This is a genomic window from Nocardia higoensis, from assembly GCF_015477835.1.
GTDB classification, from domain to species: domain Bacteria; phylum Actinomycetota; class Actinomycetes; order Mycobacteriales; family Mycobacteriaceae; genus Nocardia; species Nocardia higoensis_A.
The window spans coordinates 1952441-2009693 of sequence record NZ_JADLQN010000001.1; the positions used below are offsets into that span (position 1 = coordinate 1952441).

Annotated in this window: 55 protein-coding genes; 20 read left to right on the forward strand and 35 right to left on the reverse strand. The window is 69.8% G+C overall.

What is annotated here, in order from left to right; translation table 11 throughout:
* Positions 1 to 4 precede the first annotated feature (4 nt).
* The 3 genes from IU449_RS08805 to rimP all read right to left on the reverse strand — a co-directional run bounded on the left by IU449_RS08805 (position 5) and on the right by rimP (position 2144).
* Entirely contained in the window at positions 5 to 337 is a 333-nt protein-coding gene (locus IU449_RS08805) for a YlxR family protein (RefSeq protein ID WP_228803829.1), read from the reverse strand.
* Positions 338 to 471: 134 nt separating this feature from the next.
* Positions 472 to 1500 carry a transcription termination factor NusA gene (nusA, locus tag IU449_RS08810; RefSeq protein ID WP_195001372.1) on the reverse strand — a complete coding sequence of 343 codons (1029 nt, stop codon included), beginning with the start codon at positions 1498 to 1500 and terminating at the stop codon, positions 472 to 474.
* Positions 1497 to 2144, reverse strand: coding sequence for a ribosome maturation factor RimP (gene rimP, locus IU449_RS08815; protein WP_195001373.1), 648 nt, complete (start codon positions 2142 to 2144; stop codon positions 1497 to 1499). The genes nusA and rimP overlap by 4 nt, the downstream gene beginning before the upstream one ends.
* Before the next feature lie 230 nt (positions 2145 to 2374).
* Between rimP and IU449_RS08820 the strand changes: the two genes are divergently transcribed.
* From IU449_RS08820 to IU449_RS29450, 3 genes are all read left to right on the forward strand, one after another.
* Entirely contained in the window at positions 2375 to 3091 is a 717-nt protein-coding gene (locus IU449_RS08820) for a hypothetical protein (RefSeq protein WP_324188138.1), read from the forward strand.
* On the forward strand, positions 3088 to 3513 hold the full coding sequence (locus IU449_RS08825) for a ferritin-like domain-containing protein (protein ID WP_195001374.1): 426 nt from the start codon (positions 3088 to 3090) through the stop codon (positions 3511 to 3513). The genes IU449_RS08820 and IU449_RS08825 overlap by 4 nt, the downstream gene beginning before the upstream one ends.
* A gap of 86 nt (positions 3514 to 3599) precedes the next feature.
* Positions 3600 to 3734, forward strand: a complete 135-nt coding sequence (locus tag IU449_RS29450) for a hypothetical protein (protein WP_267468262.1) — start codon at positions 3600 to 3602, stop codon at positions 3732 to 3734.
* 79 nt (positions 3735 to 3813) lie between these two features.
* Here IU449_RS29450 and IU449_RS08830 read toward each other — a convergent pair whose 3' ends face one another.
* Entirely contained in the window at positions 3814 to 5571 is a 1758-nt protein-coding gene (locus IU449_RS08830; protein WP_195001375.1) for a proline--tRNA ligase, read from the reverse strand.
* 57 nt (positions 5572 to 5628) lie between these two features.
* Between IU449_RS08830 and yaaA the strand changes: the two genes are divergently transcribed.
* Together yaaA and IU449_RS08840 are read left to right on the forward strand one after the other, a co-directional pair.
* Positions 5629 to 6372, forward strand: a complete 744-nt coding sequence (gene yaaA, locus IU449_RS08835) for a peroxide stress protein YaaA (RefSeq protein WP_195001376.1) — start codon at positions 5629 to 5631, stop codon at positions 6370 to 6372.
* Positions 6373 to 6431: 59 nt separating this feature from the next.
* On the forward strand, positions 6432 to 6641 hold the full coding sequence (locus tag IU449_RS08840; RefSeq protein WP_195001377.1) for a hypothetical protein: 210 nt from the start codon (positions 6432 to 6434) through the stop codon (positions 6639 to 6641).
* An 80-nt stretch (positions 6642 to 6721) separates the two neighbouring features.
* Here the strand turns inward: IU449_RS08840 and IU449_RS08845 are convergent, their stop codons facing one another.
* Entirely contained in the window at positions 6722 to 8206 is a 1485-nt protein-coding gene (locus IU449_RS08845; RefSeq protein WP_195001378.1) for an MFS transporter, read from the reverse strand.
* A gap of 52 nt (positions 8207 to 8258) precedes the next feature.
* Positions 8259 to 9542 carry a uroporphyrinogen-III C-methyltransferase gene (gene cobA / locus IU449_RS08850; RefSeq protein WP_195001379.1) on the reverse strand — a complete coding sequence of 428 codons (1284 nt, stop codon included), beginning with the start codon at positions 9540 to 9542 and terminating at the stop codon, positions 8259 to 8261.
* Between the two features lie 191 nt (positions 9543 to 9733).
* Here cobA and IU449_RS08855 point away from each other — a divergent pair, with 191 nt between their 5' ends.
* Both IU449_RS08855 and IU449_RS08860 read left to right on the forward strand, forming a co-directional pair.
* The gene (locus IU449_RS08855) at positions 9734 to 10864 is read left to right on the forward strand and encodes a phosphotransferase family protein (protein ID WP_195001380.1); all 1131 of its coding nucleotides are present in this window, start codon (positions 9734 to 9736) and stop codon (positions 10862 to 10864) included.
* A gap of 82 nt (positions 10865 to 10946) precedes the next feature.
* A complete protein-coding gene (locus IU449_RS08860) occupies positions 10947 to 11996 on the forward strand; it encodes a hypothetical protein (protein ID WP_195002422.1) in 1050 nt (349 codons plus the stop codon).
* 125 nt (positions 11997 to 12121) lie between these two features.
* On the opposite strand, the gene IU449_RS08865 is transcribed toward IU449_RS08860, so the two are convergent.
* From IU449_RS08865 to mqo, 6 genes are all read right to left on the reverse strand, one after another.
* Positions 12122 to 12535: a cobalamin biosynthesis protein gene (locus tag IU449_RS08865; RefSeq protein WP_195001381.1), complete on the reverse strand. Its 414-nt coding sequence runs from the start codon at positions 12533 to 12535 to the stop codon at positions 12122 to 12124.
* Between the two features lie 104 nt (positions 12536 to 12639).
* The gene (locus IU449_RS08870) at positions 12640 to 14091 is read right to left on the reverse strand and encodes a cobyrinate a,c-diamide synthase (protein ID WP_324188139.1); all 1452 of its coding nucleotides are present in this window, start codon (positions 14089 to 14091) and stop codon (positions 12640 to 12642) included.
* A complete protein-coding gene (gene cobO / locus IU449_RS08875) occupies positions 14088 to 14702 on the reverse strand; it encodes a cob(I)yrinic acid a,c-diamide adenosyltransferase (protein WP_195001382.1) in 615 nt (204 codons plus the stop codon). The genes IU449_RS08870 and cobO overlap by 4 nt, the downstream gene beginning before the upstream one ends.
* 57 nt (positions 14703 to 14759) lie before the next feature.
* The gene (locus IU449_RS08880) at positions 14760 to 16841 is read right to left on the reverse strand and encodes a VWA domain-containing protein (RefSeq protein WP_195001383.1); all 2082 of its coding nucleotides are present in this window, start codon (positions 16839 to 16841) and stop codon (positions 14760 to 14762) included.
* A gap of 258 nt (positions 16842 to 17099) precedes the next feature.
* Entirely contained in the window at positions 17100 to 17549 is a 450-nt protein-coding gene (locus tag IU449_RS08885) for a GNAT family N-acetyltransferase (RefSeq protein WP_195001384.1), read from the reverse strand.
* Positions 17550 to 17567: 18 nt separating this feature from the next.
* A complete protein-coding gene (mqo, locus tag IU449_RS08890; protein ID WP_195001385.1) occupies positions 17568 to 19100 on the reverse strand; it encodes a malate dehydrogenase (quinone) in 1533 nt (510 codons plus the stop codon).
* Between the two features lie 273 nt (positions 19101 to 19373).
* Here mqo and IU449_RS08895 point away from each other — a divergent pair, with 273 nt between their 5' ends.
* On the forward strand, positions 19374 to 20426 hold the full coding sequence (locus tag IU449_RS08895; protein ID WP_195002424.1) for an alpha/beta hydrolase: 1053 nt from the start codon (positions 19374 to 19376) through the stop codon (positions 20424 to 20426).
* A gap of 42 nt (positions 20427 to 20468) precedes the next feature.
* Here IU449_RS08895 and IU449_RS08900 read toward each other — a convergent pair whose 3' ends face one another.
* From IU449_RS08900 to map, 3 genes are all read right to left on the reverse strand, one after another.
* The gene (locus tag IU449_RS08900; RefSeq protein WP_195001386.1) at positions 20469 to 21032 is read right to left on the reverse strand and encodes an alpha/beta hydrolase; all 564 of its coding nucleotides are present in this window, start codon (positions 21030 to 21032) and stop codon (positions 20469 to 20471) included.
* Between the two features lie 63 nt (positions 21033 to 21095).
* On the reverse strand, positions 21096 to 22619 hold the full coding sequence (locus IU449_RS08905; protein WP_195001387.1) for a cobyric acid synthase: 1524 nt from the start codon (positions 22617 to 22619) through the stop codon (positions 21096 to 21098).
* Positions 22620 to 22647: 28 nt separating this feature from the next.
* Positions 22648 to 23514: a type I methionyl aminopeptidase gene (gene map, locus IU449_RS08910; RefSeq protein WP_195001388.1), complete on the reverse strand. Its 867-nt coding sequence runs from the start codon at positions 23512 to 23514 to the stop codon at positions 22648 to 22650.
* A gap of 179 nt (positions 23515 to 23693) precedes the next feature.
* Here map and IU449_RS08915 point away from each other — a divergent pair, with 179 nt between their 5' ends.
* The 5 genes from IU449_RS08915 (at position 23694) to IU449_RS08935 (ending at position 29277) form a co-directional block, all read left to right on the forward strand.
* On the forward strand, positions 23694 to 24737 hold the full coding sequence (locus IU449_RS08915) for an LLM class flavin-dependent oxidoreductase (RefSeq protein WP_195001389.1): 1044 nt from the start codon (positions 23694 to 23696) through the stop codon (positions 24735 to 24737).
* A 119-nt stretch (positions 24738 to 24856) separates the two neighbouring features.
* Entirely contained in the window at positions 24857 to 25924 is a 1068-nt protein-coding gene (locus IU449_RS08920; protein ID WP_195001390.1) for an extracellular solute-binding protein, read from the forward strand.
* Positions 25925 to 25962: 38 nt separating this feature from the next.
* Positions 25963 to 27474 carry an iron ABC transporter permease gene (locus IU449_RS08925; protein WP_324188140.1) on the forward strand — a complete coding sequence of 504 codons (1512 nt, stop codon included), beginning with the start codon at positions 25963 to 25965 and terminating at the stop codon, positions 27472 to 27474.
* Positions 27471 to 28526 carry an ABC transporter ATP-binding protein gene (locus IU449_RS08930; protein WP_195001392.1) on the forward strand — a complete coding sequence of 352 codons (1056 nt, stop codon included), beginning with the start codon at positions 27471 to 27473 and terminating at the stop codon, positions 28524 to 28526. The genes IU449_RS08925 and IU449_RS08930 overlap by 4 nt, the downstream gene beginning before the upstream one ends.
* A gap of 157 nt (positions 28527 to 28683) precedes the next feature.
* Positions 28684 to 29277, forward strand: coding sequence for a DUF4126 domain-containing protein (locus tag IU449_RS08935; protein ID WP_195001393.1), 594 nt, complete (start codon positions 28684 to 28686; stop codon positions 29275 to 29277).
* A 163-nt stretch (positions 29278 to 29440) separates the two neighbouring features.
* Here the strand turns inward: IU449_RS08935 and IU449_RS08940 are convergent, their stop codons facing one another.
* Together IU449_RS08940 and IU449_RS08945 are read right to left on the reverse strand one after the other, a co-directional pair.
* Positions 29441 to 29884, reverse strand: coding sequence for a DUF4254 domain-containing protein (locus IU449_RS08940; RefSeq protein ID WP_195001394.1), 444 nt, complete (start codon positions 29882 to 29884; stop codon positions 29441 to 29443).
* A 289-nt stretch (positions 29885 to 30173) separates the two neighbouring features.
* The gene (locus tag IU449_RS08945) at positions 30174 to 31409 is read right to left on the reverse strand and encodes a transcriptional regulator (RefSeq protein WP_416382116.1); all 1236 of its coding nucleotides are present in this window, start codon (positions 31407 to 31409) and stop codon (positions 30174 to 30176) included.
* Between the two features lie 300 nt (positions 31410 to 31709).
* Here IU449_RS08945 and IU449_RS08950 point away from each other — a divergent pair, with 300 nt between their 5' ends.
* Together IU449_RS08950 and IU449_RS08955 are read left to right on the forward strand one after the other, a co-directional pair.
* Positions 31710 to 32579, forward strand: coding sequence for a helix-turn-helix domain-containing protein (locus tag IU449_RS08950; protein WP_195001395.1), 870 nt, complete (start codon positions 31710 to 31712; stop codon positions 32577 to 32579).
* A 149-nt stretch (positions 32580 to 32728) separates the two neighbouring features.
* Complete coding sequence (locus IU449_RS08955; protein WP_195001396.1) at positions 32729 to 33235, forward strand: hypothetical protein; 507 nt, start codon at positions 32729 to 32731, stop codon at positions 33233 to 33235.
* A gap of 39 nt (positions 33236 to 33274) precedes the next feature.
* Here IU449_RS08955 and IU449_RS08960 read toward each other — a convergent pair whose 3' ends face one another.
* Positions 33275 to 33772 carry a hypothetical protein gene (locus tag IU449_RS08960; protein WP_228803836.1) on the reverse strand — a complete coding sequence of 166 codons (498 nt, stop codon included), beginning with the start codon at positions 33770 to 33772 and terminating at the stop codon, positions 33275 to 33277.
* Positions 33773 to 33821: 49 nt separating this feature from the next.
* Between IU449_RS08960 and IU449_RS08965 the strand changes: the two genes are divergently transcribed.
* Positions 33822 to 34337: a peroxynitrite isomerase gene (locus tag IU449_RS08965; protein WP_195001397.1), complete on the forward strand. Its 516-nt coding sequence runs from the start codon at positions 33822 to 33824 to the stop codon at positions 34335 to 34337.
* Between the two features lie 16 nt (positions 34338 to 34353).
* Here the strand turns inward: IU449_RS08965 and IU449_RS08970 are convergent, their stop codons facing one another.
* The 5 genes from IU449_RS08970 to dxr form a co-directional block, all read right to left on the reverse strand.
* Complete coding sequence (locus IU449_RS08970; RefSeq protein ID WP_195001398.1) at positions 34354 to 36141, reverse strand: penicillin-binding transpeptidase domain-containing protein; 1788 nt, start codon at positions 36139 to 36141, stop codon at positions 34354 to 34356.
* A 108-nt stretch (positions 36142 to 36249) separates the two neighbouring features.
* The gene (locus IU449_RS08975) at positions 36250 to 37113 is read right to left on the reverse strand and encodes a GNAT family N-acetyltransferase (protein WP_195001399.1); all 864 of its coding nucleotides are present in this window, start codon (positions 37111 to 37113) and stop codon (positions 36250 to 36252) included.
* A gap of 58 nt (positions 37114 to 37171) precedes the next feature.
* Complete coding sequence (ispG, locus tag IU449_RS08980) at positions 37172 to 38314, reverse strand: flavodoxin-dependent (E)-4-hydroxy-3-methylbut-2-enyl-diphosphate synthase (RefSeq protein WP_195002427.1); 1143 nt, start codon at positions 38312 to 38314, stop codon at positions 37172 to 37174.
* 213 nt (positions 38315 to 38527) lie between these two features.
* Entirely contained in the window at positions 38528 to 39727 is a 1200-nt protein-coding gene (locus IU449_RS08985; protein WP_195001400.1) for a M50 family metallopeptidase, read from the reverse strand.
* A 161-nt stretch (positions 39728 to 39888) separates the two neighbouring features.
* A complete protein-coding gene (dxr, locus tag IU449_RS08990) occupies positions 39889 to 41046 on the reverse strand; it encodes a 1-deoxy-D-xylulose-5-phosphate reductoisomerase (RefSeq protein ID WP_195001401.1) in 1158 nt (385 codons plus the stop codon).
* Positions 41047 to 41145: 99 nt separating this feature from the next.
* Between dxr and IU449_RS08995 the strand changes: the two genes are divergently transcribed.
* Positions 41146 to 41415 (forward strand): DUF2631 domain-containing protein, encoded by a 270-nt coding sequence (locus IU449_RS08995; protein WP_195001402.1) that lies wholly within the window; start codon positions 41146 to 41148, stop codon positions 41413 to 41415.
* A 50-nt stretch (positions 41416 to 41465) separates the two neighbouring features.
* Here the strand turns inward: IU449_RS08995 and IU449_RS09000 are convergent, their stop codons facing one another.
* A complete protein-coding gene (locus IU449_RS09000) occupies positions 41466 to 42470 on the reverse strand; it encodes a LysR family transcriptional regulator (protein WP_195001403.1) in 1005 nt (334 codons plus the stop codon).
* A 61-nt stretch (positions 42471 to 42531) separates the two neighbouring features.
* On the opposite strand from IU449_RS09000, the gene IU449_RS09005 reads away from it, so the two are divergent.
* Positions 42532 to 42963: a DUF5997 family protein gene (locus IU449_RS09005; protein ID WP_195001404.1), complete on the forward strand. Its 432-nt coding sequence runs from the start codon at positions 42532 to 42534 to the stop codon at positions 42961 to 42963.
* A gap of 83 nt (positions 42964 to 43046) precedes the next feature.
* Here the strand turns inward: IU449_RS09005 and IU449_RS09010 are convergent, their stop codons facing one another.
* From IU449_RS09010 to rpsB, 8 genes are all read right to left on the reverse strand, one after another.
* The gene (locus tag IU449_RS09010; protein WP_195001405.1) at positions 43047 to 44717 is read right to left on the reverse strand and encodes a serine/threonine-protein kinase; all 1671 of its coding nucleotides are present in this window, start codon (positions 44715 to 44717) and stop codon (positions 43047 to 43049) included.
* Between the two features lie 31 nt (positions 44718 to 44748).
* Positions 44749 to 45858 carry a 23S rRNA (adenine(2503)-C(2))-methyltransferase RlmN gene (gene rlmN, locus IU449_RS09015; RefSeq protein ID WP_195001406.1) on the reverse strand — a complete coding sequence of 370 codons (1110 nt, stop codon included), beginning with the start codon at positions 45856 to 45858 and terminating at the stop codon, positions 44749 to 44751.
* 56 nt (positions 45859 to 45914) lie between these two features.
* Entirely contained in the window at positions 45915 to 46217 is a 303-nt protein-coding gene (locus IU449_RS09020) for a LapA family protein (RefSeq protein ID WP_195001407.1), read from the reverse strand.
* Positions 46218 to 46283: 66 nt separating this feature from the next.
* Positions 46284 to 47171 (reverse strand): phosphatidate cytidylyltransferase, encoded by an 888-nt coding sequence (locus tag IU449_RS09025; RefSeq protein WP_195002428.1) that lies wholly within the window; start codon positions 47169 to 47171, stop codon positions 46284 to 46286.
* Between the two features lie 108 nt (positions 47172 to 47279).
* The gene (gene frr, locus IU449_RS09030; RefSeq protein ID WP_067854586.1) at positions 47280 to 47837 is read right to left on the reverse strand and encodes a ribosome recycling factor; all 558 of its coding nucleotides are present in this window, start codon (positions 47835 to 47837) and stop codon (positions 47280 to 47282) included.
* A gap of 50 nt (positions 47838 to 47887) precedes the next feature.
* Positions 47888 to 48616, reverse strand: coding sequence for a UMP kinase (gene pyrH, locus IU449_RS09035; protein WP_195001408.1), 729 nt, complete (start codon positions 48614 to 48616; stop codon positions 47888 to 47890).
* 225 nt (positions 48617 to 48841) lie between these two features.
* Complete coding sequence (gene tsf / locus IU449_RS09040; protein WP_195001409.1) at positions 48842 to 49669, reverse strand: translation elongation factor Ts; 828 nt, start codon at positions 49667 to 49669, stop codon at positions 48842 to 48844.
* Between the two features lie 105 nt (positions 49670 to 49774).
* Positions 49775 to 50641, reverse strand: a complete 867-nt coding sequence (rpsB, locus tag IU449_RS09045) for a 30S ribosomal protein S2 (RefSeq protein ID WP_195001410.1) — start codon at positions 50639 to 50641, stop codon at positions 49775 to 49777.
* Between the two features lie 758 nt (positions 50642 to 51399).
* Between rpsB and IU449_RS09050 the strand changes: the two genes are divergently transcribed.
* Together IU449_RS09050 and IU449_RS09055 are read left to right on the forward strand one after the other, a co-directional pair.
* Positions 51400 to 51936 (forward strand): M23 family metallopeptidase, encoded by a 537-nt coding sequence (locus IU449_RS09050; RefSeq protein WP_324188143.1) that lies wholly within the window; start codon positions 51400 to 51402, stop codon positions 51934 to 51936.
* A gap of 130 nt (positions 51937 to 52066) precedes the next feature.
* Positions 52067 to 52789, forward strand: a complete 723-nt coding sequence (locus IU449_RS09055; RefSeq protein ID WP_195001411.1) for a GAF and ANTAR domain-containing protein — start codon at positions 52067 to 52069, stop codon at positions 52787 to 52789.
* 43 nt (positions 52790 to 52832) lie between these two features.
* Here IU449_RS09055 and IU449_RS09060 read toward each other — a convergent pair whose 3' ends face one another.
* The 3 genes from IU449_RS09060 to IU449_RS09070 all read right to left on the reverse strand — a co-directional run bounded on the left by IU449_RS09060 (position 52833) and on the right by IU449_RS09070 (position 56854).
* The gene (locus IU449_RS09060; protein WP_195002430.1) at positions 52833 to 54773 is read right to left on the reverse strand and encodes an alkyl sulfatase dimerization domain-containing protein; all 1941 of its coding nucleotides are present in this window, start codon (positions 54771 to 54773) and stop codon (positions 52833 to 52835) included.
* Positions 54774 to 55118: 345 nt separating this feature from the next.
* Positions 55119 to 55883: an acetoacetate decarboxylase family protein gene (locus tag IU449_RS09065; RefSeq protein ID WP_228803840.1), complete on the reverse strand. Its 765-nt coding sequence runs from the start codon at positions 55881 to 55883 to the stop codon at positions 55119 to 55121.
* 47 nt (positions 55884 to 55930) lie between these two features.
* A complete protein-coding gene (locus tag IU449_RS09070; RefSeq protein WP_195001412.1) occupies positions 55931 to 56854 on the reverse strand; it encodes a tyrosine recombinase XerC in 924 nt (307 codons plus the stop codon).
* Between the last annotated feature and the right edge of the window lie 399 nt (positions 56855 to 57253).

Below are 57253 nucleotides of genomic sequence, written 5' to 3' on the forward strand. Positions count from 1 at the left end.
GTGCTCATGAGTGCTCGTGCCTGTTCTCGAGGTACTGCTCCAGGGCTGAGATATCCAGATGTCCGGACACTCGTAGTGCTCTGCCGAATGCTCGGCGTCGAACCGCTGCGATCGAACAAGCGGAAAGGGGGTGCACCCAGGCACCCCTTCCGGGAAGTCTACGCCGAGGATCGGGAACGACCACGACGATACGGGATCCGTCGCCGGCGTCCCGATCTCGAGCCACGATCCTCAGCAGTTCGACGGCCGACTCTCGCTTCCGGCATCCGATACACGTACGCACCGGAGCCGACCGGCGCGGAGACGTCCGGTGCTGCTCGGTGGTGCGCTCGGGCAAAGTAGCCGGGAACTCGAGTCGAACCTTCGACCACTCTACAGCCGAGACGCCTCGTTCACCGAACCCGTCCCGTTTCTCGGTGACGAATCGATCCCGTGCACCCGCCGATTCCCGGCTCGCACCATGTCCTCCGCTCAACTGCGATGCGCCTCCGTGCGGGCGCTGTCGTCCACGTCCCCGGCGGCGTCACTGCGGATATCGATGCGCCACCCGGTCAACCGGGCGGCCAGGCGGGCGTTCTGCCCCTCCTTGCCGATGGCCAGCGACAGCTGGAAGTCGGGCACGATGACCCGCGCGGCGCGGGCGTCAGGATCGACGACAGTGACGGAAACCACTTTCGACGGCGAGAGCGCATTACCGACGAACGTCGCCGGATCCTCGGCGTAGTCGATGATGTCGATCTTCTCCCCCGCCAGCTCGCTCATCACATTGCGCACCCGCTGGCCCATCGGACCGATGCAAGCTCCCTTGGCATTGACCCCGGGCACGGTGGCGCGGACGGCGATCTTGGACCGGTGCCCGGCCTCCCGCGCCACCGCGACGATCTCCACCGAGCCGTCGGCGATCTCGGGCACCTCGAGGGCGAACAGCCGGCGAACCAGATTCGGATGGGTCCGCGAGAGAGTGATCTGCGGGCCACGCGGGCCGCGGGAGACGCCCACGACGTAGCACTTGACGCGGTCGCCGTGCTCGTAGGTCTCGCCGGGCACCTGCTCGGCGGCCGGGATCAAACCCTCCGTGCCGTGCAGTTCGCTGCCGATGCGCACCACGACGGTGCCGCGAGCGTTGGCCCGGGCGTCGCGCTGCACGACACCGCCGACGATGTCGCCCTCGTGGGTGGAGAATTCACCGAAGGACTTCTCGTTCTCCGCGTCGCGCAAGCGCTGCAGCACCACCTGGCGCGCGGTGGTGGCGGCGATGCGGCCGAATCCCTCCGGGGTGTCGTCCCATTCGGAGACGACATTGCCCTCGGCGTCGAGTTCGACCGCCATCACGCGCACGGCGCCGGTCTTCTGGTTGATGTCGACGCGCGCGTTGGGCTGGTGCCCCTCGGTGTGTCGGTATGCGGTCAACAGTGCCGACTCGATCGCGGAGATCACTGTCTCGATCGAGATCCCCTTGTCGGCGACAATCGCCCGCAGGGCTTCGATTTCGATGTTCATTCCACGATCCCTTCGCTCGGCTCGGACGCTGGTGTTGCAGGTGAAGCGGGTGGTGCGGATGCTGCGAGATCATCGTCCTCAGCCGGTTGCGGCCGGCCGGGTGCCACCCCGCCCGCGAGTTCCAGTTCCCTGGCCCCCGGCGGGGAGAACTCCACCTGCACGACCGCGCGCTCGATGTCGGCGAGCGGAACGTGCACCCGGTGCGGCTTGTGTCTACTACCGAGCACCAGCGCGACCGTCTGCTCGCCCAGCGCGCCGACCCGGGCCTCGAAGCGCGCCGATCCGCCGGGGTCGGGCGGTTCGGCGCCCGGCCGTAGCGTGATCCGCACTTTGCGACCCTGCGCACGACGCCAGTGCCGCGGCTCGGTCAACGGGCGGTCGACCCCCGGGGTGGTCACTTCGAGCAGATACGGCGACTCGCCGAAAACGGCCGCGTCGTCCAAGACTACCGAGATCTCCGAGCTGAGTTCGGCGACCGCGTCCAGGTCGGCCGCTCCGTCGCTGTCCACGGTCACCGTGAGCCTGGTCTGCGCGTTCGCGCCACCGCCCGCCCCGACGATCTCCACACCCTCGAGATCGAAACCCCGACGTTCGACGAGCCCAGCAACCAGCTGGCTCACCCTTTCCTCGGTCGGCATGGGCATGTGCGGCGGCTCCTGGTTCAGTTGTGACGCGGTCCAGTTGTGGCACGGTCCTGGTGTGACACGGCGAGAAATCCGGTACCGAATCTCTAGCGTAACGCGCTCGGGGAGTGTATAGGACCACCGGTCCACAGCTATAAGGCCGCTGGCGTGGCGGCTGTTCCTGGCGTGGCGGCCGTGACCGATGGGGCTCGGCGGAGAGTCCGGAGCGGCGAATCTGGCACGATGGTCGCGTGCCATTCCGCCTCTCCACGCCGCCGCAGGCCGGACTTCCCACCGGAGCCCTCGCGCACCGGCACGCCACCTCGCCGAACGCGATACAACGTCGCGAGCCGGTCGACGCGGAAACCGGCTCCGTCACCCAACTGCGGGGCGCGACAACGGAATCGGTCGCCGTCGGTATCGGCGCCGCGGGATACGCCCCGCGTTCGGACGCGGCAGGCGAGCGCCACCGGACATCGTCGTTCGATCGGCGCACGGCGCTGCGGGCGGCGGGCGCGGGCGCGCTCGGCGCCCTGACAGTCGCCGCGGTCGCCGCGTGCGCGGAGGAACCCGTGCACGACCCCGACCCGCTGGCCGCCCATGAGCTCCAGGCCCGCGCCGACGCCGCGGCCGCGAACGCGGCGATCGCCCTGGCCCCGCACCTGCAATCCACACTGAGCACCATCGCGGCGCAGCGCACCGAGCACGCCGAAGCCCTCGCCACGGAGATCGCCCGGCTCGTCGGCGTCTACGGCGACGGCACCATCCCCGTCCACAAGACCAGGGCGCCGAGTGCGACCCCCGCGCCGATCACCGCGCCCACCGTCGATCAGTTGCGCGATCAGCTGTCCCGCTCGCGCCGCGCCACCGCCGAGCTCGCCGTCGCCCTGTCCGGTTACCGCGCCGGCCTGCTGGCCTCCATCAGCGCCGCCTGCGCCGTGCACGCCGAAGGACTCATCACCGCATGACCGACGAACGCCAGACCGTCCTGGACGCCCTGCGCGCCGAGTACATCGCCGTCTACGCCTACGGCGTCATCGCCGCTCACGCTTCTCCCGAACGGCGGGAACTGACAGCCGAGCACACCGCGGCTCACCGCGCCCGCCGCGACGCCACCCTGGAGACGCTGCGGGCCGCCGGAGTGCAAGCCCCCACCCCCGAACCGGCCTACACCGTGCCGTTCCCGGTGGACAATCCGGTCGACGCGGCCCGGCTGGCCGAGATCGTCGAGGCCGACGCCGCCGTCGCCTGGCGGGCGGTGGTCGAGCAGAGCAGCACCGAGCAGAACCGGCGCATGGGCGTGGACGCGCTGGCCGAGAGCGCGGTTCGCCTCGCGGCCTGGCAGAACATTCTCGGCACGCCGAGTGCCGCACTGCCGGGCGGTGTCTGAGCCGGGCGCCCATCCGACGCGACAACCGCGGCGAATAGCCCTTCGGTAGCGTTCCCCCCGACGGGATTGCCGGAGGACAGGATTCGATGAATCGCGCCATACGCCGCGCCTGCGTGCTGCTGGTCATCCTCGCCGCGGCCGTCACGGCGTTCCACACCGTGGCGCCCGTCCGCAGCACCGGCAGACCGAACGACCTCGTTCTCGACTACACCGGCATCTGAGACGGTCGCCCTGCGCGACCGGTCCCGACCCGACGACGCCCCCGGTTCCCTGTCGGGACCGGGGGCGCGGCACGACGTCTCAGCCGCGGACGCGCGCGACCACCGTGGACACAGCGTCCGCGGCGGGCACCTCCTCGGCCTCGCCCGTGAACCGGTTGCGCAATTCCACGGTGCCCTCGGCCCAGCCCCGGCCGACCACCAGCACCCACGGCATACCGAGCAGTTCGGCGTCCTTGAACTTGACGCCGGGCGATGCGGTGCGGTCGTCGAACAGGACGTCCAGACCCTGTGCGTCCAGACCGGCGACGACCTCTTCCGCGCCGGAACGGGCGGCGGCGTCCTTGTTGGCGATGACCACGTGCACGTCGAACGGCGCGACCTCGGCGGGCCAGCGCAGGCCCTTCTCGTCGTGCTGCTGCTCGGCGATGACCGCGACCATCCGGGAAACGCCGATGCCGTAGGAGCCCATGGTCAGGCGCACCGGCTTGCCGTTCTCACCGAGCACGTCGACCTCGAAGGCGTCGGTGTACTTGTTGCCGAGCTGGAAGATGTGACCGATCTCGATGCCGCGCGCCGCGACCAGCGTGCCGCGTCCGTCCGGCGAGGGATCGCCGTCGCGGACCTCGGCGGCCTCCACGGTGCCGTCCGGGGTGAAGTCCCGACCGGCGATCAGCCCGACGACGTGCTTGCCCTGGATGTCGGCGCCGGTGATCCAGGACGTGCCGGTGCCCACCCGCGGGTCCACCAGATAGCGGATGCCGTTGGCCTGCAGGGCCTTCGGGCCGATGTAACCCTTGACCAGGAAGGGGTTCTCGGCGAAGTCGGCGTCGGTGAGCAGCTCCACCTCGGCGGGCTCGACGGAGGCGCCCAGGCGCTTGTCGTCCACTTCGCGGTCGCCGGGCACGCCGATACCGACGATCTCGGTCTTGCCGTCGGGGTGGCGCAGCTTGACCATCACGTTCTTGAGGGTGTCCGCCGCGGTCACCGGACGGCCGAACTGCTCGGCGATCCCGGCGGTGTTCGCCCAGTCGACGAGCGCGGCGATGGTCGGGGTGTCGGGGGTGTCGTGGACGACGGCCTCGGGCCTGCCGTCGATCGGCTGCGGCTCGGGAGCGGGAGTGATCACCGCTTCGACGTTGGCCGCGTAGCCGGATTCGCGGCACAGCACGTAGGTGTCCTCCCCCACCGGGCTGTCGGCCAAGAACTCCTCGGAAGCGCTGCCGCCCATCGCGCCGGAGGTGGCCGCGACGATGACGTACTGCACTTTCAAGCGCTCGAAGATGCGCTGGTAGGCCTCGCGGTGCGCGTTGTAGCTGGCCTTCAGACCGTCCTCGTCGAGGTCGAAGGAGTAGGAGTCCTTCATGATGAACTCACGACCACGCAGGATGCCCGCGCGAGGGCGTTCCTCGTCGCGGTACTTGGTCTGGATCTGGTAGAGCGTGACCGGCAGATCCTTGTAGGAGTTGTACTCGCCCTTCACGGTGAGCGCGAACAGCTCCTCGTGGGTGGGGCCGAGCAGATAGTCCGCGCCCTTGCGGTCCTGCAGGCGGAACAGGCTGTCGCCGTACTCGGTCCAGCGGTTGGTGGTCTCGTACGGTTCGCGCGGCAGCAGCGCGGGCAGCGAGATCTCCTGGGCGCCGATCGCGTTCATCTCCGCGCGCACGACGTCTTCGACCTTGCGCAGCACCTTCAAGCCCATCGGTAGCCAGGAGTACACACCCGGGGCGATGCGGCGCACGTATCCGGCGCGAACCAGCAGTCTGTGGCTGGGCACCTCGGCGTCGGCGGGATCGTCGCGCAGGGTGCGCAGGAAGAGGTGGGACAGGCGGGTGATCACGGCGAACAGCGTAGTCCCCGTCCGATCACGCACTCAAAGGCATTACCGTATCGGCTCGTGCTGGTGCTGCTGCCTCCTTCCGAAACCAAGTCCGACGGCGGAACAGGTCCTGCCCTGGACCTGGATGCGCTGTCGATGCCACAGCTCACGCCGGTACGCGACAAGCTCGTCGACCAGCTGATCGGGCTCGCCGCCGATCCGGACGCCAGCCGCGCGGCGCTGGGGCTCGGCAAGGGCGCCGAGAGCGAGATCGCCCGCAACGCCGCACTGCGCACCTCCCCCACCCGGCCCGCGCTGCAGCGCTACACCGGCGTGCTCTACGACGCGCTCGACGCGAAGGCGTTCACCAAGGTCCAGCGGGAGAAGGCACGCACCCGCCTGGCGATCGGGTCGGCGCTGTTCGGCGTGGTCCGCGCGGGCGATCCGATCCCCGCCTACCGCCTCTCCGGCGGCTCGAAACTGCCCGGCCTGCCGACCCTGTCGGCACTGTGGCGCGACGACCTGCCCGCCGCGCTGGCCGAGGAGGTCGCCGGCGAGCTCGTCGTCGATCTGCGCTCGGGCGTCTACCAGCAGCTCGGTCGCGTACCGGGCGCGATCACCGCGAATGTGCTCACCGAGCATCCGGACGGCTCGCGCACCGTGGTCAGCCACTTCAACAAGCACCACAAGGGTCTGCTGGCTCGCGCGCTGGTGCTGACCCGGGCCGAGCCTGCCGACATCCGGGGCGTCGCCCGGGTGGCGACCAAGGCGGGGCTGCGCATCGAGATCGCCTCCCCGACCGAACTTCTGGTCCTCACCTGAGGCGCAATCATCACGGGATCACCGCGGGCAAGAATCTCGCCGCCGATCCACGGGTCACCGTGCTGATCAACCCGCCGGACCGGCCCTACCTCTACGCCGAGATCCGCGGCAGCGCCACTCTCCTCCCCGCCCCGGAGCGGGCGCTGCCGGACCAGCTGTCGCCGAAGTACACCGGCAAGCTCTACGCCGAGTTCGATCCTGCCTCGGTCGAGGACAGCGACCGGGTGATCGTGCGGGTCACCCCGCGCCGGATCGTCAGCCGGATCTGACCGCCCGCGCCGGGCCGGGTCGCCGACGGCCCGCGCGACCCGGCCGTACCGGCGAGGGGCCGCGACCGGTTCGCGGGACCTCAGCTGCGCTGGGCTTCGTCCTGCGCGTGCTGGGCCCGGGCGATGTCGCGCGGGGTGAAGCGCAGGGTGAGCGCGATCAGGCCGATCAGCATCGCGACGCCCGCGCAGACCGCCAGGACCAGGGTGTAGCCCTCGCCGAGCGCGACGATCTCGGCCTCGGTCATGCCGGAGACCGGCCCGGTCGACCCGCCCATGGACAGGGTGCGCGAGACCGCGACCGGGGTGAGGATGCCGATCGCCATCGGCGTGCCCAGGTTCATGAACATCTGGCCTACGGCCGAGAGCGGACCGATGTCCGACGGCGGTACGCCGACCAGCACACACAGCGGCGTGACGACCATCGCCACCCCCACGCCGAGCCCGATCACGATCAACAACGGCAGCAGCACGGACACGTAGGAGACCTCGTCGTGCAGCGTCGAACCGACCATCAGGCCCCCCGCCAGTACCAGCGCCGCACCCAGCAGCAGCCAGCGCGGGGCGATCGTCATGGCCAGTTTGGAGGCCAGCGCGCCGCCGATGCCGATGCCGACGGTGAACGGGATCGAGGCGGTGCCCGCCTGCAACGGCCCGTAGCCGAGCACGTTCTGCAGGAACTGGGCGACGAAGTAGGTCATCGCGCCGAGCACGCTGCCGGACAGCAGGATGAGCATGAAGGTGGTGACCCGGTCGCGGCTGTCGAACAGCGACCACGGCAGCAGCGGGTTGTCGACGTTGCGTTCGGCGACGACGAATACCACCAGCAGGATCGCACCGCCGATCAGCGAACCGACGACCGCCGGGTTGGTCCAGCCCAGCCCCGGGCCCTCGGTCGCGCCGAACACGACGGCGGCGCAGGCCAGGGTGCCGAGCACCGCGCCGCGGATGTCCAGGGTCATCCGCTGATGGTCGGTGTCGGCCAGGCAGTAGATCGCGCCGACGATGATCAACACGCCGATCGGCACATTGATCAGGAAGATCCAGCGCCACGAGAGCTGGGTAAGCGCACCGCCGACGACCAGGCCGCCGACCGAGCCGATGCCGACCATCGAGCCGACTACCGCGATCGCCTGATTACGCGCCTTCCCCGGGGCGAAGGTCGTCGCCACCAGAGCGAACGCCGCCGGAGCCGCGACCGCAGCGCCGGCGCCCTGCAGGGCGCGCGCGGCGACGAGCATCCATTGCCATTGGGCCAGGCCGCAGAACAGAGAGGCCAGCGTGAACAGGGCGACACCGATGATGAGCATGCGTTTACGGCCGAAGGCGTCGCCGAGTCGTCCGCCGAGCAGCATGAGCCCGGCGAAGGTCAGACCGTAGGCGGTGACGATCCAGGCGCTGCCGGAACTGGTCAGGCCCATCTGGTCCTGCAGGCGGGGCAGGGCGAAGATCACCACCGTGCCGTCGAGCACGACCATGAGCTGCAACCCGCTCAGGACGAGGATCGCCAGGCCGAGGGCCCGCTGCTTCACCGGAGACTGCGTCGTCGCAGCGGGGTTTTCGAGCACAGTGAGCCACCTTAGTGGACGGTCGAACAGTTTCCGGTACGCACGGGTACGGCTACCCGTTCTCCGATCCGGTCAATACTTCGGCGTCGTCGACAGCGAACGCGGCGGTCGGCCCGATGACGATGATCGCGGGCGGCCGGATGCCGTCGGCTCTGACCCGGGCGGCCACGGTACCGAGATCGGCGCGCAGCACCCGCTGGGTCCGCAGGGTGCCTTCCTGGATCACCGCGGCCGGGGTGTCGGCCGGACGACCACCCGCCAGCAGTGCCTCGGCGAACTGTTCTATGCGCTCGACGGCCATCATGAGCACCAGGGTGCCGCGCAGCCGTGCCAGGGCGGGCCAGTCGACCAGCGAATCCGGGTGGTCCGGGGCGACATGTCCGCTGACCACGACGAACTCGTGGGTCACGCCACGATGGGTGACCGGGATACCCGCCGCACCCGGCACCGAGATGGGACTGGTGACGCCGGGCACCACGGTGACCGGCACCCCGGCCGCCACGCATGCCTCGACCTCTTCGTAACCGCGTCCGAACACGTACGGGTCGCCGCCCTTGAGCCGCACCACGAACTTGCCTGCTCTGGCGCCTTCGACGAGCGCGGCGTTGATCGCCTCCTGCGCCATGGCCCGCCCGTAGGGGATCTTCGCCGCGTCGACGACCTGCACGTGCGGCCCGAGTTCGGCCAGCAGCTCCGGCGGCGCGAGCCGGTCGGCCACCACGATGTCGGCGCGGGCCAGCAGGCGTCTGCCGCGCACGGTGATGAGGTCCGGATCGCCGGGGCCACCGCCGACGAGCGCGACGCCGGGTGCGACCGGGGTGGAGTCGTCGGCGACCGTGCCCGACTGCAGGGCCTCGAGCAGCCCGTTGCGCACCGCGGCCGAACGCCGGTGCGCGCCGCGGGCCAGCACGCCGATCGTCAGGCCCTCGTAGCGGGCGGTCGCGGGAGTGACGGCGGTGCCGAGCCGGGCGTTGTCGGCGCGCACGCAGAAGACCCGGCGCCGTTCGGCTTCGGCGACGATCGCGGCGTTGGTCTCCGGTTCGTCGGTGCAGGCGATCGCGTACCAGGCCTCGGCGAGGTCGCCGTCGGTGTAGTCGCGCAGCGTGACGGTGATCTGCCCGGCGCTCGCCATGCCCTCGACGGTCGGCGTCACCTCCCGGCTGACGACGTGCACGTCGGCTCCCGAGGCGATCAGCAGGCCCAACCGGCGGGCGGCGACCGTCCCGCCGCCGACCACGACCACGCGACGGCCGCGCAGATCGAGTCCGACGAGGTAGTTCGGCTCCGTGCTGGGCTCGGTGACCTGATCTTCGCTGGTGTCTGACGTGTTCGGCACAGTCGTCCAGCCTACGGCCAGCCCGCAGCGGGCCCGCATGCAGACCGGCGACCCGCGCGGCCACGGATCACACGGCGTGTCACCCGGCCTTTTCGACGATTCCACCACCGCGGCGGAACTGAAACGCGTTACATTCGCAATCGTTCTCCGCGACCCGCGCGGATGGCCCGGCAGTGCCGAGGAGGTTTCCGATGACCGACGACACGGACCCGACCTTGCGGCGGCAGCTCACCGTCAGTGAACGCGATCCGGAAGCACTGGCCGCGGACCTCTCGGCCTGGCTGCGCAGCCGCACCGACGCCGAAACCACACCGGTGATCTCGAACGCGAGCATCCCGCAGAACTCCGGATTGTCGAGCACCTCGGTGTTCTTCGACGCCACCTGGCAGGTCGGCGGCATGCGCGAGGGCGGCTCGTTCGTCGCGCGGCTGGCGCCGGACCCACGCGACTTCCCCGTCTTCCATACCTACGATCTGGCCACCCAGTTCCACGTCATGGCAGGCGTCGCCGCGGCCACCGCGGTGCCGGTGCCGCCGCTGTGCTGGCTGGAGACCGATGCGAGCATTCTGGGCACCGAGTTCTTCGTCATGCGCCGGGTCGAGGGCCGGGTCCCGGCCGACAATCCGCCCTATGTCTTCCTCGGTTGGCTGTTCGAGGCCAGCCCGCAGCAGCGGGCGGCGCTGGCGGCCAGGACCGTCGAGACCATCGCCGCGATCCACGCGGTGCCGGATCCGGGCGCGCGGTTCCCGATGCTCGACGGACCGGGCCAGGCGCTGCGCAGACATGTGGACTGGCATCGGGACTGGTACGACTGGGCGCTGGCGGCCGACGGCTACCGGATCCCGATCATCGAGCGCGCCTTCGACTGGCTGGAGGCGCGCTGGCCCGCCGATCCCGGACCGGACGTGCTCTGCTGGGGCGATGCCAGGCCGGGCAACATCATCTTCGACGGTTTCGAACCGGCCGCGGTACTGGACTGGGAGATGGCGGCACTCGGCCCACGCGAGATCGACCTGGCCTGGGCGGTGTTCATCCACCGCTTCTTCCAGGACATCGCCACCCGCTTCGACCAGCCGGGCCTGCCCGACTTCCTGCGGCTGAGCGAGACGGTCGCGGCCTACGAACGCGCCTGCGGACACCGGGTACACGACATGGAGTTCCACCTCGTCTACGCCGCGCTGCGGCACGCCATCGTGATGGCCAGGATCAAGCGCCGCATGCTGCATTTCGGCGAGGACACCGACACCGACGACCGCGACGACTACGTCATGCACAGGGCGCTGCTGGAATCCATGCTCGACGGCACCTGCGCGTGGGATTGAGGACACTGTGCACGCACCCCGCATCCCCGGATCGACACCGTCGCCGCTGGACGAATACCCCATCCACCAGACCCCGCTGCCGATGACGCGGGTGGCCTCCAGCGACCGGAACTTCTACGACCGCAGCTATTTCAACGCCCACGACGGCGACGGCGGCACCCTGGCGATCACCGGTTTCGGCGTGTACCCGAACCTCGGCGTGGTCGACGGGTACCTGGCGGTGCGCCGTGGCGAGCAGGTGCGCTCGGTCCGGTTCTCCGACGCGCTCGGCGACCGCGGCCTGGACCTTCGGGTGGGCGGTTATCGCATCGAGGTGCTCGAGCCGTTGCACCGGCTGCGGGTGATCTGCGAGCACGACGACCTGTCCTGCGACATGACCTGGACCGGAGCGTTCCCCGCTGTCGCCGAACAACCGCACCTGATCCTCACCGGCGCGCGCCCGATCATCGAGGCCTCTCGCTTCGCCCAGGTCGGCGCGTGGTCGGGCACGCTGTCGATCGACGGTACGGACGTCACCCTCGACGACCGGATCTGGACCGGAACTCGCGACCGCTCCTGGGGCATCCGCCCGGTCGGCGAGGCCGAACCGCCCGGTCGCGCGGCCGCCGAGCCGTCCGGTGGCTTCTGGTGGCTGTACGCGCCGCTGCGGTTCGACGAGTTCGCCGTCGTGGTGATCGTGCAGGAGAACCCGGACGGCTACCGCACCCTCAACGACGCGGTGCGGGTATGGCCGGACGGCCGGGTCGAGCAGCTCGGCTGGCCGCGCGTGCAGATCGACTACCGCTCGGGCAGCCGTCACCCGGTATCCGCCCGCCTGTGTCTGACGACCCCGGACGGAACTCCGCTCGACATCGAGATCACCACGGGCACAGCCGTTCCGCTGCATGTCGGCTGCGGTTACGGCGGCGACCCGGACTGGCAGCACGGCCAGTGGAAGGGCCGCGGCTGGTCGGATCTGCGCCGCTACGACCTCACCGATCCCGCCGTGGCGGCCCGCGTCCCGTACGGCGTCACCGACCACGTCGCCCACGCCCGCTGCGGCGACGCCGTGGGGTGGGGGTTGTTCGAACACGCCAGCATCGGCAGACACGACCCGACCGGGTTCGCGGACTGGGGTTCTGTCGCGCCCTGAGCCCTGCCTGCCCTCGCCGATACACGGTTCGCTCGCCGCTACAGGTAATCGGCCGCCGAGCACGGGCGAATCTTCATCGCGAGCACACAGCGCCGGGGCATCCAGGCCCGCGCGGCTGCGTGTGCCTACCGCGGTAACCGGGCGACGGCCACGGTGACTCCGTCGTAGACGGTCTTCTCCCGCACCAGGGCCCCTCCTCGGGCCGCCAGAACAGCGGCGGCTTCGGCCACGCTCGCCGTTCCGGTCGCGGCGTCGACCCGCTCGGACGGATGCGGAACGGCGATCGCGGCCAACTCGGCCGAGGAGAATGTGAGCACCGGAACCCGCAGTTCCCCGGCCGCGTACACCAATCCCGGTTCGTCCCCACGCCGGTCCAGTGTCGCCAGGCCGCAGCAGTCCGAGTCGGCGAGGACCGCCCGCACCGCCGCCAGGATCGGGCCCGCACCGGTCCCTGGTCGGAATCCGATCCCGACGACAACCGGTTCCCGGGAAACACGCCGACGCCTCGGTGACTCGTGCGAATTCGACGGACTACGCATGGGCCACGGCCACGATCCGGGGTCTGTTCGCGCCGTCGTCGACTGCGGATCGGGTGCGGCCGGTAGCCGGCGATGCCGCGTCCACCGGCAGGCGGCATCGCGGCTCAGCGTGCCGCGCGCGTGGTCGCATACTCGGCCGCCGAGGCGACGAATCGGGCGGTAGCGGCGGGGTTTCCGGCGGGATGGGTGTGCAGGTAGGAAGCGTGTACGCGATGGATGATCAATCCCTCGCGGACAGCCGCGCCCGCTGGGTCGCGCCAGCCCCAGGCCGGCCGGGAGTTGTCGGCACGGACCAGGCGGGTCCGGTGGAACTCGTGGCCGCGCACCCGTTCGCCCGCACGCCACAGCGGCGAGTCCGCCACGGCCACGGCGTCGCGGTAGCCGAGAATCAGGCGGGGGCCGAACTCGGCCTCGGCGTCGACGACACCGGCCATGGCGTGGCCGTCGAGCGAGCGGGTGAGATACAGCAGCCCCGCGCACTCGGCGTGGATCGGCACGCCGTCGGCCGCCTGGGCGCGGATCTGCTCCAGCAGCGGCGTATTGGCCGCCAAGGCCGCGGCATGCTCTTCGGGGAAGCCGCCCGGCAGAACCAGACCCGCGGTGCCTGCGGGCAGTTCGTCGCGCAGTGGGTCGAACACGACGACGCGGGCGCCCGCCGCCGCCAGGACTTCGCGATGCTCGGCGTAGCCGAAGGTGAAGGCGGGACCGCCTGCCATCGCCACCAGCGGCCCGGCGGACCGGCCGTCATCGATGACCGGCGGCACGTCCGGCATGTTCGCCAGCTCGTCGGCGGGATTCCAGGCCGGGCCACCCACCGTGCCGCGCGCCAGAGCGGCGACGGCGGCGAGATCGATGTGCGTGGCCACCAGATCGGTCATGGCGGCGACCGCCGTGGTGGCCGCGGACCCGTGCTCGACAGCCGGGATCAGGCCGAGATGGCGTGAAGGGACTTCCAGTTCGGCCATGCGCGGCAGCGCCCCGAGCACCGGCAGCCCGACGCGAGCGCAGGCCGCGCGCAGCACGTGCTCGTGGCGTTCGCTGCCGACCCGGTTGAGGATCACACCGCCCAGCCGGATACCGCTGTCGAAGGTCGCGAAGCCGTGCAGCAGCGCGGCCAAGCTCTGGCTGTGCCCGCGGGCGTCCACCACCAGCACGACCGGCGCGCCCAGCAGACTCGCCACCTGCGCGGTCGACCCTTCGGCCACCGGACGGACGTCATCGTCGTCGATGCGGCCGTCGAACAAACCCATCACGCCTTCGACGACTGCCAGGTCACAGCCGTCGCTACCGTGCCGATACAGCGACGCCACCCGGTCCGCGCCGACCAGCACCGGGTCGAGGTTGCGGCCGGGACGACCGGCCGCCAGCCCGTGGTAACCGGGGTCGATGTAATCCGGGCCGACCTTGAACGGCGCGACGCGATGCCCCGCCCGCCGCAAGGCGCCGATCAAACCTGTGGCCAGCGTGGTCTTCCCGCTGCCCGACGCCGGTGCGGCGATCACCACCGCCGGCGCGGCGCGGCCGCCCGTCGGCGCGGACGCCGCGGCGCCGTTCACCACTCGATGCCGCGCTGGCCCTTGCGGCCGGCGTCCATCGGGTGTTTGACCTTGGTCATCTCGGTCACCAGGTCGGCGGCGTCCAGCAGCGCCTGCGGGGCGTCGCGCCCGGTGATCACGACGTGCTGATTACCCGGCCGATCGACAAGGGTGGCGACCACTTCGTCGATGTCCACCCATCCCCATCTGAGCGGGTAGGTGAATTCGTCGAGCACGTAGAAGCGGTGTTCCTCGGCCGCCAGCCGTCGCTGGATCTCCCGCCAGCCCGCGAGGGCCGCGGCCGCGTGATCATCCTCGCTGCCCTGCTTGCGCGTCCAGGACCATCCCTCGCCCATCTTGTGCCATTGCACGGAACCGCCGGCGCCGGTCTGCTCGTGCAGCGAACCCAGGGTGCGGAAGGCAGCCTCTTCACCCACCTTCCACTTGGCGCTCTTCACGAACTGGAAGACCGCCACGTCGAAGCCCTGGTTCCAGGCGCGCAAGGCCATGCCGAACGCCGCGGTCGACTTGCCCTTGCCCGGTCCGGTGTGCACCGCCAGCACCGGCTGGTTGCGGCGCTGCCGCGTGGTCAGCCCGTCGTCGGGCACCGTCTCCGGCACACCCTTCGGCATCGCTACTCCTCGTGTTGCCGTGCCTCACCGGCCGAGTCAGCCGGTGTTCCAACAGATTCAGGCCGCTCGCGTCGACCGGCCGCCGGCGCCCCGTCCGGCTCCGGCACGCACCACCTCGGCGACGGCCTCGCCGGTCAGCTCGCCGAGGCGCACCACGCGGCCGCGCAGAGCGCGCGCCAGTTCGGCGGCCAGGCCGAGCCGGATCATGCCGCGTTCGCAGTCCACCACCATCGCCGTCACACCGTCGCCCGCCAGCAGGCCCGCGGCGGTTTTCGCCCGGCCGACCGGGTCGGCGCCGCCGGTGGCGCGTCCGTCGGTGAGCAGCACCAGCATCGGGCGTCGGCGCGGATCGCGGACCCGCTCGCGGTGCACGATCTCGCGGGCCTTCAGCAGACCGGCGGCCAGCGGCGTCTTGCCGCCGGTACGCAGTCCGGCCAGCCTGCGCACGGCGATGTCCACCGACGAGGTCGGCGGCAACACCAGTTCGGCCGCTGCGCCGCGCACACTGATCACGGCCACCTTGTCGCGCCGCTGGTAGGCGTCGCGCAGCAGGGTGACGATGGCGCCGGTCACCGCGGAGAGCCGGTCACGCGCGGCCATCGAGCCGGAGGCGTCGACCACGAAGACCACCAGGTTGCCCTCGCGGCCCTCGCGGCAGGCGCCGCGCAGATCCTCGGGAGCGAAGATCATCCCGGCCTCGGGGCGGTCGCGCAGATGCTGGCGCGGGGCCGCCGCGAAGACGGTGCCGAGCAGATGCAGGCCGGTGCCGGGGTCGGTGGTCGCGCGCACCACCCGGCCGTTGCGGGTCTGGGCGCGGGAGCGGCGGCCCGGCACACCCTCGCCGACACCGGGCACCTCCCAGCGTGGCGGCTCGGCCGCGCGGGCCGCCGGTGTGCCCGAACGTCCTTCGCCGGATCGCCCGCCGCCGGGGCCGTCGGTGTCAGGACCGTCCGGATCGGGGCCGTCCGGGTCGTCGTGGCGGCCGGGGTCCGCCGCACCGTCACGTCCACCGGCGGCGTCGTCCTGATCACCGGTCCGGTGGTCGGCGTCTCGATCGTCGGCGTCCTGCCCCGTCGAGTCGTCGCCGCGCCGGTCGTCGCCCCGATCCTGCTGCGGTGCGGGCGGTTGCGCCTGGTCGACCGCCTCCGCCGCGTCGCGCATGGCCTGATCGAGCTGGTCATCGCTGATGCCGGGCTCGTCGAAGGGATCCCGGCGACGGCGATGCGGCAGCGCGAGTTCCGCCGCGACGCGCACGTCCTGCTCACCGACCGCGTCCGCACCGCGCCACGCGGCGTGCGCGGTGGCGGTGCGGGCCACCACCAGATCGGCGCGCATACCGTCGACGTCGAAAGACGCGCACAGAGCGGCGATCCGGCGCAGTTCGGTGTCGTCGAGCGTCACCTCGCCGACCCGGTCACGGGCCTGCAGGACGCGGTCGGCGATCTCCCGGTCGGCGGCGGCGTAGCGGGCGGCGAACGCGACCGGATCCGCCTCGTAGTCCAGCCTGCGCCGCACCACCGCCATCCGGGTGTCGACGTCGCGGGAGGCGGCCACATCGACGGTGAGGCCGAACCGGTCGAGCAGCTGCGGACGCAACTCGCCCTCTTCCGGATTCATCGTCCCCACCAGCACGAATCGCGCCGGATGCGAATGCGAGACCCCGTCGCGCTCCACGTGCACCCGGCCCATCGCGGCGGCGTCGAGCAGCACGTCCACCAGATGATCGTGCAACAGGTTGACCTCGTCGACGTAGAGCACGCCGTGATGGGCGGCGGCCAGCAGCCCGGGCCGGAATGCCTGCTCTCCGTCGCGCAGCACTCGTTCCAGATCCAGTGAGCCGACCACCCGGTCCTCGGTCGCGCCGACCGGCAGCTCCACCAGCCGCGCGGGCCGGGCGCCGGTCTCGTCCACGACCGGCGGCAGCAGGTTCGCCAGCGCGCGCACGACCGTCGATTTCGCGGTCCCCTTCTCCCCACGCACCAGCACACCGCCGATGCCGGGATGCACGGCGCACAGGATCAGCGCCAGCTGCAACTGTTCCTGCCCGACCACGGCGGAAAAGGGGAATCCGGCCTCGGAGCCGGTCGCGGACGTCGGCACGGCAACGCTGTGCAGCCGTTCGGCATGGGACAAGGACATGTCCCTACCCTAAGCGGGGCCGCGGCGCCCTCGGTCGCCACCCTGGGTGCCCCCGCACGCCGTGCGCGGGTCGACACGACCGCGGGCACAGCGCCCGCACTACGCGGAGGATCGGCGCGGCCTCGTCGTCCGCGCTCCAGGAAGCGCTCATCGTGGCACTCCTTGGTCGTGGTCTCGGTGGCACCCGCCCCGCCGCGGTCGGATCGGGCGGCTCGAGCCGGCGGCGGATCGGGCGGTCAGCCGCGACGCATCGGGCGGTCAGCCGCGACGCATCGGCACGTGCTCGATGCCGTCCTCGAGGAATGTGTCACCGTCGGTGACGAAGCCGTGTTTGGCGTACATGTCGACCAGGTAGGTCTGGGCATCGAGCCGCACGGTGGACTCCCCCACCTCGGCCAGCGCCGCCCGCAGCAGCCGGGTGGTGTAGCCGTGTCCGCGCGCTTCCTTCGCCGTGCAGAGACGACCGATGCGGAAGGACTCCACGCCGTCGGTGTGCTCCTCGAGCAGCCGCAGCGTGCAGATGATCTCGCCCTCGTCGTCGAGCCAGAAATGGCGCGTCTCCGGCAACAGGTCGAGCCCGTCCAGTTCCGGATACGCGCATTTCTGTTCGACGACGAAGACTTCCACGCGAAGCTTCAACAGCTGGTACAGGGTGGCGGTATCGAGATCCGCGGCCCACGAACGCTTGAGCGCAACCGTTGACATCATCGCGCTTTGCTATCACACCTAGGCGCCGGGCGCGACCCCTACCGGCTGCGGCGTGTTCGCCGCGCCCGACTCGGTCAGGCGAAGGGCCTTGTTGGTCCAATTCCAGACTTCGTGGAAGAGGGCCTTGTCTTCGGAGAGCTTCACCCCGAGCGAGGGAATCATCTCCCGCAGGCGCGGCGTCCAATCGGCGTATTCGCGCGGGAAGCAGCGCTGCAGCACATCGAGCATGGCCGTCACGCAGGTCGAGGCGCCGGGCGAGGCGCCGAGCAGACCCGCGATGGAACCGTCCTGGGCCGCGATGACCGCGGTGCCCAGCTCGAGCACGCCGCCCACCCCCTTGCGACGAATGATCTGCACGCGCTGACCGGCGGTGATCAGCTCCCAGTCGTTGCCGCGGGCGCGCGGAACGAACTCCTCCAGCGTGACGACCCGTCCGGATTGGGACTTCAACAGCTCCGAGACCAGGTACTTCACCAGCGACAGCTCGGTGACGCCGACACCGAGCATCGGGGCCAGGTTGCCAGCCCGGATCGACTTGAACAGGTCGGCATTGCTGCCGTCCTTGAGGAACTTCGGCGTCCAGCCCGCGTAGGGACCGAACAGCAGGCCCGGCTTGCCGTTGATGACGCGGGTGTCCAGGTGCGGCACCGACATCGGCGGAGCGCCGACGGCGGCCTTGCCGTAGACCTTGGCCTCGTGCTTGTCGATCAGCTCGGGGTTGGTGCAGCGCAGGAACTGGCCGCTGACCGGGAACCCGGCGAAGCCCTTGATCTCCTTGATGCCCGACTTCTGCAGCAGCGGCAGCGCGCCGCCGCCCGCGCCGACGAACACGAACTTGGCCAGCAGGGTGCGGCTCTCGCGCGTGCGCCTGTTGCGCACGGTGACCTTCCAACTGCCGTCGGACTGCTTGGACAGGTTGCGTACCTCGTGACCGAAGGCCAGGTCCGCACCCACCGAACCGAGGTAGCCGAGCAGTTCCTTGGTCAGCGAACCGAAGTCGATGTCGGTGCCGTTGTCGGTCCAGTTGAGCGCGATCGGGTCGGAGAAGTCCCGGCCCTTGGCCATCAGCGGCAGGCGACGACCGAACTCGTCGGGGCTGTCGATGTACTCCATGCCTTCGAACAGCGGGTGCGGGGCCAGCGCTTCGTACCGCTTGCGCAAGTACTGCACGTCATCGGCGCCGTGTACGAAGCTGACGTGCGGAATCGGGTTGATGAACCGCGAGGGGTCGCCGAGGACGCCGTTCTCGGTGGCATAGGCCCAGAACTGCCGGGAGACCTGGAAGCGCTCGTTGATGTCGATGGCCTTGGTCACGTCGACCGAGCCGTCCGGCTTCTGCGGGCTGTAGTTGAGCTCGCACAAGGCCGAGTGACCGGTGCCCGCGTTGTTCCACGGATCACTGCTCTCCGCGGCCGCGGCGTCGAGCCGCTCGAACAGCGAGATCGACCACTCCGGCTGTAACCGGCTGATGAGGGCACCGAGGGTGGCACTCATGATTCCGGCGCCGATGAGCACCACATCGGTCTTTTCAGTCATGGCAGCTTTCGGCACGGCTTGATCGACTTCCTTGTCACTTCTGCGGCGCGGCCCCCGTTGGCCTGCCTTGGTTGTAGCGAGCCTGGCGTGACTCGGCGGCTAGGTTACCCGCCGTTCACCTGTGCCCAATTGTGCACCTCATGACCTCCGATTTCGGCAACGGACCCTGCGAATGTGATAAAGATTCCTCTCCCGCCGCAGGTCGCGCCCGGTCTATATTCCGGCCGCCGCCTGGCCTACATTGATTCCGTGACCGATCGAACTCCTGAGGGCGTGTCCGACATCACCGTGACGAATTCCGAGGTCGACGACAGTGCGCCGCGATGGCAGGCGGATGTTCTCGGCGCCGGCTATCAGCAGCACACCATCGACCTCGGCGAGGACCCCGACGGCGAGGGCGAGGTGGTCGCGACGCTGGTGCGGCATCTGCCCGACTCCGGCACCGAGACTTCGGCAACAGCGGAAACCGCCGTGTTGTACGTGCACGGATTCACCGACTATTTCTTCCAGCGCCATCTCGCCGAGCACTTCGCCGGGCGCGGACATCGGTTCTACGCCCTCGATCTGCGCAAGTGCGGTCGCTCGCTGCGGTCCGGGCAGAGTCCGCACTATGTCACCGATCTGGCGTTCTACGACGCCGAACTCGGCGAGGCGCTGCGCATCGTCCGTGCCGAAACCGGCGCGAAGGTCCTGCTGGTCGGGCACTCCACCGGTGGACTCATCCTGCCGCTGTGGCTGGACCGGCTCAACCGCGCCGGCGGCGTCGCCGAGGCGGGCATCATCGGATTGGTGCTCAACAGCCCGTGGTTCGACCTGCAGGGCCCGTCCTACTACCGGACCATCGGCACTCCGCTCATCGATACCCTCGGCCGGTTCCGGGCGACCTCCCGCCTGCCCGGCGGCGGCCTGAGCACCTACGGAGACAGCCTGCATCACACCGTGGCCGGTGAATGGGACTACAACTTGGACTGGAAGCCGTTGGCGGGCGCGCCGGTGCGCTTCGGCTGGCTGCGCGCGGTCCGGCGCGGCCACTTCCGGCTGCATCAAGGGCTCGACATCGGCGTGCCCGCGCTGATCCTGCGCTCGAAGTTGACGAAGTTCTTGCGCAAGTACGCTCCGGCCGCCGATGTGGCCGACACGGTGCTCGACGTCAAGCAGATCCAGCGCTGGTCCGGCTGCCTGGGCGACCGCACCAATATCGTGCCCATCGACGGCGCCCGCCACGACGTGTTCCTGTCCGCGCAGGCGCCACGCGCACGGGCATTCGCCGAACTCGACCACTGGCTGGACTGGCTGGACGAGTACCGACGGGTCCAGCAGCGGCAACCGGCCGAGGGCTGAGCCGACGAGGCCGGTCCGGCAGTCGGGTCGGCCCGCCCGCGCTCACCAGAGGCTGGTGCGCAACACGATCTCCGTGGCCAGTTCGTGCGCGGCTTCGGTGGCCACGTCGTCCACATCGACCTCGACGATCCGGAACTCGCCGTAGACGAGCCGTCCGGACGCCTCGGCCCGCGCCCGGTCCATGCCCTTGGTGACCAGCACGGTCACCGGCAGTTCCAGCGGACGACAGGTCGGGTCCGCGGCGGCGCCGTCGGGTCCCGGCACGGCGGGATGGGCGCGATCGGCGACCACCATGCTGATGTAACGACCGAAGGTCCCCGAGCACACCCGCCAGGCCAGGTCGGCGCCCGCGCCGCGTCCGGCGACGTGCGCGTACGGTACGCCGAGTTCGTCGAGCAGCACGGGTATGTCGGCCGGGGTCAGACCGTCGATCGACTCGACCGCGATGGTGCGCAGATCCGAGGTCGTCAGCCGGTGCACCACTTGGTCGAAACCGTCGACCGGGTCGCCCTCGTCGGGCAGCAGCAGCACCGTGTGGCGCGTTTCCGGGCCGTCGACGCGAACCGTGAAGGCCCGGTCGCCGACCGTGATCCGGCGGGACTCCATGCCGGAACGGTACACCGCCGCGTCCGTCCGCGAGCGCGTCCCGCCGGGTCCGCGACGCCGGCCCTATGCCCGGCCGGCCCTCAGCACCGGCAGCCCCGCGGGCGCGCCGCCGGTGACGATGCGCTCGAGCGCTTCCTGATCGAGGTGGCGCTCCATCAGATCGGCGAGCAGATCGAGCTGTCCGGCGCGCACGCCCGCGACCGAGGTATCGGGCGACACCGCGAAGTCCGGACGTTTCGCGCGCTCGGCGACCTCGGCCAACCACACGCGGCGGAACCGGTCGCTCTCCAGCAGGCCGTGCACGTGGGTACCCCAGGCCGCGCCCGCCACCGACCCCTCCGGCGCACCGTCGAGTTCGAGCCAGCCCGGATCATCCGTACGCCGCACCCGGCCGTGATGGATCTCGTATCCGTGCCATCCCGTCGCGGACCGCGGCTCCGTGCCCTCGACGCGCCGCAACACCTTGGGCTCGTCGAATTCGATGTCCAGATCGAAGATCCCCAGCCCCGCCACCTCACCGGCTCCCGACTCCACCCGGTCGACGATGCGGCGCCCCAGCATCTGGTAGCCGCCGCAGACCGCCAGGATCGGTCGCCCGCTCGCCGCCCGCTCGCGCAGCGCCTCGGCGATCCCGCTGCGGCGCAACCACTCCAGATCCGAGACGGTGGACTTGCTGCCGGGCACGACCACGAGGTCGGCGTCGGCCAGGCGCGAGGGTTCGCTCACCCAGCGCACCGCCACACCGGGCTCGCACGCCAGGGCCTCCACATCGGTGGAATTGGAGATGCGCGGCAGCCGCACGGCCGCCACGGTCAGCCACCGGCCGCCGACGGGCGGTCGCGGCCGACCGACCGGTGCGTCGGCGACGGTGCCGAGCGAGTCCTCGGCATCGATCCACAACTCCTCGGCGAAGGGCACCACTCCGAGGGTCGGCCTGCCGGTCAGTTCGGTGAGCCGGTCCAGCCCTGGGCGCAGCAGATCCACCTCGCCGCGGAACTTGTTGACCACGAACCCCGCGATCAACTCCTGATCCTCGGGTTCGAGCACCGCCACCGTGCCGAACAGATGGGCCAGCACCCCACCCCGATCGATGTCGCCCACGACCAGCACCGGCAGGTTCGCGGCCCGTGCCAGTCCCATGTTCGCCAGATCGGTGGCGCGCAGATTGATCTCGGCGGGCGAACCCGCGCCTTCACAGACAACCACATCGAATTCGGCACGCAGCGAGGCCAATTCGTCGGCGACCACCTGCCGCAATGCGGTGCGGTGCCGGAAATAGTCGGCCGCGCCGACGGTGTCGACCGCCCGCCCGCGCACCACCAGTTGCGAACGCCGGTCGCTGCCCGGCTTGAGCAACACCGGATTGAAGCGCACGCTCGGTTCCAGCCCGCAGGCGCGCGCCTGCAGCGCCTGGGCGCGGCCGATCTCCCCGCCGTCGAGGGTGACGACCGAATTGTTGGACATGTTCTGTGCCTTGAACGGCGCGACCCGGATCCCCCGCCGTGCGAGCATCCGGCACAGCCCCGCGACCACCACGCTCTTGCCCGCGTCCGATGTGGTGCCCGCGACCAGGAGCGCGCCCCTCATCGCCGGACCGCCTCGACGGCAGCGATGTTCACGGCAGAGTGAGGACTTCCGCGCCCGTATCGGTGACCACGAGGGTGTGCTCGAACTGCGCGGTCCACTTGCGGTCTCTGGTGACCACGGTCCACCCGTCGTCCCAGATCTCGTAGTCGACGCCGCCGAGGTTGATCATCGGCTCGATGGTGAAGGTCATGCCGGGTTCGATGACCGTCTCCACCGAGGGCTGGTCGTAGTGCAGGATGACCAGGCCGTTGTGGAAGGTCGGCCCCACACCGTGACCGGTGAAGTCGCGCACCACGCCGTAGCCGAAGCGGTTGGCGTAGGACTCGATGATCCGCCCGATCACATTGAGCGCCCGGCCCGGCTTGACCGCCTTGATCGCCCGGTTCGTGGCCTCCTCGGTGCGCTCGACCAGCAGCCGAGCCTCCTCGTCGACCTCACCGGCGAGGAAGGTCCGATTGGTGTCGCCGTGCACGCCGTGGATGTAGGCGGTGACGTCGATATTGACGATGTCACCGTCCTGGACGACGGTCGAATCCGGGATGCCGTGGCAGATCACCTCGTTCAGCGAAGTGCAGCACGACTTCTGGAAACCCTTGTAGCCCAGGGTGGACGGGTAAGCCCCGTGATCGCACATGTACTCGTGGGCGATGCGATCCAGTTCGTCGGTGGTCACGCCGGGCGCGACGGCCTTACCGGCCTCGTCGAGCGCCCGCGCCGCGATCCTGCCGGCGATCCGCATCTTCTCGATGGTCTCCGCCGTCTGCACCCACGGCTCCCCCTGCGCCTCTTTCGCCGTCTTCTTCCACACGTACTCGGGGCGTTCGATGGCGCGCGGCACCTCCCTGACGGGTGAGAGAGTGCCGGGAACCAGGGGCTGACGAGTGCGCACGGACATGCGATCAGCTTATCGACCGCTCAGGGACACGCCGATGGCGCGCGGTCCGCCCGCGCCCGCGATCCGGTCCGGCTCGCCCGCGTCGGTGGCCGAGGAATGGCGGTGGCCGCGGAATACTGCCGGACCACATGCCGTTCTCCCGAATGGTTGACATAGAAACTTTTTGGAGAGGACGCGCTGTGGAACTGGGACTCACGACATTCGCCGAGCGGTATCCCGTCGCCGACCGACCGGCACCGACCGCCGCGCAACGACTGCGCGAGGTCGTCGAGGAGGCGGTGGCCACCGAAGCGGCCGGTCTGGACGTCTACGGCGTCGGCGAGCATCACCGCGTCGACTTCGCCGCCTCCGCGCCCGCGGTGGTTCTGGCCGCCATCGCCGCGCGCACCCGACGCATCCAGCTGACCAGCGCGGTCACCGTGCTCAGCTCCGCCGACCCGGTGCGCGCCTACCAGGAGTTCGCCACCCTGGACGCACTGTCGGACGGTCGCGCCGAGTTGATGGCCGGCCGCGGCTCCTTCACCGAATCCTTCCCGCTGTTCGGCTACGACCTGGCCGACTATGACGAGCTGTTCGAGGAGAAGCTCGGGCTGCTACTCCGCCTTCGCGAGGACGGCCCGGTCACCTGGTCCGGCAGATTCCGGCCCGCACTGCGCAGCACCATCGTCTATCCACGCACCGAGAACCGGCCGCTGCCGGTGTGGGTCGCGGTGGGCGGCAGTCCGGAATCGGTGGTGCGCGCGGGCCTGCTCGGCCTGCCGCTGGCGATCGCCATCATCGGCGGCGAGCCGGCCCGGTTCAGGCCGCTGGTCGAGCTCTACCATCGCGCACTGGCCGAGGGCGGCCACGAGAGGCAACCCGTCGCGGTGCACGCGCACGGCTACCTCGCCGACACCGACGAACAGGCCGTCGCCGACTTCTACGACTCCTACGCCGTCGCGATGGGCAGACTCGGGCGCGAACGCGGCTGGGGTCCGATGACCAGGGCGCACTTCGACCAGCTGCGTTCGCCGCAGGGCTCACTGTTCGTCGGCACCCCCGAGCGGGTGGGCGAGAAGATCGCGGCAGTCCGCGACACCCTCGGCCTGGATCGCTTCATGCTGCACACCAGTGTCGGCACTCTGCCGCACGAGAAGGTGCTCAACAGCATCGAACTCCTGGGCACGAAGGTCGCCCCCGGTGTGCGTGCCCTCTCGGCTGATGCCCAGCGTCAGCTAACATAGGCAAGGCTCAACTTCCTCCACGCGGGGGAGAGGCGGCGCCTGCCCCTATCCGGCCCCCGGAAAGGGCAGGCGCAGTTGCTCAGAGCCTCGAACCGCGCCGCTCGACGAAGGAAGTACCCGTGAATCGCACCATCCTGCGCTTGGCAACCCTGGGTGCGGTTGCCGCACTGGGCCTGACCGCTTGCTCCAGCGGCGAGGACGCCGATTCCGCCTCCGGCGACGCCGTGCAGTGTGTGGGCTCCGGCGATCCGAACACGCTTACCGTCTACTCCGGTCGGACCGAGAAGCTCGTGAAACCGCTGTTCGACCGGGTGGACGAGAGCGTTCTGGGCCCCGGCGTCAAGCTCGAGGCACTCTACGATCAGAAGCCGGTGAAGATCCTCGAGGAGGGCCCGCGCAGCCCGGCCGATGTGTGGTTCGGCCAGGACGCGGGTGAGCTCGGGGCTCTGGGCGAGGCAGGATACCTGAGCGAACTGCCCGACAGCGTGGTGAACCTGGTGCCCGAGGAGTACGTCGATCCCGGTAAACGCTGGGCTGCCGTCACGCTGCGCTCACGGGTGCTCGCCTACGATCCGCGTCAGGTGCCCGAGGCCGAACTACCGACCGGCATCGACGCGCTCGTCGACGAGAAGTGGCGCGGCGCGATCGCCTACGCCCCCACCAACGCCTCGTGGAAGAGCTTCGTCACCGCATTGCGCGTGCTTCGCGGTGAGGAGGGCGCGCGGGAGTGGCTGGAGAAGTTCAAGGCGGTCGAGCCGGTGGAGTTCGACGGCAACAACGCCCTGCTGACGGCCGTCGAACAGGGACAGGTCAAGGTCGGTTTGACCAACCACTACTACTGGTTCATGAAGACCGCCGCCGAGGGCGCCGAGAATGTGCGGACCAGGATTCACTACTTCAAGGGAGACACCGAACCGGGCGCGCTGGTCAACATCTCGGCCGCGGGCATCCTCAACTGTTCGGACAACAAGGAGGCCGCGGTCAGGCTGGTCGAGTTCCTGCTCGCTCCCGATTCGCAGCAGTACTTCGCCGATCAGACCGGTGAATACCCGGTGGTCGCCGGGGTCACCCCCCGGCACGACCTCCCACCGCTCGCGGAGCTGGACCCGCCCGCGATCGATCTCAACGAGCTGCAATCGCTCGCGGCCACCGAAGAACTGCTGAAAGACGTCGGTCTGCTGAAATGATCTCCGGTCCGACCGGAGCACGATCGACGGCGCGGCGGGTGGCATGGTCGCTCGCCGCGCTGCCCGCGGTGCTCGTGGCACTCCTGCCACTGGTGTACACGGTGCTCCGCGCCACCGATCGCGGTTGGGGACCGGTGTGGCGATACGCGTTCTCCTCCCGCACCGCCGAGCTCGCGGGCAACACCATGTCGCTGCTGGCGGCCGTCACCGCTTCCTCGGTGGTGCTCGGTACCGGAGCGGCCTATCTGCTCGCCCGCACCGATCTTCCCGGCAGGCGCGTCTTCCTGCCGCTGATGGTGATGCCGCTGGCGATTCCCTCCTTCGTGGCGGCCTTCTCCTGGCTCGCCCACTTCCCGGATCTGGCGGGATTCACCGGCGCCTGGCTGGTGTTGACCTGCGGTAACACCCCGCTGGTGATGCTGCCGGTCTACGCCGCACTGCGCAGCCTCGACGGTGCGCCCGCGGAAGTCGCGCGTTCGCTCGGCGCGGGGCCGGTGCGCGCGTTCACCACCGGCACGCTCCCGCAGATCCGGCTGCCGCTGCTGGCGGGCGCGCTACTGGGCGCGCTCTACGTTCTGCACGACTACGGCGCCGTGGCGATGATGCGCTACGAGACGTTCACCAAAGGCATCCAGTACGCCTACAACGCCGGCTTCGACCGGACAGCGGCCAGCGTGATCAGCCTGGTGCTCGTCGTCGCGGCCCTGCTGTTCGCACTCGGCGAGTCCACCGCACGCGGCGCGACATCCGTGCGCGGCGGCGCCGCCGCGCGACCGGCCGCGACCGTGCGGCTGGGTGCGGCACGACCTGTCGCGCTGCTACTGTGTGTCGCGTTCGTGGCGATCTCGGTGGTCGTTCCGCTCGGCGGCCTGCTTCCGTGGCTGGCCGGGCGCACCACCGGGGCCCTGGACCTGTCCGAACTGTTCGCGGCGCTGGGCAACACGCTCGGCTTCTCGATCGCGGGGGCACTGCTCGCGTTGCTGCTCGCCCTGCCGGTGGGGATCATGGCCGCGCGGTCTCGGCATCTGCTCGTACGCGGCATCGAACTGGCCGCGTACGCCGGGTACGCGCTGCCCGCGATCTCGGTAGGGCTGGCGCTGGTCTACTTCGGCATCAAGAGCGCACCGTCGTGGTACGGGCAGGGACAGATGGTGGTGCTGGCCTATGTCGCGCTGTTCCTGCCGATCGTCATCGGCGCCGTCCGCTCGGCGGTGACCGCCGCGCCTCGGCAGTTCGAAGAAGTGTCGCGCTCACTGGGCACCTCGGCGGTCGGCGCACTCGCCAGGGTGACGGTGCCGCTGTCGGCGCCCGGCATCCTGGCGGGCACCGCGCTCGTCTTCGTCAGCTGCGCGAAGGAACTGCCCGCCACCATGATCCTGCAGCCGCCGGGTCGCAACACCCTGGCGTTGGAGTTGTGGAAGCACGCCGAGGTACTCAACTACACCCAGGCCGCGTGGTACGCGGTCGCGCTGGTCGTCGTCGCGGTGCTGCCGACGATCGTGCTGCAGCGCGTGGCCGAGGGGTCGATCGAGAAAGCAGGTGCGTCGTGAGCGAACTCGAGATCGCGGGCCTGGACGCGGGCTATCGCGGCAAGTCCGTGCTGCGCGGGGTGGACCTCCGGATTCCCTCGGGCAGCCTGACCGCGGTGCTCGGTCCCTCCGGGTGCGGGAAGACGACGCTGCTGCGCGCGGTCGCCGGATTCCTGCGACCGACGGCCGGGACGATCCGGATCGCCGGGCGCGAGGTGGCCGGCGCGACGACCTCGCTGCCACCCGAGCGCCGACGGGTCACGATCGTGCCGCAGGAAGCCGCGCTGTTCCCGCATCTGTCGGTCGCCGCGAACATCGGCTACGGGCTGCCGGGCTGGAGCGCGAGAGCGCGTAGAGCCCGCGCGGAGCGCGTCGCCGAACTGCTCGACGTGGTGGGCCTGGCCGAGCACGGCGCGCGGCGGCCGCACCAGCTCTCCGGCGGACAGCAGCAGCGGGTCGCGCTGGCCAGGGCGCTCGCGCCACGGCCGGCCGCGGTGCTGTTGGACGAACCGTTCTCCGCTCTGGACGCCGGGCTGCGTGAGCAGGTACGAGGTCACGTGCGCGACATCCTCACCGAACTCGGCGCGACAGCGGTGCTGGTCACCCACGATCAGGACGAAGCGCTGTCCATGGCCGACCAGGTGGCGGTGCTGCGCGAGGGCCGGGTCGCGCAGGCGGGCGCGCCGGAGGAGATCTACGGCAAGCCCGTCGACATCGCGTTGGCCCACTTCCTCGGCGAAGCCGTGCTCCTGCCCGCCACGGCGTCGGGTGAGGACGCGACCAGCGCGCTGGGCCGCATCGTATTGGCCGGTCCGGCCCATGGTGAGGGATCGATCCTGTTGCGGCCCGAACAGATCCGACTGACCCCCACCGCCACCACCACCGCCACCGCCGACGGTACGGCGGTGGTGCGGCGGATCAGTTTCCACGGTCACGACGCGATGATCACCCTGAGCGCCCGTTCGGGCGAGGATCTGCTGGCGCGCGTACCCGCCCCCCTGACCGTCCGTCCCGGCGACGAGGTCACGGTGGAAGTGCTCGGCAGCGGGGTCTTCTTCCCCGCCACTCGGTAACACCCTCCGCACGGTCACCGAGGACGGCGCCGAGCGCTCGGTCTTCCACCGCGGCCGATCGCCTTGCGTCGCGGCGACTATCGGTATGCGCCGTCACATGGCATGGTCCCGTCATCGAGCGATCGCCGCGGTCGGTCCCCCGCCCTACGATCACGGCATGTCGCTGCTACCTCTGATTTTCACCGCGGGCTGGGCGAGCGGAATCAACGCCTACGCGGTGGTGCTGCTGCTCGGCTTGTTCGGCCTGACCGGACTCTCCGACGACGTGCCCGAGGGACTGCAGCGCACCGATGTGCTCATCGCGGCCGGAGTGCTGTTCGTCATCGAACTGGTCGCCGACAAGATTCCATACCTGGATTCGTTCTGGGATTCGATCCACACGGTGATCCGGCCTGCCTCCGGTGCGGTGGTGGCCGCGCTCATCGCAGGTTCCGACGAATCGCTGACCACGTTGACGGCTGCGGCGGTGGGTGGGACGACGGCTTTGGTCAGTCACCTGGTGAAGGCCGGGCTGCGCGCGGCGATCAACACCTCTCCGGAACCGGCGAGCAATATCGCCGTCAGCACCGCCGAGGATGTCGGCGTCGCGGGTGTGGTCACGCTGGCGATCTTCTATCCGGTCGCCGCCGCGGCCATCGCCGCTCTGCTGTTGGCCATCGGCCTGTGGCTGATCTATCTCCTGGGCGCCCGCATCCAGCGGTACCGGCGACGCAGGCGGGAGCGCAAGGCGACCGGGAACCGGGCGGTGTGACCCGGCCATCGATCCCGGCGGCTGTGGCGTCCGCCGGACTGTCACCTCCGCCGACACGGACGTGCCGCGCCGATCTCGACGCGGCACGCCGGGCCGAGCGCCTCATTGCGCCCGCCGTCCCTGCGTCGGCGACGTGGCGGGGCACTCGCGCCTCGGCCTGGGCTCACTGCCCGGGCAGGCGCCTGCGACCGTCGGCCACATCGGTGACCAGGTCAGTGTATCCGTCGACCAGTTCGGCGAGGCGATACCAGTACTTGTGCGTGAGGCCGCTGCGGGGGCCGTCGCTGTCGATGGCCTGGTTGGCGTCGGCCCAGCTACGGGCCATCCGGTCGACCACCGCGCCGAGAGTCTCGGTGTGCAGGGCGGCGTCCGGTCGGTGCGCGGGCACCTCATGGGCGATCCACTCGTCGATATCGTCCACCAGTTCTGTGCGCCTGCAATCGATTTCGGCCACCAACCGGACGTCGGCCAGCTCCGCGCGACGGGCGTGCAGCTCGGCGAGCGCATGGGCGGACCGCAACAGTTCACGATCCTCGTAACGCCGCCCCTGGAAGGCGCACAACAGCTGCGGGGCCGTCGGCAGTGCCCCTACCGTCGGGGCGCTCATCCGATCACCCCGGTACCGGCTGTGAACGTTGCAAAAACCACCATGATCGGTTCTCGATTCGATTGTTCCGTGCCCTCGATGCCGGGGGTCACCTCCCCGACAGCTGGATCATGCGCGTGCAGATGCAAGGACGCAACGCCGAACGCAATAGTGCGTTCTACCTAGTGCGCATTGCTGGCACATTGCCAATGTCGAATACCGGCGCCACCCTGCGCAGACGTGTCCCAGATCACGAATCGAGACAGGAAGTCATGTGCAAGAGGGCTTTCCACGAACTCGACGAAAGTGTTCATCCACGCTGCGCGGTATGCAGCCGCGCCGCGGCCACCGCTCGCCGCCCGTCACCCGCGGCGAGCAGTTCGAGCGCATGCTCGTGGATCTCGATATCGGCGGGTGCGCGCTCGCCGTAACGCAGGGCGTGCTCGGGATCCTGACTCGACAGCACCGCCGTACGCACCCCCACAGCCAGGTGCTCGCGCCATTCGGCCACCCCCGGCGCCTGCGAACCGGGCAGCAGCGGCCCCTGGTACAGCCGCACGGCCGTATCGACGTCGCCGGATCCCAATGCCGCGAGCAACTCGGCAGCATCGCAGGACAGCGGCGCGGCCAATTGGTAGACGCGACTGGTGATCGTCTCGCCGGTCACCCGGCGCAGATGCGATACATCGGCTTTGACGGTGGTCAGCGAGGCGGGCCGATCCCCGTAGATGGCCCACTGCAGGCGTTCCGGGGTGAACCCGTCCGGTTCGAGTGCCAGCAGCGCGAGGATCTCCAACTGCCGTGGTCGCAATCGCACCGGCTGCCCCGCGCGCACCAGCCGCCCGGAGCCCAGGCAGGTCAACCGCACCGCGTCCGCCGCCGCGGGTGCGGGCAGCCGGGCCTCGATGGCGAGGACCAGGGTGCGCACCGTCGAGAGCACCAGGGGGTGAGCGCGGTCCCACGTCGAGGACAGGTCGAGCACGCCGAGCGGGCGTCCGTCCGGACGACGGATCGGGGCGCTGTAACACACCCAGCCGTGCAGGGCAGCCACCAGATGCTCGGCGGAGAACACCGTGCTCGGGCGACCGGTACGCAACGACAACGACAGCGCGTTGGTACCCATGTGCGTCTCGTCCCAGCGACCGCCGGGGGCGAAGTTCACCCGTTCGGCGCGTCTACGCATCACCGGCCCCCCGTAGGACCACAGGATGGTGCCGCTTTCGTCGGTGACCGCCGCGACGAAGCCCGCGTCGTGGGCGATGTCGTGCAACTGGTCGGCCAGGCCGGTCAGCGGCGCGCGCAGGGGCGACTCCCGCCAGCGCGCGCCGATGTCGTCACCGCCCGCATGGGGCGCGCTGTCGCGCGCGGGATCCACGGTGGCCAGCGAGCGCCGCCACGACTCGGCGACCTCGGCACGGACGGCAGGCGGCTCGGAGGCCGGTGGTCCCGGCACGCGGCGTGCCCACTCCTGTTCCAGCGCGCTTCTGCGCTGGGAGAGAGTGTCAACCGGCGTCTCGCGCGCCGTGGTCTGCCCGGACCGTGCCACTTTCCTGGTCTTCCTCGTCACCCCGTGCGATATCTCATCATGCCTCACCGGCTCCAGGAGCGGTTCGCTTCCGGCCCGGCCGATTCCCACGGCCGACATGCCGGGGTGGTGTACCGAGCTATTTCCCGGCATTCCGCGGCGGCACGGCGTTCTGCTCCGGCGTGGCCCGAAGCCGCTGTCGGACAGGTAATCTCCCCCCAGATACGCACCACCCGCGTGCCGCCCGCGGTAGGCGACGGTCCGCGGCAGGGGGACCGGTGGGCGGTGCAGGGGAACGCAGGGGTGAAAGGAAATCCGTTCATGGCTGGCAAGCGCACCGTGCTCACGGCGGGCCTGCGACGGCTCGCGGCGTTGTTGTCCGAGATGCGCGAGAACGTCGGGCTGAGCAAGGAAGAGGTGAGCGGACGCACCGGCATCAACGTCACCACGCTCTATCGGATCGAAGCGGCCCAGGCCCGCCCGCAGCGGCGCACCCTGATGGCGTTGCTCGACCTGTACGCGGTGGACGACGAACGCCGCAAGTACGCCCTCGACCTGCTCATCGATGCCCAGAAGCCCGGCATGTCCCGGCCGTGGGAAGCCAACCTCACCGAGGTCTACGCCGCCTACATCAACTTCGAGGCCGAGGCGCTTTCGGCCAGGCACTACCAGACCTCGTTCATCCCCGGACTGCTGCAGACCCCGCAGTACGCGATGGCGGTGATCGACACATCCATGCCGAAAGTCGAGGCGGCGGTGATGGAGTCACGCGCCCAGGCCAGGATGAACCGGGCCGCGGTGCTGACCAAACACGAACCGCTCGAAATGTGGGTGGTGATGGACGAGGCCGCGATCCGGCGCGTGGTCGGTGGCCCGGAGACCATGAGCGGGCAGCTCGAGAAGCTGCTGGAGATGAACAAACTCAAGAACGTGATCCTGCAGATCCTGCCGTTCGACGCGGGCGCTCATCCGGGCATGGCCGGCTCCTTCACACTGCTGGATTTCCGCGACCCCAACGATCCCGAACTCGTCTACGTGGAGGGCATCGCCGGCGACGAGTTGGTGGAAGGGCACGCCGAAGTGCGCCGTTTCGGCATCATCTTCGATCAGTTGCGCGCGATGGCGCTCAGTCCCCGCGATTCGATCGCCGTGATCGAGTCGGCCGCCGCGAGCATGCGCGCCCGTCGCTGATCGAACGCGGTAGGTCGCTTATTGCCACTGGTGAGGCTGCCGCACCACCGGTGAGGGACGCGAAAATCCGCGCCCGCGAAGACATCACGGCGGTCGTCCGATCGCCGGGGAGGTGACGACGGGCAGGCGCATCGGTAGAGTGTGCGCCGATGACCAGCATGGAAGCCCGCCTCGGCGACGCGACCCGGACGGTGCCGCTGCCCGGTCCGTGGGATGTCAACGAGTACCTGGCAAGAGTGGCAGCGCATCGCGGACGCTCGATCTCGGTACGCGCGGTTCCCGCCGACATGCTCATAGAGAACGGTTGCCGGGGTGCGGGTCTGTGGGTCGCCCGCCGCTACGACGACATGATCGTCTTCGATTCCGAAGCCACCGGACGCAACGCCGACCACATCATCCTGCACGAGGTCGGTCACATGCTGCTCGGGCACGGACCCTCCGATGCCGACATCGCCGACGGTCTGTTGCCCACGCCCCTGCCGCCCGACCTGGCCGCGCTGGTCCCCGCCGTGGCGGGTCAGCATGTGCTGGGGCGCGCGCAGTTCGGTCCGGAACGTGAACAGGAAGCGCAGGTGTTCGCGGACATGATGACGGTGTACGCGACTCTGCCGCGGCGCAAGAGCCGCGGCATCCGATTCTTCGGCCGCGGCCGCTAGGACGACGCGGCCGCAGGACCGCGACCGCAGGACACAGCCTCAAGCTGCGGGCGGTCTGCGGGTGCCTGTGCGCAGGTCGTCGAGCAGGGCTTGATAGCAGTCGGCGAGGGCGATCATCCGCGGCGAGGACGGGTAGGCCGGGTCGTCCGGGAGATAGGCCAGCACCGTGTGGTGGGCCAGCCGGTCCACCAGACACCCGATCGTCTCCTCCCCCGGACGGGCCTGCTCACTCGGCACGGGCGTGGCCAGGGTGACCCAGCGGTCGATCGCCCGGACCAGCTGGACTCTGCGCCGGTCCAGCGGGCCCGTCCTGGCCGAAGGCGTGCGTTCCCTGGTCGCGTGCAGGCGGGCGAGTTCACCGGCCGCCGCGAGCATCGGATGGCCCGCGAAAGGGCGTCCCCGGCAGGCCGCCAGCAGGGAACTCTTGCCGGGCAGCATCCAGTCGTCGATCGTGTCGGTCATCCACATCACCAGCCCTTCGCGCCCGCCCATCTTCCACGTCCGCGCCTGATCAGGGAAGAAGACGGACGCGGACATCCGGACCGCCGCCTTCGCCGCCCGGACCCGCCCGCGTATCGTTGCCGCCGTGGTCGAATCACCGACGTCCGTCCCCGTTCATCCCGAGATCGCCGCGCTCGCGCCGTTGCTGGGTACCTGGCGCGGCACCGGTCACGGCGAGTACCCGACCATCGACCCGTTCGACTACCTCGAAGAGGTCCGGTTCGGACACCTCGGCAGGCCATTTCTCACCTATCGGCAGCGCACCCGCGCCGCCGACGGTAGCAGGCCGATGCACGCCGAGACCGGCTATCTGCGCTGCCCACGCCCCGACCACGTCGAACTGGTGCTCGCCCACCCGACCGGGATCACCGAGATCTGCGAGGGCTCCCTGAGTGTCTCCGACGGCGAACTGCGCATGGAGTTCACCTCGACCGCCGTCGGCCGGACCAGCACCGCGAAGCTGGTCACCGCCCTCGGCCGCTCGTTCCACCTGCACGGCGACACCCTCGACTACACGCTGCGTATGGCGGCCGTCGGCGAACCGCTGACCCACCATCTCGCCGCGAGCCTGCACCGCGTCGCCGAACTGCGTCCCGCCTGAGACCCCGCGAGGGTGCTCAGTACTCCGGCGGCAGCACCGCGAACATGTCCCGGGTGACCGCGACCGCGTTGTCCGAGCTACCGCCCTTGACGAGCAACGTCGCGAAGGCGATGTCCCCGCGGTAGCCGACGAACCAGGAGTGCGAACCGCCGTCGACCTCCGCCTCGCCGGTCTTGCCGTAGACCTCGCCCTGGTCGACGATGCGGGTGGCCGTGCCGCCGGTGATCACCTTGCGCATCATCAGCCGCAAGCCGTCGATCACCTCGGGGGCGATCGCCGGTCGCTCACCGTCCACCACGGTCTCGCGCCCGGCGATCAGCCACGGGACCGGCGCGCTGCCGTGGGCCACCGTGGCCGCCATCAGAGCCATACCGAACGGGCTGACCACCACCTTGCCCTGGCCGATACCGTCCTCGGCACGTTGCACCAGGTTGTCGGCCGGCGGCACCGAACCCGAGGTCGTCGGCAACCCGACCACGGTGTAGTCCGGGCCGACCCCCAGGCTCGCGGCGGTCACGTGCAGCGCGTCGGCGGACAGTTCGCCGGCCAGCTTGGCGAACGAGGTATTGCAGGAACGTTCGTAGGCGGTGGCCATCGGCACGCTGCCCACGCTGAACATGTTGTAGTTGGGGATGGTGCGTTCGCCGATCACGATCTGGCTCGGGCACGGCACGATGGTGTCCGGTGTGGCCACCCCCGCACCCATGGCCGCCGCCGCGGTCACCGTCTTGAAGATCGAGCCGGGCGGATACTGTCCGATGGTGGCCATCGGCCCGTCGCGGTCGGTCGCCTCGTTCTGTGCCACCGCGAGGATCGCGCCCGTCGACGGGCGGATCACCACCATCATGGTCTGCTCTTTCGGCACGTTCACCGCGCGCTGCGCGGCGTTCTGCACATAGCGGTCGATGCTGAGCGAGAACGACGGGGCCGGCTGGGCGGGCACTTCGGTGAGCACCCCGGTATCGGCGCCGTTGGCGTTCATGGTGACCACGCTCCAGCCCGCCTTGCCGTCGACCTCGGCGATGACGGTCCGGCGGATCTGGGTCATCAGGTCGGGCGCGAAGGCGCGATCAGCGGCCACCATGTCCCACTCCTCGTGGAAATCCACCCCTGGCAGACCGATCAACATCGCGCCGACCTGCTCGTATTCGAGTTCGCTGAGCAGCAGCACAGTGGTGGGGCCGCCGGCCTCGCGGGCCGCTTTCAGAATCGCTTCCGGGGTGAGGCGCTTGTCGAAACGGATCAGCGCCGCCGACAGCGACGCCGCCACATCGGCCGGATCGGTGGCGGCGGAGGCGGTGAAGCTCACCCGGGTCACCTTGCCGGGGATCAGGACATCGCTGCCGGACTGTTCGTTGACGCGGGCACGCGGGGCAGGGGTGGCCCGCAGAGCCAACGTCTGGGTGTCACCCAGCCGGGGATGGATGTTCGAGGAGGTCCAGCGCACCATCCAGCGACCTTCGCTGCGACCCATCTGCAGCTGCCCGGTGTAGGACCAGACCCGGTCCTTGGGCATCCGCCACTCGTAGCTGTAGTCGACGGTCGCGGTGTCACCGGTGACCCTGGCCGCGCCCGCCCGCGCGGACAGTTCCTCGGCCTGGAGGTTCTCCCACACCGAAGCCAGTGCGGCGCTTGCCTTGTCGGGCCTGCTGGTGAGCTCGGCTGCCCGGTCGAGATCTCCGGCGGCGAAGGCGGCCAAGAAGGCCTCCGCCAATCCCACCGGGCCCTTGGGTTCCGACGAGCAGCCCACGACAGCCGCCGCGACCAGGAGCGCGACGACCACCGGGATCAGCAGACGTCTCATCGCTGCCGATCGTACTGGGCCACCATTCGGCAAGCGGCCACGGCGCACCGGAAAATCGCCCCGGACAACCGATTCCGCCCGCATGTCGTGGCGGCGCGGCGAAGGAACTCAGTCCAGCAGTACCGTGGCGAACGTGGCGACCTGCCGGAATCCGACTCGGCTGTAGGCTCGGCGAGCCGCGGCGTTGTAGTCGTTGACGTAGAGACTGGCAACGCGGCCCGACGCCACCACGGCCTCGGCGACCGCCGCCGTGCCCACCGTGCCCAGCCCGCGACCGCGACGGTCGGGATGCACCCATACGCCCTGGATCTGGCCGGTGCGCCTGGACAGCGAACCGATCTCGGCCTTGTACACCACCCGGCCGTCCTCGAAACGCGCCCAGGCGCGGCCGGATTCGATGAGGCTCCGGATACGGCGCCGGTAGGCCCGACCGCCATCACCCGCGCGCGGGTCGACCCCCACCTCCTCGATGAACATGGCAATGGCCGCCTCGAGGTAACGGTCGAGTTCGGCGGGGACGGCACGGCGAACCTCGGGATCGGCGCGAACCGCGGGCGCCTGGCTCAGCGCGAGCAGCGGCTGGGTGGCGCGCAGGTCCCGCGGTGCGCCCCAACGATCGCTGAGCATCTCCCACAGCGGCAGCGCGAGTTCCTGCCTGCCGACGATCGAGGAACAGATACGCGGCCATCGTCCGGCCCGGTCGGCGAAGGCCCGCAGCGCGTCCCGATCGCCGAGCAGCGGGACCAGATTGGCACCGGAGAAGCACAGCGACTCCGATGGGCTCCGGCGAGTCCACATCTCGCCGAAACCGTCGCGCGCGTCGAGACCGAACTCCTGCACGCGCGCCGCGACCATGCACGAGGCGACCGGATCGGCGTCGAGGACCCGCAGCACCTGAGCCAGTTCCCGGTTCGCGAGCGGACGCGCGGCAACTACCTTCGCCCGACGCGTCGGCTCCCGCAGACTCCGCACATCCGACAGCCTGCCACGAACCGCGCCCACACGGTACAGATAACCGCCGAAGACCAGGTCAGCCGACCGTGACCACCGGCTCACCGGTAGCACTGGCCTCACCGCTCTCACCGATCTCCTCGGCGATGCGCATCGCCTCTTCGATCAGCGTCTCCACGATGAGGTGTTCCGGGACGGTCTTGATGACCTCACCCTTGACGAAGATCTGGCCCTTGCCGTTGCCGGAAGCCACGCCGAGATCGGCTTCCCTGGCCTCGCCGGGACCGTTCACCACACAGCCCATCACCGCCACCCGCAACGGCACCTCCATGCCCTCGAGTCCGGCGCTGACCGCGTTGGCGAGGGTGTACACATCGACCTGGGCACGGCCACAGGACGGACAGGACACGATCTCGAGCTTGCGGGGCCGCAGGTTCAGCGACTGCAGGATCTGCCCACCGACCTTGACCTCTTCGGCGGGCGGCGCGGACAGCGAGACGCGGATGGTGTCGCCGATGCCCTCGCTCAACAGCGCACCGAAGGCCACCGCGGACTTGATGGTGCCCTGGAAGGCGGGGCCCGCCTCGGTGACGCCCAGGTGCAGCGGGTAGTCGCACTGCGCGGCGAGCTGCCGGTAGGCCTCCACCATGATCACCGGGTCGTTGTGCTTGACCGAGATCTTGATGTCGCCGAAGCCGTGTTCCTCGAACAGGCTCGCCTCCCACAGCGCCGACTCGACCAGCGCCTCCGGGGTGGCCTTGCCGTACTTCTCCAGCATCCGCTTGTCCAGCGAACCGGCGTTCACGCCGATGCGGATCGGGATGCCCGCCGCGCCTGCCGCCTTGGCGACCTCCTTGACGCGGCCGTCGAACTCCTTGATGTTGCCGGGATTGACGCGCACGGCCGCGCAGCCCGCGTCGATGGCGGCGAAGATGTAGCGAGGCTGGAAGTGGATGTCGGCGATGACCGGGATCTGGCTCTTCTTCGCGATCGTCGCCAGCGCGTCGGCGTCCTCCTGGCGCGGACACGCCACGCGCACGATGTCGCAGCCCGAGGCGGTGAGCTCGGCGATCTGCTGCAAGGTGGCGTTGACGTCGTGGGTCTTGGTGGTGGTCATGGACTGCACGGAGATCGGGGAATCGCTGCCCACACCGACATTTCCCACCGTCAACTGGCGGGTCTTGCGGCGCGGAGCGAGCACGGCGGCCGGAGCCGCAGGCATCCCCAATCCGATGGTGCTGGTCACTGTCGCCTGCCTACTTTCGCTGCGTTCGTGCTGGCCGTATCGTCTCCGAGCTTAGTCACCGACGCGGCGCGCCGTTGAGCACGTGAGGTCGATGACACACCGCACGGTACCCGGGCCGGGTGAACCGGGCCGAACAGGAGTGTCGGATGTGGCCGATGGGGCCGTGGAGATGGATCCGTGCGGTCCAACTCAGGGGAACAGGCGGATGGGGTTGATGATGTCGGCCGCCAGGGTCAGCACCATGTACGAGCCGCCGATCATCACCGCCACGTAGGTCAGCGGCAGCAGTTTCAGGAAGTCGACCGGACCGCCCGGGCTCAGCCCGCGCCAGCCGCGCACGGTGTTGCGCACCTTCTCGTACAGCACGACGGCGATGTGACCGCCGTCCAGCGGCAGCAGCGGGAGGATGTTGAAAGCGCCGAGGAAGAAGTTCAAGCTCGCCAGCATCAGCACGAAGACCTCCCACAGGCCCGCCTCCGCGCTCTCACCGCCGATCCGGCTGGCCCCGTAGATGCTGACCGGAGTCTCGGGATCGCGCTCCCCGCCGGTCACCGCTTCCCAGAGCGCGGCCACCTTCGCGGGCATCTCGGCCAGGGCCTCGAAGGTGCGCACGAACAGCTCACCGGTGAACGACACGGCGGCGGGGACAGCGGCGACCGGACCGTACTCGGTGACCGCGGGCGGCGCGTCGAGGATGATGCCGATCGCGCTCACCTGCATGGTCGACCCGTCGGCGGCATAACGCAACACCTGCTGCGGTTCGACCGTCACCTGCACGGACTCACCGGCACGGTCGACGGTGTAGGTGATCGGGCCGGTCTTCTCGCGGGTCTTCTCGGTGAACTCCGCCCAGGTGGCGACCGCGGCGCCGTCGACCTCGGTTACCCGATCGCCCGGCAACAGCCCGGCCCGTTCGGCGGGACCGGCACCCGTGCAGGTCTGCAGCGAGCCGTCGGGATTGGCATCGGCCACACACGCCAGGCTGCCGACGACGGGTGCGGGCTCGTCCAGGTTGGGCAGGCCCCAGCCGATGGCGAGCACCACGATCAGCGCGAAGCCGAGGACGAAATTCATCACGATGCCGCCGACCATCACGACCAGGCGCTTCCAGGTCGCCTGCCGGTACATGGCGCGTTCGACTTCTTCGGGCGCGATCTCGTCGAGGGCGGTCATGCCGACGATGTCGCAGAACCCGCCCAGCGGCACGGCCTTGAGGCCGTACTCGGTCTCCCCGCGGCGGAAGGACCACAGCGTCGGACCGAAACCGATGAAATAGCGGCGGACCTTCATACCGGTCGCCTGCGCGGCCCACATGTGTCCGCATTCGTGCAGGGCGACCGAGATCAGGATGCCGACCGCGAACAGCGCGAACCCGACGGCGAACACCATTAGCTCTCCAGCCCTCCTGCGTTGCGCAGCTCTACGTCATTCCGCGCACGCGCGCCCTCCGGGGCCGCGAGCACTCGACCACACTAACGGTCCGCTCCCCCGGCCCTCGTCCAGTCTGCCAGTGCCCGCCGCCGCTCGCGTGGCGATCCGGGCGTGCGATGTCAGGCGCCGACCAGTTCGGCGGCATAGGCGCGCGCCCACCGGTCGGCCGCGAGCACGTCCTCGACGGTCTCCGGTTCGGTAGTCCACCGGTCGGCGGCCTCGACCGCGCGAGCCACCGTGCGCACGATCTCCGGGAAACGGATACGCCCGGCGAGGAAGCCGTCCACGGCCACCTCGTTGGCGGCGTTGTAGACCGCGGTCACGCTGCCGCCCGCCTGTCCTGCCCGGCGCGCCAGTTCGACGGCCGGGAAGACCTCGTTGTCCACCGGCTCGAAGGTCCAGGTCGACGCGGCGGTGAAATCACAGGCCGCGGCGGCACCGGGCACCCGGTTCGGCCAGCCCAACGCCAGCGCGATCGGGAGTTTCATATCCGGCGGCGAGGCCTGCGCCAGGGTGGAGCCGTCGACGAAGGTGACCATCGAGTGCACGATCGACTGCGAATGCACGGTCACGTCGATGCGGTCGTAGCCGATGCCGAACAGCAGGTGCGTCTCGATGAGCTCGAGGCCCTTGTTCACCAGTGAGGCCGAGTTGAGGGTGTTCATCAGACCCATCGACCAGGTGGGGTGCGCCTTGGCCTGGGCGGGGTCGACGGCTTCGAGCTGCTCGGCCGTCCAGCCGCGGAACGGGCCGCCGGAGGCGGTCAGGATCAGCCGGTCCACCTCGTCGGCCCGGCCGCCACGCAGGCACTGCGCCAGCGCGGAATGCTCCGAGTCCACCGGGACGATCTGACCGGGCGCGGCGGCACGGGTCACCAGGGAGCCACCGGCCACCAGGGATTCCTTGTTCGCCAGTGCCAGTCGGGTCCCCGCGGCCAGCACCGCCAGGGTCGGCTCCAGCCCCAGCGAGCCGACCAACGCGTTGAGCACCACGTCGGCCTCCGTGCGGCGCACCAGCTCGGTGACCGCGTCCGGCCCGGCCAGGGAGATGTCCAGCGCCGCGCCCGCGGCGGGATCGGCGACGGCGACATTGCGGGTGCCGGTGGCGGCCATCTGCTCGGCGAGCAGCGCCGGATTGCCGCCACGCGCGGCAAGGCCGACGACCTCGAACTTGTCGGGGTTGGCGGCGATGACCTCGAGCGCCTGCGTACCAATCGATCCGGTGCTGCCGAGCAGCAGGACTCTCACAATGTCGGACACCCCGCCATTGTGGCGCATGGCCCGACTTCCAACGACGCGGCGTCGTATGTCACGATATCGGTCAGCAAGCCGACTGCGTACCGTCCCTTCGGTACCCCACACAGCTGAGGAGCGATCGTGGCCGCCACGGAGATCGAACCCGCCAAGACCGAGCGCGCCGTCGTCACTCACGTCGACACCGCAGAGGTTCCCTCGGCCGAATGGGGCTGGAGCGGAGAATCGCCGCGCGCCTTCCGGATCGCCGCTATCGTCGTCGCCCTGATCCTGCTGGCCATGCTGATCGGCAACCACAGCGGCAACGTCGAGAACCTCTTCCTGATCGGTTTCGCCGCAACACTTTTCGCGGCCGTGGGCTACGACTGGATCTACCGCCGCAAGCCGCGCTAGCGGCTCGCCGATCGACTGCGTCGCTGCCGACGCCTCGACACGCGTACGGTTCACCGTCCCCGGCGTTTGACGTTCTTCCCGCCGGACCGGCCACCAGCGCGCGCCGAGGCGTTCTTCGGCTGAGCGCCTTTCGCCCCGCCGGTGCCGCCCTTGTTCGCAACTCTCCGGGTGCCCGACGTCTTGTGCCGGGCCGCCGATTTCCGCTGCGCCTCGGAGGCATTCCCCGCACTCTTGCCCGCCGAGGGTGAGCGGGTGCTGCGAGCGGTCCGTCCGCGCACCACGCCGATGAACTCCTCGACCAGATCACTCGTCGCCGCCATGGGCCAGGCCAGCGCGATCTCCGTGTCCGGATGATCGGTGACCGGCCGGTACACCAGATCTCGACGAGAATGCAGGCGCGCGATCGAATGCGGCACCACCGCCGATCCCACGCCCGCGGCCACCATTTCGAACACGACGGCGGCCTGATCGAGATCGGAGGCGTCCTGTAGCCGCTCGGCGGCCAACTCGGCGACACTCACCTGATCGAACACCGAGATCTCGTGATCCTTGGGCACCACGACCACCGGGACCTCGCGGTAGAGCGGGATCACCCCGAGACCTTCCCGATCGATCGGCAGTCGCACGAAACACATGTCGACCCGCCCCTCGGCCAGCGCGGCGTGCTGGTCGGCCGCCGCGAGCGCGACCGTCTCCAGCGGCGTCTCCGGGAAGCGTTCCCGCCAGATCCGCTCCCATTTCGACACCGTCACCCCGGGCACGAACCCCACGCGCAGCCCGGCCGCGTCCTGCGCGCTCGATTCGGGTTCGGCCGGGCGGGCGAGTATGTCGCGCGCCGCGCGCAGCAGCCGCGCGCCCGTGTCGGTGAGCTGCGTGGACTCGGCGCCAGGCACGAACAGCTTGGTATCGAGTTCGGCTTCGAGCTCGATGACGGTGGCACTGAGCCGCTGGCGGGAAATCCCCAGCGACCGGGCCGCGCGCGCGAAGTGCAGTTGCTCGGCCACCTCGGCGAACCAGCGCAGCCTGATGGGGTCGATCGACTCGAACTGGCTCATTCGGCAAGCGTATTGCACCGCCGACGGCGATCCGGTCGAGCCCGCCCGCTAGGCTGTCGCAGTGAGTCCGGACAAGAAATCGCAGATGATGAAGCCACTGACGGCTGCCGACAAGCTCGGCATCTACCTGCCCGCCGCGCCCGCGCAGTTTCGCGACTCGCCGGTCTCCTTCGCCGAACTCGAGCGGTTGCGCGCCGATCCGCCGCAGTGGCTGACCGAACTGCGCCGCAACGGCCCCTTCCCGCGTGACATCACCGCCCGCAAACTCGGCGTCTCCAACAGCGGCCTGGCCCGCGCCGAGGTCTCCGACGCGCTCACCGCCGACGAGATCGCCGCGCTGCTGGCCGATCCGCCGGAGTGGCTGGCCCGCGAACGCGAGAACTACGCGCAGGTGCAGCGCGAGAACGAGCGGATCAAGACCAAGCGCGCCGAGCATCGGGCCGCGACCAACCGGCCGGCCAAGAACCGCTTCGGCACCGGCCGCGAGAGCTGATCACGGCTCCCACTCGAGCTTGACCTGAACCTTTTTCGAGGTTCGACGATGGGTGCGTCGCCGCGCCGACCGCCGATGTTCCCCTACAGCGGAGCGGCGCGCACCGCGGCGAGCAACTCCGCCAATTCGCTTTCTCCACCCGTGCGCTCGAAGACGAGGACCCATCGCCATCGGTCCGGGTCGCTGAATGTCGACACGACGATCGCCTCGTCCGGGCCGATCCGGTCCGCGACGACGAACTTCCGGTCGGTGCGTGAACCGACGGTCTCCGAGCCGTGGACCTCGCCGACTGCGGCCAGCGCATCGGCCGCCCGCCGCGCCTCGGCAGCACTCGGGTAGCTGTAGAAGCCGTAGGACATCGGGGGGTCGAGCCCGGCGACACAGTGCACCTTCGCCTGCCAGGGATCCAACGCCGCCGCGTAGCCCTCGGAATCGAGGAAGTCGTACCACCGGGGATAGAGGAAGCAGGTCGCGCCCTGGTAGCCGTCGCCGGTTTCCGTCCCCGGAGGCAGCATCCCGGGAAACGCGGTACGCATCGCCGCCAGATCCTCCTCGCCCGGGGAGCGTCCGATGGCCGCCCGCACGGCGTCACTGTTCCAGGCCAGCACCGCCACTGCCGCGACCAGCAACAGAACCAGCCCGATGATCGCCAGCGCGACCTTCGTGCCCGCCCCCCTCCGACGCGGGACCGGGGATCGGTTCGGTGCCGGATAGGCCGGTCGCGGCGTCGCCGGCCCTGGGGCCCATCCCGGCCGCGGCTGGCGATGCCCGTAGGGCGGCATCGCCGACGGTGCGACATGCGGCGCGGGGGCACGAGTCGGGGTCGGAGGACGCACGGGTGCCTGGTTCGGGAAGGATCGCGCCGGGGCATGGGGGACCGCGGGTGCGCTCACCGGCGCGCGCTGCACCTGGGCGAGATTCGCTGCCGAGAGTCCCATCGCCTGCCGCACCGCGGCCGCGAACTCGACGCAGGAGTCGAACCGCTCGTCGATACGTTTGGACAGCGCCCGGTTCAACACGACGTCCAGCGCAGACGGCATGCCGGGACGCACCGCGCTCAACAACGGCGGCTGCTCGCGCAGATGACCGTGGATCACCGCCACCGGCTGCGTGGCGGCGAACGGAACCCGCCCGGTCAGCAACCAGAACAGCGTGCACGCCAACGCGTACTGATCCGTCCGGTGGTCCAGGTATCCACCGGTGAGCTGCTCCGGGGACGCGTAGGCCAGCGTCGCGGTCACCGTCCCGGTCTTCGTCAGGTGGGTGGTGTCCTCCTGCGGGCGCGCGATACCGAAATCGGTGAGGAATACCCGCTCCTGGCCCGCCGCCCGCGACAGCAGGATGTTGGCGGGCTTGACGTCACGATGCAGCACACCCATCCGGTGCGCGTAGTCCAGGGCGGTGGCCGTCTCGGCGACGATCTGCGCGGCGCGCTGCGGCGGCAGCGTCCGCGGGTCGAGCGACGAACCGTCCACGCCGTCGACGTACTGCATGGAGATCCACAACTGCTCGTCCTCGACACCGCGGTCGTAGACCGACACGATGTTCGGATGGTCGAGCTGGGCGACCAGGTTCCCTTCCCGCTCGAAGCGCGCCCGCAGTTCGGGATCGGCGAAGGCCTCCCGGTTCAGCAGCTTCAGCGCCGTGCGCCGGGGCAGGCGGGGATGACGGGCCAGATAGACCGCGCCCATCCCTCCTCTGCCGAGCAGCTTCTCCACGGTGTAGCCGGCGAAGACGGCCCCCGGTTGCAGCACTGGTCCCCCGAATTCATCGCGATCGCGTCGTTCAGTTCTCCGCCGCCAGCTGACCACAGGCAGCGGCGATCTCCTGACCCCTGGTGTCACGGACGGTACACGGCACACCTTGGGCGTTCACACGACGGACGAACTCCTGCTCGACCGGCTTGGGGCTGGCATCCCACTGGCTACCCGGCGTCGGATTCAGCGGGATCACGTTCACATGCACCCGCGAGCCCAGCGCCTTGTGCAGTTTCGCACCGAGCATGTCCGCCCGCCACGGCTGATCGTTGACATCGCGAATCAGCGCGTACTCCACCGAGACCCGGCGGCCGGTCTTGTCGGCGTAGTAGCGCGCCGCCTCCAACACCTCGGCGACCGGCCAGCGATTGTTCACCGGCACCAGGGTGTCGCGCAGTTCGTCGTCGGGGGTGTGCAGGGAGACCGCCAGTGTCACCGAGAGTCCCTCGTCGGCGAGCTTGCGGATGGCCGGGGCCAGGCCGACCGTGGAGACCACCACATTGCGCTGGGAGATACCGAGTCCGTCGGGCGCGGGCGAGGTGATCCGGCGGACCGCCGCCACCACGCGCTTGTAGTTGGCCAGCGGCTCGCCCATGCCCATGAACACGATGTTCGACAGCCGCCCCGCGCCACCGGCCACCTCGCCGTCGCGCAATGCCGCGGCAGCCGAGCGCACCTGGTCGACGATCTCGGCGGTGGACAGGTTGCGATCGAGCCCACCCTGACCGGTCGCGCAGAACGGGCACGCCATGCCGCAGCCGGCCTGACTGGAGATGCACAGGGTGTTGCGGTCGGTGTAGCGCATCAGCACGCTCTCCAGCAGGGTGCCGTCACCGGCGCGCCAGAGTGTCTTACGGGTGCTGCCGTCGTCGCAGGTCACGTGCTTGACCGCGCTGAGCAGCGGCGGAAACAGCGCCGCGCCGATCTTCTCGCGGACCGGCGCGGGCAGATCGGTCATCTGCGCCGGGTCGGCCTGCAGGCGGCCATAGTACTGACGGGCGATCTGGTCGGCCCGGAACTTCGGCAACCCCAGTTCCTCGACCGCCGCTCGCCTGCCGTCCGCGTCGAGGTCGGCGAGATGGCGCGGCGGCATGCCACGGCGTGGAGCATCGAAGACGAGGGGCAAGGAGACGGCCATAGTGTCTCCAGTGTCCCATCTGCTCGGATTCTCCGCCGACCCAGGTCAGGAGTCGCTCAGCGCTTGGCCACCCGGCGCAATTGCATGATGCGCACCCCGCCGACCAACGCCATCACCAGCGCGCCGCCGATCACCGACAGCAGCACCGCGACGCCGAGCGGCAGATGGAACTCCCAGAAGAACAAGCTCACCTCGACCGAGGTCAGGTTCTGCAGGATGAACACCAGCAGCAGCACCAGGATGAGCGCGCCTGCGATCAGGCTCATCCAGGCGTAGCCGGTCCTGGATCTGAGGGACTTCGGCTCGCCGGGCACCCCGGGTTCGACGAGGGGAGGTTCGAATTCGTCGTTCGCGGACATGCCTCGATCATGGCCGATGGCTATCGACCGTGATGGGAAATCGGGAACACGGCGCGCCGAGGGGCCTCACACCAGGGTGCTCAACACCAGCCAGGAGACGAATGCCGAGGGCAGCATGGAGTCCAGCCGGTCCATGATGCCGCCGTGACCGGGCAGCAGCGTGCCCATGTCCTTGATGCCGAGTTCGCGTTTGATCTGCGATTCGATCAGGTCGCCGACGGTGGCCACCACCACCAGCCCGACGCCGAGCAGGACACCGATCATCGAATTGGCCTGCAACAGCAGGGTGACCGTGAGCAGACCGCCGATCACGCTGAACACCAGCGAACCGCAGAACCCCTCCCAGGACTTCTTCGGGCTGATCGAGGGCACCATGGGATGCTTGCCGAACAGCACGCCCGCCACGTAGCCGCCCACGTCGGAGCAGACCACCAGGATCATGAAGGTCAGCACCCGAAGGTTGCCGTCATCCTCGAGCAGCAGCAGCGTGGCGAACGCGCCGAGCAAAGGCACCCAGGCCAGGGTGAACACGGCGATGGCGGTATCGCGCAGGAAGTTGCGCGGCGCGGTGCGCATCCCGTGGTCGAACAGGCGCCACACCATGCAGGTCAGGGCAGTGAACGCGAACGCGGCGAGCACGCCCTCGGCGCCGAAGGGCCAGCCGAGCCAGAACACCGCCTGACCGCCCACGATCAGCGGGATGCGCGGCACCAGCACATCGGCCTCGCGCAGCCGTTTGGCCACCTCCCAGGTCGCCACCCCGATGCCGGTCGCGGCGAACGGGATGAACACCAGTGGCGCGAACAGCAGAATGGCGATGAGGGACAGCCCGAGCCCGAAGCCGACAGCGAGCGCGGCGGGCAGGTTTCGTCCCGCCTTCGACGTGACCGGAGCCGGCTCCACAGGCGCCGCCGCGTGCGCGTGGATCGTTTCAGGTGTGCCGTTGGCCGGCATCGGCTCGTCGGCCGCACCTTCGGCGGCGGCTTTCTCGGCCACGATTGTCCCGTCGCTCACTCGTGTGTTCCGTTTCGTCCCCCGCCCGGGCGGGCCCTCGCGTCTTCCTCAGACCTCGAGGAGTTCGGCTTCCTTGTGCTTGACCAGTTCGTCGATCTGGCCGACATACTTCGCGGTGGTCTTGTCGAGCTCTTTCTCCGCGCGACCGACCTCGTCCTCGCCGGCTTCGCCATCCTTCTGGATCCGCCCGAGCTCTTCCATCGCTTTGCGGCGGACATTGCGGATGGCGACCTTCGCGTCCTCGCCCTTGCCCTTGGCCTGCTTCACCATGTCGCGGCGGCGTTCCTCGGTGAGCTGCGGGATGCTGATCCGCAGGATGTCACCGTTGTTCGTCGGGTTCACGCCCAGATCCGAATTGCGGATCGCGGTTTCGATCGGGCCCAGCTGACCGGCTTCGTAGGGCTTGATCACCACCATCCGAGGCTCGGGCACGGTGATGCTGGACATCTGGGTGATGGGCGTGGGCGAACCGTAGTAGTCCACCACGACCCGGGAGAACATGCCCGGGTTCGCGCGACCGGTCCGGATGGTCCCGAGATCGTCCTTCGCTACCGAGACGGCCTTCTCCATCTTCTCCTCGGCGTCGAAGAGCGCTTCTTCTATCACGACCATTTCCTCCACAGCGTCGTCATCGTCATGATCCGCGGGCCGCGGACTCAGGAACGAACCAATGTGCCGATCTTCTCACCGGCGACCGCACGGGCGATATTGCCCTTGACCAACAGATTGAACACCAGGATGGGCATTTGATTGTCCATACAGAGACTGAACGCCGTCGCATCGGCGACCTTGAGACCACGCTCGATCACTTCCTTGTGGGTGATCTCGCTGAACATGGTCGCGTTCTCGACGACCCGGGGGTCCGCGTCGAACACCCCGTCGACCGCCTTGGCCATCAGTACCACGTCCGCGCCGATCTCCAGGGCGCGCTGAGCCGCCGTGGTGTCGGTGGAGAAGTACGGCATCCCCATGCCGGCACCGAAGATGACCACGCGTCCCTTCTCCAGGTGTCGCTTGGCACGCAGCGGCAGGTACGGCTCGGCGACCTGCCCCATGGTGATGGCGGTCTGCACGCGGGTGTCGACCCCCTGCTTCTGCAGAAAGTCCTGCAGCGCAAGGCTGTTCATCACGGTGCCGAGCATGCCCATGTAGTCCGAGCGGGCCCGCTCCATGCCGCGTTCCTCGAGTTCGGCGCCTCGGAAGAAGTTGCCGCCGCCGATCACCACCGCCACCTGAGCACCGCCCGCGACCACCTCGGCGATCTGCTCGGCGACGGTCTCCACGACGTCCGGATCGAGTCCGACCTTTCCGCCGCCGAACATCTCACCACCCAGTTTGAGCAGTACCCGGCGGTATCCAGGACGCGCGGTACCCGGGTCGGTCATCGATGTATCTCTCCTTCGGCGATCGGGTCTGCTCACCGTGGGTGAGCCATCGGTCGGCGGGGTTCCGGCAGGGACATGGAACCGCCCGGTAAAGCCATCTCATCCTGCCTTACGCCGACGGGGTCGAATCCGCAGACCCCCGGGAAAGCCGGGAAAGGCGCCAGGACGGCGAACGGCCCCCCACGCGAGTGTGCTACTCGCGCGAGGGGCCGTCTCGTGGTCAGGTCAGGCCTGGCCGACCTCGAAGCGGGCGAAGCGGGTGATGGTGGCACCGGCCTCCTCCAACTGCTGCTTGACGGTCTTCTTGCTGTCGGTGACCGACGACTGCTCCAGCAGGACGACGTCCTTGAAGAAGCCGTTGACACGGCCTTCGGTGATCTTCGCCAGCGCGGCTTCGGGCTTGCCCTCTTCGCGAGCGGTCTGCTCGGCGATGCGGCGCTCGTTCTCCACGATGTCGGCCGGAACCTCGTCACGACTGACGTACTTGGCCCTGAGCGCGGCGACCTGCATGGCGGCGGCACGAGCGGCCTCGGCCGCGGCGTCGCCCTCGCCCTGGAACTCGACCAGCACGCCGACGGCAGGCGGCAGATCCGAGGCCCGCTTGTGCAGGTAGGTGGCGACCGGGCCGTCCAGCGAGACCACCCGGCGCAGCTCGAGCTTCTCGCCGATCTTGGCGGCCAGCTCCTGCAGGGCGGAGTCGGCGGTGCGACCGTCGCCCAGGTCCAGCGCCTTGAGGGCGTCCAGATCACCGGGCTTGGCAGCGGCGGCCACGGTGACGATCTGGTCGGCGAGCGCCTGGAATTCGGCGTTCTTGGCGACGAAGTCGGTCTCGGAGTTGATCTCGACCATCACGCCTTCCTTGGCCGCGACCAGGCCCTCGGCGGTGGTGCGCTCGGCGCGCTTGCCCACATCCTTGGCGCCCTTGATGCGCAGCAGCTCGACGGCCTTGTCGAAGTCACCGTCGGTCTCGGCCAGCGCGTTCTTGCAGTCCATCATTCCGGAGCCGGTCAGCTCGCGGAGCCGCTTCACATCGGCAGCGGTGTAGTTCGCCATCGGTGGCGAGCCTCCTCGTATGTGTTGGTCAGGTGGGAAAACCACCTTGCCGACCGCTCCTGAACGCAGAAGGGTCGGCAAGGTGAACTATCGGCGCCGAACGGCTCAGAAGTCGGCCGGGGTCTGCGCGGCCGGGGCCTCTTCGGCCGGAGCGGCGGCCTCGGCCGGAGCGGCTTCGGCAGCGGTCTCGGTGGCCGGGCTCGCCTGGGCCAGCAGCTCCTGCTCCCACTCGGCCAGCGGCTCACCCGCGCCCGCTTCGGGCTTGGCGTCGCCGGAGGCCAGACCCGCACGGGCCTGCACGCCCTCGGCCACCGCGGACGCGACGACCTTGGTCAGCAGAGCGGCGGAACGGATGGCGTCGTCGTTACCCGGGATCGGGTAGTCGACCAGGTCGGGATCGCAGTTGGTGTCCAGGATCGCGATGACCGGGATGTTCAGCTTGCGCGCTTCGCCGACGGCGATGTGCTCTTTGTTGGTGTCGACGACCCAGATGGCGGAGGGCACCTTCTGCATGTCGCGGATACCGCCGAGGGTGCGCTCCAGCTTGGTCATCTCACGCGTGAGCATGAGGATTTCCTTCTTGGTGCGACCCTCGAAGCCACCGGTCTGCTCCATCGCCTCGAGTTCCTTGAGGCGCTGCAGACGCTTGTGCACGGTGGAGAAGTTGGTGAGCATGCCGCCCAGCCAGCGCTGGTTCACGTAGGGCATGCCGACGCGGGTGGCCTCGGCCGCGATGGACTCCTGAGCCTGCTTCTTGGTGCCGACGAAAAGGACGGTGCCGCCGTGGGCGACGGTCTCCTTGACGAATTCGTAGGCCTTGTCGATGTAGGTCAGCGTCTGCTGCAGGTCGATGATGTAGATGCCGTTGCGGTCGGTGAAGATGAACCGCTTCATCTTCGGGTTCCAGCGCCGGGTCTGGTGTCCGAAGTGCGCGCCGCTGTCGAGCAGCTGCTTCATTGTTACGACAGCCATGGCTCTCGTATCTCTCTTTCGTTGCCGGTTGACGCAGGCGGTCGGTGACCGTCTGCCCTGACGCCGCCGCATCACCGTCAACCCGCTCGAGATTCGATCGGGACCAGCCGGCGATACCCTGCCCGCGGGCGTCACGCGAAACGAGGACACAGTGTGTTGGCTCGGATTCACGAACGACGCCGGTGGAACAAGCACGGGTGGCGCGCGAAGTCGGTTCATGCCGAGCACGAACCGCTCGATCAGTCTACGATCCTGATGGCCTCCGGAACGAATCGGGTCTGTCCACAGGCTCGAAGTTGTCCACAATCGGCTGGTCGGGCATTCCGGACGGACGCCATCGGCGGCAGGCTCGACGACATGTCACGACGGTCTTCCACGGTCCTGCTGCCACTGCCGCTGCTCCTCGCATCATCCCTGGCGGCGTACTACTTCGCCGCCCCGGCGAGTGCGGGCCCGCCCGGCCCGTCCTTCGCGGTCACACGTCCGGCTGTCGCCGTCTCGAGCACGTCGGCGCCGGGCCTGCTTCCGGCACGCCCGATTCGTTCGACCGGCACCCGAGCGCCGGTCGAGCGGCCGGAGGCCATCGGCTCTTCGGCCGAGCCGACCGGGCATCCTCCTCGCGGGTTGCTCCGCCGAGCGCCGCTGCCGACCGGGTCGGCGACGGCCCTCCCCGGCGTCGCCGCTGTGACGCCGAGGTGACCGATGGCTTCGCATCCCCTCTCCCTCCCCGAGGCCGTCGCCCGTCCGCGAATCTCCCCGTGCTCGTCGTCGTGCTGCTGGTCGCGGGGGCGGCGCTGGCGAGCGGAGGCGCCGCTTTCGCCGCGCCGACCGGGGAGTTCGACTGGCCGCTGCGACCGCGCCCCGCTGTCGAACGGCGTTTCGACAAGCCCGAACAGGACTGGCTGCCCGGGCACCGCGGCGTCGATCTCGCGGGCTCCGCGGGTCAGGCCGTGCTGGCAGCCGGGGACGGCATCGTCGCGTTCGCCGGAACAGTGGCGGGCAGACCGGTGGTCTCGGTCGATCACGAGGGCGGGCTCCGCACCACCTACGAACCTGTCGCCGCGGCGGTGGCCGTCGGCGAACGGGTCGGGCGCGGCGCTGTCCTGGGCATCCTCGACGCCGGTCATGCGGGCTGCCCGGCACCTGCGTGCCTGCACTGGGGTCTGCGCCGAGAATCCGGGCGCCGCGGCCCGCCGGAATATCTGGATCCGCTCGGCCTGCTCCGGCTCGCCCCGCTGCGCTTGCTGCCACTCGAGGACCAGCGGAGTCGCAACAGGTCATCGGCGGGCAGATGAGTGCCCGGCATTCGCCCGTCGACTCCACTGCTCCCCCGGTGCGACGATCGAGCCACAGGTTCCACCCCGGACCGGCGCCACATCGCCCGATACCGCCGACCAGCACCGCCGACAAGCTCAGGAGAACGACATGGGAGCGTCCGCACCGCTGCTGGAAGTGCTCGTGCGATCCGTCGACACCCTCGTCGGCGACTTCGATGTCGTGGAACTCGCGCAGCAACTGGTCGACTCCTGCGTCGCACTCACCGACGGGGCCGATGCCGGCTTGTTCGTCGGCAATCATCTCGGTGAGCTGCGCATGCTCGCCGCCACCGACGAACGGGCTCGCGCTCTGGTCGAGGCCGTCGACGGCCCTGCCCGGCACACCTACTCCACCGGCGCGCCGGCGGTGGTCGACGACATCGCCGCCGCGGCGGTCGTGTGGCCGGACTTCGCCACCCACGCAAGCCACCGGGGGTACCGCTCGGTCTACGCGCTGCCCCTGCGCCTGCGCAGCGACACCCTCGGGGCCCTCGCCGTCCTCGGCGACGGGCCGAAGGCGCTCAACCGCGCGCAACTACGCGCCGGCCAGACTCTCGCCGACCTCGCCGCCATCGGCGTCGCCCAGCACGTCCTGCGCCCCCGCGTCGAACCGATACAGGACCGCTTGCCCGTCGCGCTCAACGACAGGGCCACGGTGGAACACGCCAAAGCCCTGCTCGCCGAGCATGGCGGCCTCGACCACGCCGAGGCCTTCGCGCGCCTACGGGCCCATGCGCTGCGCACCGGACGCCGCTTGGCCGAGCTCGCGGGCGGCATCGTCTCCGGCAACATCGACGCGGGCACCGTCCTCACAGTCCCGGCCCGTCGCTGAACATGCTTCGTGTCGGCAACGCGCCGCCCGCGTCCCGGAATCACTAGGGTGTGACGATCGCGAAGTCCGGATCGGGTGTGTCGAGAACCGCGACCAGCGACGCGAGCTTGGTGGGGTCGCCGTCGATCGCGATCTCACCGGCGCCGACCACGACGCCGAAATCGTCGCCGGCGAGCAGGACCCGCACCAGGGCGGCACGCGAGAGGGTGAAGGTCGCGTCGGCGTCGGGCAGCGAGCCGTCCACGGGGCGTTCGTAGTGGGTGAGCACGCCGTTGCCCAGTTCGACGCGATGGACGCGATCGGTGTCGGTGATCCGCCAGTCGGTCACCATGCGCTGGTCCCAGGCCTTCGGACCGTCCACCCGGAGCGCGACCGAATCGAGTACCTGTTCGACGCTCATGGTGAGCGGCGCGATCGGGGAGCCGGCGGGAGTGGGGGTGCCGAAGATGCCGTAGCGCAGTTCGTAGGCGCCGCTGAGATAGATATTGCGCCGGGTGGCCTCCGCCGAGCCGTAGGCGAGCTGCTCGAAGGCGCTCGCCTGCAGATGCCTGGCCTCCTCGTCGGCCGGGTCGGCGAAGACCACGTAACCGGCGACCTGGGCCACCCAGCGGTAGTCACCGGCGTCGTAGGACTCGCGCGCCTTGCGCAGCACCTCCTCGGCGCCACCCATGAATTCGACGTGCCTGCGCGCCGCCTCGACCGGCGGGTGTTCCCACAGATGCGCCGGGTTACCGTCGAACCAGCCCAGGTAGTGCTGATGGACCGCCTTGATGTGATGACCGATCGCACCGGCACCGCCGCGCGCCGGGCCGACATGCTCGAGAGCGGGTGGCAGTTCGAGCCGTTCGGCGATCTCCGTACCGACGTAGCCGAGATCGAGCAGACGCACGGTCTGGTCGTGCAGATATCCGTAGAGATCCCGATGCAGGGCCAGTGTTTCCGCGACCCGGTCGGCGCCCCAGGTCGGCCAGAGATGGGCGGCCAGGAGCACGTCCGAGGAGGAAGCGAACCGGTTGATCGTCTCGGTGAGCCTGCGCGCCCGCTCCTTCGTGGCATCGCTGTGCGCACCGGCCGACGGAAGATCCGTCATCGGATGATCGAGGCCTTCGGCCAGATACAACGCCCGATGGGCGGGCAGGTGGATGTTCATCGCGGCGGGCCCGTTCGCGCCGGAGATGATCTGGAAGACCAACGGCACGCCGTCGAGAACCTCTCGATGCCCGGTGGCCGGGATCTCGACGGTCGGCGGGAGCAGGGCCACGACGCCGCGCGAGGTGGTCTGGCCGAGCCCGGCACCGACGCTGCCGAGCGGTCCACGGGGCAGCACCGCGCCGGCCCCGTAGGCGGCGCGGCGGGCGGCGGCGGTGCCCGCGTATCCGCTCACGGCGAGCGCGTGGGTACGGAAGCCGGTGGGTGCGAGCACCGGACAACAGCCCGCGAGCACCTCGTCCTCGGTGACGACCCCCGGGCCGCCACCGAAGTGATCGACTCGCGCGTGCGTGTAGACCAGACCGGTGACGGGACGATCGCCACGGTGTTCCCGGTAGAGCGCCAGAGCGGCTGCGGCGGTCTCCACCGACATCAGCGCATCGATCACCACGACACCGCGGTTCCCCTCGACCAGCGTCATATTGGACAGGTCCAGACCCCGCACCTGGTAGATCCCCTCGGCGACCCGGAACAGTCCTTGCCTGGCGGCGAGCCCGGCCCGGCGCCACAGCGTCGGATGCACCGATGGCGGACACGGTTCCCGCAGGAACCTGTAGGAGTCGCTGTCCCACACGACGGTGCCGTCGGCGGTGGCGACCACACCCGGCTCCCGGGCGGCGACGAATCCGCGGTCGGCATCCGCCTCGTCGCGGTGACCGAGGTCGCCGGGGCCGTGATCGCCGGGGCGAGGATCGTGGACGTCGGACTCGGCGGCGCAGGCCGCGCGCCGGTTGGCGGCGACGACCGCCGGGCTCGGATCGGCCGCTGTGCTCATATCCATCGGTGACCTCCTGGCAACCATAACGGCCCGCGGCGCCGGACCCGGCTGTCGCCGCCGTGCGCGGCCATGCCAGGACGCCGGATGACTACGCTCCTTCGACGGGAAACCACTGAAAGCAAACTCTCCGCAACGCCAGGCTAGCGGCGGTCGCCGTAGCCGTCCACGAGCCGCGCTGGCTCGATGTCACGGCTGCGACCGCGTCACGCAACGAGTGAGTCCCGCCGAGCCGGAGCAGGACATCGCAGGCCCGCGCGGCCGGATCCGACGTTGGACGACACCCGCGCGATGGATATGGGAGAGAACGTCTTTCGAGCCGCTGGCGGCCACCGAAGCGCTGGACTAGACGACCACCGCGTCCCCGAAAATCATTGACAGATTCTCCACCGACGACGTGGAGATCGCGCGACGGGGCAGCCCGAGCGAGGCCAGCTCGCCCGCCCAGGGATGATCGCCGAGGATCAGATCCGCGCCACCGAGGCGCGCCCGCATGCCGGCCGGAGCCATCTCCCACCGAGTGCACCGGGTGACGCCCTCTATGTGAGAGTAGGCATCGAACGAGGCGCCCGCGCCGGCGCGCATCGGCGTCGGCAGCCCCGGCCGCACGGTGAGGTCGACCACCAGCGAGTCGTTCTGACGCAGGCGGCCGTGCCGGATTCCCCGATGGGTGACGTCGAATTCCGCGAGTTCCTTCGGAAACCCCCATATCCCGCGCCCGGCGGCGAGAGTGAACTCGCCATCCACCGGCAGCCGGTGGATGAACACCCCGGCGGAGCCTTCGAGCAGCGAACGCAGGTCGGCGATTCCCGACCCCGAGGGCGCGGTGTGATGACCGACCATGACCGACACACCGAACTCGTGATACGGCCCGAGATCACCGTCCACGTATTGCACGAAGACCAGCGTGCACAACGCGCGTCCGCCGGGCAGCCGCAGCGCCCGCAGCCCGGAGTAGTCGATCAGCCGCTGCGCCTCGGTCACGGGCACGAGATAGGTCGCCATGAAAGCGTGCGCGGTCCGAATGCGCACCGGCATCGTGATCCGCGTGCCGAGCACGTCGTGGGTACTCACCGGCCCGCCCGCACCGTGTCCGGCATCTGCCACCATGTGCCCATCCTCCCGAGAACTGAAACCTGTTCCAACAGTAGCGTCGGTCAGGCGCGTGGATGGGCTTGATCGTGCACCTTCTTCAACCGCTCGATGGATACGTGCGTATAGAGCTGGGTGGTCGCCAAGCTGCTGTGACCGAGCAGTTCCTGCACCACCCGCAGGTCGGCGCCACCTTCCAGCAGGTGGGTGGCCGCGCTGTGGCGCAAGCCGTGCGGCCCGAGGTCGGGCGCACCGGGAATCGCGGCCACCACGTCGTGCACGACCGCTCGCGCCTGCCGCGGGTCGAGCCGCCGTCCGCGTCTGCCGATCAGCAGAGCCCGCCCCGACTCCGCTGTCGCGAATGCCGGCCGACCGCGCCGCAGCCACTGCTCTACCGCCTGGTCCGCGGGCGCGCCGAATGGCGTGGAACGCTCTCTGCCGCCCTTACCCAGTACCCGGACCAGCCGCCTCTCCCGGTCGACATCGTCGATGTCCAGACCACACAATTCGCTCACCCGGATGCCGGTGGCGTAGAGCATCTCGACGATCAACCGGTCCCGCAATGCCATCGGATCCTCCTGTCTCGCACCGGATTCCGCGGCATCCATGACCGCCACCGCCTGCTGTCCGCCCAGCACGGCCGGCAAGGTGCGATGCGCTTTCGGTGAGGCGAGCCGCAGCCCCGGATCATGGTCCAGCCGCCCGGTCCCGGCCAGCCACGCGGTGAACGTCCGCGCCGACGACGCCCGGCGCGCCAGCGTGGTCCGTGCCGCGCCGCCGGCGGACAGCTCGGCCAGCCACGACCGCAACAAGGTCAGATCCAGCTCTCCGATCGCCGAATCCGCCGACCGCGCATACAGATGCCCGAGCAGCGCCCGCGCGTCACCCACATACGCCCGGACCGTGTGCTCCGAACGGTTACGCCCGAGCCGCAGATGCCGCGCGAACTCCTCCAACAATGCCGACAGATCCTCCGGCAAACCTTCCATGCCCTCACGGTCGCGCGCACCGCCTCCTCCCGCAAGTCCCCGCGCCGCACCGCCGCCGACCCGCTCACAGCCGCCCCGCCGCAGACCGTTCCCAGCCACACCTTCGACCAGCCCACCCGCACCGCCCCGCCACCGGGCCGATCACAACCACACCGCCCGACCAACCCACCCGAGCCACATGTCTGTTCGCTCATGACCCCGCTACCGGCCGACCCGCAGCCACACTGCGCCTCGCCGCGGTTGTGGCCCCGAGTTGCCGCGGTGCCCGTCACCGGGCCTTTGCCCCAGCAGCGAGTTCCTGCGCCGCTCCTCGGCTCGACCACCGTCGACGTGCCCGCGGGCGGCGTCCGCGTTCAGCGCGCTCGGTACCCCAGATCACCCCACCGGAGCGGGAGCACT

Excerpts from the sequence above, each read along its gene's own strand:
- IU449_RS08905 (WP_195001387.1), bottom strand. The coding sequence starts at position 22,619 with ATGAGGGGCGCGCTCCTGGTCGCGGGCACCACATCGGACGCGGGCAAG.
- dxr (WP_195001401.1), bottom strand. The coding sequence starts at position 41,046 with ATGCGCCACAATGGCGGGGTGTCCGACATTGTGAGAGTCCTGCTGCTC.
- IU449_RS09025 (WP_195002428.1), bottom strand. The coding sequence starts at position 47,171 with ATGCCGGCCAACGGCACACCTGAAACGATCCACGCGCACGCGGCGGCG.
- IU449_RS08985 (WP_195001400.1), bottom strand. The coding sequence starts at position 39,727 with ATGGTGTTCGCCGTCGGGTTCGCGCTGTTCGCGGTCGGCATCCTGATC.
- IU449_RS09065 (WP_228803840.1), bottom strand. The coding sequence starts at position 55,883 with ATGGTGGCAGATGCCGGACACGGTGCGGGCGGGCCGGTGAGTACCCAC.
- IU449_RS09020 (WP_195001407.1), bottom strand. The coding sequence starts at position 46,217 with ATGTCCGCGAACGACGAATTCGAACCTCCCCTCGTCGAACCCGGGGTG.
- IU449_RS09060 (WP_195002430.1), bottom strand. The coding sequence starts at position 54,773 with ATGAGCACAGCGGCCGATCCGAGCCCGGCGGTCGTCGCCGCCAACCGG.
- IU449_RS09000 (WP_195001403.1), bottom strand. The coding sequence starts at position 42,470 with ATGAGCCAGTTCGAGTCGATCGACCCCATCAGGCTGCGCTGGTTCGCC.
- tsf (WP_195001409.1), bottom strand. The coding sequence starts at position 49,669 with ATGGCGAACTACACCGCTGCCGATGTGAAGCGGCTCCGCGAGCTGACC.
- pyrH (WP_195001408.1), bottom strand. The coding sequence starts at position 48,616 with ATGACCGACCCGGGTACCGCGCGTCCTGGATACCGCCGGGTACTGCTC.
- IU449_RS08940 (WP_195001394.1), bottom strand. The coding sequence starts at position 29,884 with ATGAGCGCCCCGACGGTAGGGGCACTGCCGACGGCCCCGCAGCTGTTG.
- IU449_RS08955 (WP_195001396.1), top strand. The coding sequence starts at position 32,729 with ATGACCAGCATGGAAGCCCGCCTCGGCGACGCGACCCGGACGGTGCCG.
- IU449_RS08865 (WP_195001381.1), bottom strand. The coding sequence starts at position 12,535 with ATGCGTAGTCCGTCGAATTCGCACGAGTCACCGAGGCGTCGGCGTGTT.
- rpsB (WP_195001410.1), bottom strand. The coding sequence starts at position 50,641 with ATGGCTGTCGTAACAATGAAGCAGCTGCTCGACAGCGGCGCGCACTTC.
- IU449_RS29450 (WP_267468262.1), top strand. The coding sequence starts at position 3,600 with ATGAATCGCGCCATACGCCGCGCCTGCGTGCTGCTGGTCATCCTCGCC.
- cobO (WP_195001382.1), bottom strand. The coding sequence starts at position 14,702 with ATGCCGAAGGGTGTGCCGGAGACGGTGCCCGACGACGGGCTGACCACG.
- IU449_RS09070 (WP_195001412.1), bottom strand. The coding sequence starts at position 56,854 with ATGGAAGGTTTGCCGGAGGATCTGTCGGCATTGTTGGAGGAGTTCGCG.
- rimP (WP_195001373.1), bottom strand. The coding sequence starts at position 2,144 with ATGCCCATGCCGACCGAGGAAAGGGTGAGCCAGCTGGTTGCTGGGCTC.
- IU449_RS08935 (WP_195001393.1), top strand. The coding sequence starts at position 28,684 with ATGTCGCTGCTACCTCTGATTTTCACCGCGGGCTGGGCGAGCGGAATC.
- IU449_RS08970 (WP_195001398.1), bottom strand. The coding sequence starts at position 36,141 with ATGAGACGTCTGCTGATCCCGGTGGTCGTCGCGCTCCTGGTCGCGGCG.
- rlmN (WP_195001406.1), bottom strand. The coding sequence starts at position 45,858 with ATGGCCGTCTCCTTGCCCCTCGTCTTCGATGCTCCACGCCGTGGCATG.
- IU449_RS08880 (WP_195001383.1), bottom strand. The coding sequence starts at position 16,841 with ATGTCCTTGTCCCATGCCGAACGGCTGCACAGCGTTGCCGTGCCGACG.
- IU449_RS08960 (WP_228803836.1), bottom strand. The coding sequence starts at position 33,772 with ATGTCCGCGTCCGTCTTCTTCCCTGATCAGGCGCGGACGTGGAAGATG.
- IU449_RS08860 (WP_195002422.1), top strand. The coding sequence starts at position 10,947 with ATGACGCGGGTGGCCTCCAGCGACCGGAACTTCTACGACCGCAGCTAT.
- IU449_RS08825 (WP_195001374.1), top strand. The coding sequence starts at position 3,088 with ATGACCGACGAACGCCAGACCGTCCTGGACGCCCTGCGCGCCGAGTAC.
- IU449_RS08855 (WP_195001380.1), top strand. The coding sequence starts at position 9,734 with ATGACCGACGACACGGACCCGACCTTGCGGCGGCAGCTCACCGTCAGT.
- IU449_RS09055 (WP_195001411.1), top strand. The coding sequence starts at position 52,067 with ATGGGAGCGTCCGCACCGCTGCTGGAAGTGCTCGTGCGATCCGTCGAC.
- ispG (WP_195002427.1), bottom strand. The coding sequence starts at position 38,314 with ATGCCTGCGGCTCCGGCCGCCGTGCTCGCTCCGCGCCGCAAGACCCGC.
- nusA (WP_195001372.1), bottom strand. The coding sequence starts at position 1,500 with ATGAACATCGAAATCGAAGCCCTGCGGGCGATTGTCGCCGACAAGGGG.
- map (WP_195001388.1), bottom strand. The coding sequence starts at position 23,514 with ATGTCCGTGCGCACTCGTCAGCCCCTGGTTCCCGGCACTCTCTCACCC.
- IU449_RS08900 (WP_195001386.1), bottom strand. The coding sequence starts at position 21,032 with ATGGAGTCCCGCCGGATCACGGTCGGCGACCGGGCCTTCACGGTTCGC.
- IU449_RS08950 (WP_195001395.1), top strand. The coding sequence starts at position 31,710 with ATGGCTGGCAAGCGCACCGTGCTCACGGCGGGCCTGCGACGGCTCGCG.
- IU449_RS08885 (WP_195001384.1), bottom strand. The coding sequence starts at position 17,549 with ATGATGTCAACGGTTGCGCTCAAGCGTTCGTGGGCCGCGGATCTCGAT.